The organism is Algoriphagus sp. NF, from assembly GCF_028823735.1.
Taxonomy (GTDB): Bacteria; Bacteroidota; Bacteroidia; order Cytophagales; family Cyclobacteriaceae; genus Algoriphagus; species Algoriphagus marincola.
This window is the reverse complement of sequence record NZ_JAPEIB010000005.1, coordinates 57,672-115,342: the sequence shown is the minus strand read 5'-3', so window position 1 is coordinate 115,342 and position 57,671 is coordinate 57,672. Positions and strand designations below refer to the sequence as shown.

50 protein-coding genes (2 of these 50 cut by a window edge) are annotated in these 57,671 nt (G+C 42.6%); 21 read left to right on the top strand and 29 right to left on the bottom strand.

Going from position 1 to position 57,671, the window contains the following annotated elements; genetic code table 11:
• Positions 1-3,217, bottom strand: the 5' portion of a protein-coding gene (locus OU792_RS03745) for an ATP-binding protein (protein WP_274669514.1). The gene continues 215 nt to the left of window position 1, outside the view; 3,217 of the gene's 3,432 nt are visible here — the first part of the coding sequence; its start codon is at positions 3,215-3,217; its stop codon lies beyond the left edge, outside the window.
• A gap of 115 nt (positions 3,218-3,332) precedes the next feature.
• On the opposite strand from OU792_RS03745, the gene sucD reads away from it, so the two are divergent.
• The gene (gene sucD / locus OU792_RS03740; protein ID WP_134201838.1) at positions 3,333-4,214 is read left to right on the top strand and encodes a succinate--CoA ligase subunit alpha; all 882 of its coding nucleotides are present in this window, start codon (positions 3,333-3,335) and stop codon (positions 4,212-4,214) included.
• Between the two features lie 141 nt (positions 4,215-4,355).
• Positions 4,356-5,987, top strand: coding sequence for an ABC-F family ATP-binding cassette domain-containing protein (locus OU792_RS03735; protein ID WP_274669513.1), 1,632 nt, complete (start codon positions 4,356-4,358; stop codon positions 5,985-5,987).
• A 65-nt stretch (positions 5,988-6,052) separates the two neighbouring features.
• Here OU792_RS03735 and OU792_RS03730 read toward each other — a convergent pair whose 3' ends face one another.
• The 9 genes from OU792_RS03730 to OU792_RS03690 all read right to left on the bottom strand — a co-directional run bounded on the left by OU792_RS03730 (position 6,053) and on the right by OU792_RS03690 (position 15,325).
• Positions 6,053-6,802 (bottom strand): NIPSNAP family protein, encoded by a 750-nt coding sequence (locus OU792_RS03730; protein WP_274669512.1) that lies wholly within the window; start codon positions 6,800-6,802, stop codon positions 6,053-6,055.
• A gap of 226 nt (positions 6,803-7,028) precedes the next feature.
• Entirely contained in the window at positions 7,029-7,724 is a 696-nt protein-coding gene (locus OU792_RS03725) for a DUF2490 domain-containing protein (protein ID WP_274669511.1), read from the bottom strand.
• A gap of 47 nt (positions 7,725-7,771) precedes the next feature.
• Positions 7,772-8,539, bottom strand: a complete 768-nt coding sequence (locus OU792_RS03720) for a carbonic anhydrase (protein WP_274669510.1) — start codon at positions 8,537-8,539, stop codon at positions 7,772-7,774.
• 90 nt (positions 8,540-8,629) lie between these two features.
• Positions 8,630-8,917, bottom strand: a complete 288-nt coding sequence (locus tag OU792_RS03715) for a hypothetical protein (RefSeq protein ID WP_274669509.1) — start codon at positions 8,915-8,917, stop codon at positions 8,630-8,632.
• Positions 8,918-9,042: 125 nt separating this feature from the next.
• A complete protein-coding gene (locus OU792_RS03710; protein WP_222584865.1) occupies positions 9,043-9,909 on the bottom strand; it encodes a sugar phosphate isomerase/epimerase family protein in 867 nt (288 codons plus the stop codon).
• A 37-nt stretch (positions 9,910-9,946) separates the two neighbouring features.
• Positions 9,947-11,650: a GMC oxidoreductase gene (locus tag OU792_RS03705; RefSeq protein ID WP_274669508.1), complete on the bottom strand. Its 1,704-nt coding sequence runs from the start codon at positions 11,648-11,650 to the stop codon at positions 9,947-9,949.
• A 793-nt stretch (positions 11,651-12,443) separates the two neighbouring features.
• Entirely contained in the window at positions 12,444-13,748 is a 1,305-nt protein-coding gene (locus OU792_RS03700) for a sensor histidine kinase (RefSeq protein WP_274669507.1), read from the bottom strand.
• An 89-nt stretch (positions 13,749-13,837) separates the two neighbouring features.
• Positions 13,838-14,218, bottom strand: coding sequence for a VOC family protein (locus OU792_RS03695; RefSeq protein ID WP_274669506.1), 381 nt, complete (start codon positions 14,216-14,218; stop codon positions 13,838-13,840).
• 66 nt (positions 14,219-14,284) lie between these two features.
• Positions 14,285-15,325 carry a 6-bladed beta-propeller gene (locus OU792_RS03690; protein WP_274669505.1) on the bottom strand — a complete coding sequence of 347 codons (1,041 nt, stop codon included), beginning with the start codon at positions 15,323-15,325 and terminating at the stop codon, positions 14,285-14,287.
• Positions 15,326-15,431: 106 nt separating this feature from the next.
• Between OU792_RS03690 and OU792_RS03685 the strand changes: the two genes are divergently transcribed.
• Complete coding sequence (locus OU792_RS03685; RefSeq protein ID WP_274669504.1) at positions 15,432-16,256, top strand: sugar phosphate isomerase/epimerase family protein; 825 nt, start codon at positions 15,432-15,434, stop codon at positions 16,254-16,256.
• Between the two features lie 146 nt (positions 16,257-16,402).
• Here the strand turns inward: OU792_RS03685 and OU792_RS03680 are convergent, their stop codons facing one another.
• Genes OU792_RS03680 through OU792_RS03670 form a run of 3 tightly spaced genes read right to left on the bottom strand, consistent with a single transcriptional unit; the run spans position 16,403 to position 19,173 of the window.
• On the bottom strand, positions 16,403-17,698 hold the full coding sequence (locus OU792_RS03680; RefSeq protein WP_100627896.1) for a TRAP transporter large permease: 1,296 nt from the start codon (positions 17,696-17,698) through the stop codon (positions 16,403-16,405).
• 1 nt (position 17,699) lies between these two features.
• The gene (locus OU792_RS03675) at positions 17,700-18,188 is read right to left on the bottom strand and encodes a TRAP transporter small permease (protein WP_134201850.1); all 489 of its coding nucleotides are present in this window, start codon (positions 18,186-18,188) and stop codon (positions 17,700-17,702) included.
• 1 nt (position 18,189) lies between these two features.
• Complete coding sequence (locus tag OU792_RS03670) at positions 18,190-19,173, bottom strand: TRAP transporter substrate-binding protein (protein ID WP_274669503.1); 984 nt, start codon at positions 19,171-19,173, stop codon at positions 18,190-18,192.
• A 193-nt stretch (positions 19,174-19,366) separates the two neighbouring features.
• Here OU792_RS03670 and OU792_RS03665 point away from each other — a divergent pair, with 193 nt between their 5' ends.
• Together OU792_RS03665 and OU792_RS03660 are read left to right on the top strand one after the other, a co-directional pair.
• Positions 19,367-20,998, top strand: coding sequence for a UxaA family hydrolase (locus OU792_RS03665; protein ID WP_274669502.1), 1,632 nt, complete (start codon positions 19,367-19,369; stop codon positions 20,996-20,998).
• A gap of 4 nt (positions 20,999-21,002) precedes the next feature.
• Positions 21,003-22,394 carry a tagaturonate reductase gene (locus OU792_RS03660; RefSeq protein ID WP_274669501.1) on the top strand — a complete coding sequence of 464 codons (1,392 nt, stop codon included), beginning with the start codon at positions 21,003-21,005 and terminating at the stop codon, positions 22,392-22,394.
• On the opposite strand, the gene OU792_RS03655 is transcribed toward OU792_RS03660, so the two are convergent.
• The 8 genes from OU792_RS03655 to rpsT all read right to left on the bottom strand — a co-directional run bounded on the left by OU792_RS03655 (position 22,380) and on the right by rpsT (position 29,855).
• Positions 22,380-23,144: a zinc-dependent peptidase gene (locus OU792_RS03655; protein WP_274669500.1), complete on the bottom strand. Its 765-nt coding sequence runs from the start codon at positions 23,142-23,144 to the stop codon at positions 22,380-22,382. The two genes, OU792_RS03660 and OU792_RS03655, sit on opposite strands and share 15 nt — an antisense overlap.
• Before the next feature lie 153 nt (positions 23,145-23,297).
• The gene (rny, locus tag OU792_RS03650) at positions 23,298-24,863 is read right to left on the bottom strand and encodes a ribonuclease Y (RefSeq protein ID WP_026945520.1); all 1,566 of its coding nucleotides are present in this window, start codon (positions 24,861-24,863) and stop codon (positions 23,298-23,300) included.
• Between the two features lie 69 nt (positions 24,864-24,932).
• Complete coding sequence (locus OU792_RS03645) at positions 24,933-25,217, bottom strand: cell division protein ZapA (RefSeq protein ID WP_026945519.1); 285 nt, start codon at positions 25,215-25,217, stop codon at positions 24,933-24,935.
• On the bottom strand, positions 25,218-25,502 hold the full coding sequence (locus OU792_RS03640; RefSeq protein ID WP_026945518.1) for a hypothetical protein: 285 nt from the start codon (positions 25,500-25,502) through the stop codon (positions 25,218-25,220).
• A 3-nt stretch (positions 25,503-25,505) separates the two neighbouring features.
• On the bottom strand, positions 25,506-27,920 hold the full coding sequence (gene pheT, locus OU792_RS03635) for a phenylalanine--tRNA ligase subunit beta (RefSeq protein WP_134201855.1): 2,415 nt from the start codon (positions 27,918-27,920) through the stop codon (positions 25,506-25,508).
• 113 nt (positions 27,921-28,033) lie between these two features.
• Positions 28,034-28,651, bottom strand: coding sequence for a DUF1684 domain-containing protein (locus OU792_RS03630; protein WP_134201856.1), 618 nt, complete (start codon positions 28,649-28,651; stop codon positions 28,034-28,036).
• 159 nt (positions 28,652-28,810) lie between these two features.
• Positions 28,811-29,506 carry a RadC family protein gene (gene radC / locus OU792_RS03625; protein WP_134201857.1) on the bottom strand — a complete coding sequence of 232 codons (696 nt, stop codon included), beginning with the start codon at positions 29,504-29,506 and terminating at the stop codon, positions 28,811-28,813.
• 94 nt (positions 29,507-29,600) lie between these two features.
• Complete coding sequence (rpsT, locus tag OU792_RS03620) at positions 29,601-29,855, bottom strand: 30S ribosomal protein S20 (protein WP_026945514.1); 255 nt, start codon at positions 29,853-29,855, stop codon at positions 29,601-29,603.
• Between the two features lie 211 nt (positions 29,856-30,066).
• Between rpsT and OU792_RS03615 the strand changes: the two genes are divergently transcribed.
• From OU792_RS03615 to OU792_RS03585, 7 genes are all read left to right on the top strand, one after another.
• Positions 30,067-31,008: a zinc dependent phospholipase C family protein gene (locus OU792_RS03615; RefSeq protein ID WP_246628877.1), complete on the top strand. Its 942-nt coding sequence runs from the start codon at positions 30,067-30,069 to the stop codon at positions 31,006-31,008.
• Between the two features lie 93 nt (positions 31,009-31,101).
• Positions 31,102-32,574, top strand: coding sequence for a tRNA (N6-isopentenyl adenosine(37)-C2)-methylthiotransferase MiaB (gene miaB, locus OU792_RS03610; RefSeq protein WP_134201858.1), 1,473 nt, complete (start codon positions 31,102-31,104; stop codon positions 32,572-32,574).
• Between the two features lie 2 nt (positions 32,575-32,576).
• Positions 32,577-33,863, top strand: a complete 1,287-nt coding sequence (locus tag OU792_RS03605; protein WP_134201859.1) for a sigma-54 interaction domain-containing protein — start codon at positions 32,577-32,579, stop codon at positions 33,861-33,863.
• The gene (gene lptE / locus OU792_RS03600; protein WP_026945510.1) at positions 33,847-34,386 is read left to right on the top strand and encodes an LPS assembly lipoprotein LptE; all 540 of its coding nucleotides are present in this window, start codon (positions 33,847-33,849) and stop codon (positions 34,384-34,386) included. Before OU792_RS03605 ends, lptE begins: the two co-directional genes overlap by 17 nt.
• A 27-nt stretch (positions 34,387-34,413) precedes the next feature.
• On the top strand, positions 34,414-35,148 hold the full coding sequence (locus OU792_RS03595) for a hypothetical protein (protein ID WP_134201860.1): 735 nt from the start codon (positions 34,414-34,416) through the stop codon (positions 35,146-35,148).
• A gap of 4 nt (positions 35,149-35,152) precedes the next feature.
• Entirely contained in the window at positions 35,153-35,515 is a 363-nt protein-coding gene (secG, locus tag OU792_RS03590; protein ID WP_026945508.1) for a preprotein translocase subunit SecG, read from the top strand.
• A gap of 143 nt (positions 35,516-35,658) precedes the next feature.
• On the top strand, positions 35,659-36,591 hold the full coding sequence (locus OU792_RS03585) for a sterol desaturase family protein (protein ID WP_035483161.1): 933 nt from the start codon (positions 35,659-35,661) through the stop codon (positions 36,589-36,591).
• Positions 36,592-36,601: 10 nt separating this feature from the next.
• Here OU792_RS03585 and OU792_RS03580 read toward each other — a convergent pair whose 3' ends face one another.
• A complete protein-coding gene (locus tag OU792_RS03580; RefSeq protein ID WP_274669499.1) occupies positions 36,602-37,312 on the bottom strand; it encodes a hypothetical protein in 711 nt (236 codons plus the stop codon).
• Positions 37,313-37,528: 216 nt separating this feature from the next.
• Between OU792_RS03580 and OU792_RS03575 the strand changes: the two genes are divergently transcribed.
• From OU792_RS03575 to OU792_RS03565, 3 genes are all read left to right on the top strand, one after another.
• Positions 37,529-37,807 carry a co-chaperone GroES gene (locus tag OU792_RS03575; RefSeq protein ID WP_024281503.1) on the top strand — a complete coding sequence of 93 codons (279 nt, stop codon included), beginning with the start codon at positions 37,529-37,531 and terminating at the stop codon, positions 37,805-37,807.
• A 32-nt stretch (positions 37,808-37,839) separates the two neighbouring features.
• A complete protein-coding gene (groL, locus tag OU792_RS03570; RefSeq protein ID WP_026945506.1) occupies positions 37,840-39,471 on the top strand; it encodes a chaperonin GroEL in 1,632 nt (543 codons plus the stop codon).
• Positions 39,472-39,627: 156 nt separating this feature from the next.
• On the top strand, positions 39,628-40,014 hold the full coding sequence (locus tag OU792_RS03565; RefSeq protein ID WP_026945505.1) for a response regulator: 387 nt from the start codon (positions 39,628-39,630) through the stop codon (positions 40,012-40,014).
• Positions 40,015-40,032: 18 nt separating this feature from the next.
• On the opposite strand, the gene OU792_RS03560 is transcribed toward OU792_RS03565, so the two are convergent.
• Positions 40,033-41,127, bottom strand: coding sequence for a serine hydrolase domain-containing protein (locus OU792_RS03560; RefSeq protein ID WP_274669498.1), 1,095 nt, complete (start codon positions 41,125-41,127; stop codon positions 40,033-40,035).
• Positions 41,128-41,143: 16 nt separating this feature from the next.
• Entirely contained in the window at positions 41,144-42,661 is a 1,518-nt protein-coding gene (locus OU792_RS03555) for a S10 family peptidase (RefSeq protein WP_274669497.1), read from the bottom strand.
• Positions 42,662-42,813: 152 nt separating this feature from the next.
• Between OU792_RS03555 and OU792_RS03550 the strand changes: the two genes are divergently transcribed.
• Positions 42,814-43,068, top strand: coding sequence for a hypothetical protein (locus tag OU792_RS03550; protein ID WP_222584847.1), 255 nt, complete (start codon positions 42,814-42,816; stop codon positions 43,066-43,068).
• On the opposite strand, the gene OU792_RS03545 is transcribed toward OU792_RS03550, so the two are convergent.
• The gene (locus tag OU792_RS03545) at positions 43,065-43,346 is read right to left on the bottom strand and encodes a GNAT family N-acetyltransferase (RefSeq protein ID WP_222584846.1); all 282 of its coding nucleotides are present in this window, start codon (positions 43,344-43,346) and stop codon (positions 43,065-43,067) included. The two genes, OU792_RS03550 and OU792_RS03545, sit on opposite strands and share 4 nt — an antisense overlap.
• Before the next feature lie 5 nt (positions 43,347-43,351).
• The gene (locus OU792_RS03540; RefSeq protein WP_222584845.1) at positions 43,352-43,768 is read right to left on the bottom strand and encodes a VOC family protein; all 417 of its coding nucleotides are present in this window, start codon (positions 43,766-43,768) and stop codon (positions 43,352-43,354) included.
• A gap of 136 nt (positions 43,769-43,904) precedes the next feature.
• Between OU792_RS03540 and purL the strand changes: the two genes are divergently transcribed.
• The 3 genes from purL (at position 43,905) to OU792_RS03525 (ending at position 51,162) form a co-directional block, all read left to right on the top strand.
• A complete protein-coding gene (gene purL / locus OU792_RS03535; protein WP_274669527.1) occupies positions 43,905-47,582 on the top strand; it encodes a phosphoribosylformylglycinamidine synthase in 3,678 nt (1,225 codons plus the stop codon).
• A 293-nt stretch (positions 47,583-47,875) separates the two neighbouring features.
• On the top strand, positions 47,876-49,573 hold the full coding sequence (locus OU792_RS03530; RefSeq protein WP_274669496.1) for an amidohydrolase: 1,698 nt from the start codon (positions 47,876-47,878) through the stop codon (positions 49,571-49,573).
• 257 nt (positions 49,574-49,830) lie between these two features.
• Positions 49,831-51,162: a GntP family permease gene (locus tag OU792_RS03525; protein ID WP_274669495.1), complete on the top strand. Its 1,332-nt coding sequence runs from the start codon at positions 49,831-49,833 to the stop codon at positions 51,160-51,162.
• A gap of 3 nt (positions 51,163-51,165) precedes the next feature.
• Here the strand turns inward: OU792_RS03525 and OU792_RS03520 are convergent, their stop codons facing one another.
• The 3 genes from OU792_RS03520 to OU792_RS03510 are packed head-to-tail and all read right to left on the bottom strand — an operon-like array spanning position 51,166 to position 55,578.
• Positions 51,166-51,954: an SDR family NAD(P)-dependent oxidoreductase gene (locus OU792_RS03520; protein ID WP_274669494.1), complete on the bottom strand. Its 789-nt coding sequence runs from the start codon at positions 51,952-51,954 to the stop codon at positions 51,166-51,168.
• A gap of 10 nt (positions 51,955-51,964) precedes the next feature.
• Positions 51,965-53,029: a sugar phosphate isomerase/epimerase family protein gene (locus tag OU792_RS03515; protein ID WP_342453724.1), complete on the bottom strand. Its 1,065-nt coding sequence runs from the start codon at positions 53,027-53,029 to the stop codon at positions 51,965-51,967.
• Complete coding sequence (locus OU792_RS03510) at positions 53,026-55,578, bottom strand: DUF7133 domain-containing protein (RefSeq protein WP_274669493.1); 2,553 nt, start codon at positions 55,576-55,578, stop codon at positions 53,026-53,028. The genes OU792_RS03515 and OU792_RS03510 overlap by 4 nt, the downstream gene beginning before the upstream one ends.
• Positions 55,579-56,078: 500 nt before the next feature.
• On the opposite strand from OU792_RS03510, the gene OU792_RS03505 reads away from it, so the two are divergent.
• Complete coding sequence (locus OU792_RS03505) at positions 56,079-56,603, top strand: hypothetical protein (RefSeq protein ID WP_274669492.1); 525 nt, start codon at positions 56,079-56,081, stop codon at positions 56,601-56,603.
• Between the two features lie 52 nt (positions 56,604-56,655).
• On the top strand, positions 56,656-57,671 hold the start of the coding sequence (locus OU792_RS03500) for a TonB-dependent receptor (RefSeq protein WP_274669491.1). 1,396 nt of this gene lie beyond the right edge of the window; 1,016 of the gene's 2,412 nt are visible here — the first part of the coding sequence; its start codon is at positions 56,656-56,658; its stop codon lies beyond the right edge, outside the window.

Sequence of the window (57,671 nt, the reverse complement as noted above, 5' to 3'; positions counted from 1 at the left end):
CTTTAACCAAAATATTCAACCAATCATCTTCTTGGGAAACACCTACTTGAATCCTTCCCTTCTCAGAATATTTGATCGCATTTCCAATTAAATTATTCAGGATAATGGTTGTAAATCGCTGATCAATGAATCCCTGCACCTCAGTCTTAGGGTAATTTTCCTCCAATATGAGCCCCTTTTTTTCGGCCAAAGAAGATAATGGATATACAATCTTCTTTATGAAAGCGATAACATCAGTTTGTTGCTTAACGATTTCAAGTTTTTTGGCCTCAATTTTAGCCATATCCAAAATGGAATTGATGGTAGATAGCAATCGCTCACCACTTTGAAGAATTATTTCCAACTCGGATAAAAGTTTTGAGTCATTTTTCCGAGTCATCATCACATGCTCGGTGCCTCCCAAAATCACATTTAGCGGAGTTCGAATTTCATGACTGACATTCGACAGGAGACTGGTTTTAAATCGATTAGCCTCTTCTGCACGATCTTTGGCCTCCCTAAGTTTATGTTCGATTTCTTTCTCCACCGTCACATCCCTGAAAACTGTAAGTAACAACCTTTTGCCTTCGAATTGGGAGGGGATTTCTTTGGTATAAACTTCATTTTCCATTTTTCCTAAAGGCCAGAAAACCTGACAGCTAAAAGAAAAACCAGGAAGATTATTCGCTTCAAGTTCTTGCATATACGACTTAAAAAAAACAGAATCATTGATGGCGTCATGGAGAACCTGGCCTAGTAAATTTCCCTCTTTCTGAAGAGACCACTTTTCGAAAACAGGGTTGACTGCTACGATTTCCTGACCATCAAGAGTCAATACTAGTGCATCTTTTGAGCTATCCCAGACATTCTTAAACTGCTCTTCGGCACGAATTTTCTCCTTTTCCTTCTTATCAACTGCCGACTCCAATATCCCTAGCTTTCGAAGCTGAGAACTAAATGAACTGACCAAAAACCCAACCCCAATCAGAAAAAGGGAAACCAAAGCCAAAAACCAGAATCTAAAATAAAAGGGTTGGAGAATCCTCATCTCTGCGGTAGAAATAGTCTCGGTCATCCGGTAATTTTCGTAAGATGACTTTATCTCGAATTGATAGTCTCCCGGTGGAAGATTCGGATAGAAAATTTGATTGGATTGTGGATTTTTTAAAATCTTCCAGCTTCCATCAAAACCTAATAACCGATAGTGCACCCAAAGCTCTTTTTCTCGATTAAATCCAATTGCAGAAAAATCTACCTCAAGGCTATTTTCTTCAAATGGTATTTCTACGGTTTTTTCCCAAGTAATGGCACTCGAGCCTGCATTTATGCCATTTATGGAGATTTTAGGTTTTCCTGAGGCGATGAATTTTTCTTCCTGAAAATAAATAGACAGCCCCTCAATGGTTCCGATCATGATTCGTTGATCGTTTCCCTCTATCAAAGCCCCCCGATTGGTCTCATTATTTGGAAGTCCTAGTTTTTCGGTGAAATGAACTAGCGAGTCTTTTTCATATTTGTAAAAACCATCATCAGTACCAAACCACAATGCTCCTTTGGAATCTTGAAGAATTGAAAAAACAGGGTTTTTTATTGTACGGCCAGCTGGAAAAAATGGAACTACTGATTCTCCTTGGATCATCTTTAGCCCAGACTCAGTCCCTAATAAAATGCCATCAGGCGTTTCTAGGAAATCATATCCCTCTGCGATACATAGTCCAGGTTTTTGGATCAAAGGGTCTGGATTTTCCAATCTCCCTGCCCTCATCACCATCAATTTCCCATCCCGAAGTTTTTTTGCCTTTCGAAGATGATAAAATCCTTTCTCAAAAATCTCATTAATCTGACGTTCTAAGCCATTTTTAAAAAGGGCTTCTCCTCTATCAGTAATCTTTGCAAAAAAAATATTTTTGGAACTCGTAATGATTAAGCTGTCTCCTTCCACCTGAACGGAGGAAACATTATCTCCTTCGGGCGCAGGAAAAATCTCAATTTCTCCAGTATTTAAGTCGTACCTACCCAGTCCATTTAGTGTAGCCGAAAACCAAACCGAGTTTTTAGAATCAGTAGAAAAATTTACGATTCGACTTGTAGGGATGCCTTCAGGACTAGGATACTCATAAAGAGTTTCAATCCCTGATCTTGAGAATTTTTGAATTCCATTATTGAAACCCAAAAGATATTCTCCCGTCGGCAAAAGCGTAATCGCCGTCACTTCATTTGCTAAGAGACCTGAATAGGATTTGGTGTAGTTTTGAATAGCAAGGTTATTAATATTGGCAAGTCCTCGGCTACTTGCCAGCCAAAGCAAACCTTCTTGATCAATAAGAAAATCCTGAAGCAAAAAAACCCCAAAAATATCTTGCGAATCGATGATCAGTGATCGTGATGCTCCAAGTCTTCTTTTTCTAAGACTTGAATTGAAATGGTAAAAAACACTCCCCGAGTGAAAACTCAATCCATATAAGTCAGTATCATAAGGGTATGGATAAGTAAAATCCCGATCTACAAGCTTTTCAGGTTGATTTTCATAGGGACCACTTGCTAGGTAGCCGTTGCCCAAAAAATAAAACTCTCCAGTTGCTGGGTTTTCCATGACCATAGCAGGAGGAGAGGGAAGCGGTAGACCCTTAAGTGGGTAAGGCTTCCATTCTCCACCACTTAAAACCAAGGGCTCTTTACCAAGAAAATAAAATACGGGTGAGACAGCAGTTCCTCCAAGAAAAGATAACTTGGAGTTGATTTTATCAGGATCGGAAAGCATTATAAACCTCCCTTCTTCACGAGAATAATTCAAGCCTTCAGAAGTATTTATGACAAATTCCTTATCACTACCTTTCCCTCTGCTTAGAAATTGTATAAAACTAAACTGAGGTGAATTATCTATTTCCGTAAAAAAGACTTCTTCCCAAGTCCCATAACCACCCTTGAAAAATCGCATTTGTCCCCGGTCATTATACAACCACACGCTTCCGTCCTCATCAATATGCAAAGCGATTTGGTAGTCAAATTTGGCATTTAGGCTATCTGGCAAGGAATAAGTTTGAATTCCATCTGAAAAAAAAACGCCTCGAGTGGTGGAAAACCAAATTCTACCCAAGGTATCCTGCTCCACTTGAAAAATATTTTGCACCGGCAATCTTACTCCTTTGGGATTGGTATCATACTGAAAAGACTGCCCCATTCCTGCCAAAGGGAATATTAAAAAGAAAATGAGGTAGATATCAAACAATCGTTTCATAAGCCCTAAGATAGAAAAAGATCAGAATCGTAATTTTGAATGCATATTGTTTTACATTTCTTTTTGTCAGCGGGTGCTTTCTTTTATTTTTGTGCCAAACTTTATCTAAGCAAGCATGAGTGTACTAGTCAATAAAAACTCCAAAGTAATTGTACAGGGATTTACCGGTTCTGAAGGTTCTTTCCACGCCCAGCAAATGATCGAATACGGCACCCAAGTAGTAGGTGGTGTGACTCCAGGTAAAGGAGGTTCCATGCATTTAGGCAAACCGGTATTCAACTCCGTCGAAGAGGCTGTGGCAGAGACTGGTGCAGACACATCCATTATTTTTGTACCACCTGCTTTTGCAGCAGACGCTATCATGGAAGCAGCAGATGCTGGAATCAAGGTAATCATTGCCATCACAGAGGGAATTCCTGTGGCTGACATGATGAAGGCCAAGCCATACATCAAAGAGCGTGGAGCTGTTTTGATCGGTCCAAACTGCCCTGGAGTTATCACACCAGGAGAAGCAAAAGTAGGTATTATGCCAGGTTTTGTATTCAAAAAAGGTAGAATCGGTATCGTATCCAAGTCAGGAACTTTGACCTACGAAGCTGCTGACCAAGTAGCAAAAGCCGGTCTTGGTGTATCTACTGCCATCGGAATCGGCGGAGACCCAATCATTGGTACTTCGACCAAGCAGGCTGTAGAAATGCTGATGAATGACCCAGAGACAGATGCTATCGTCATGATTGGTGAAATCGGCGGAAACTACGAAGCTGAAGCGGCTAAGTGGATCCGGGAAACAGGTAATAAGAAGCCAGTCGTAGGATTTATCGCTGGACAGACTGCACCTCCAGGACGTAGAATGGGCCATGCCGGTGCTATCATCGGTGGAGCGGACGATACAGCAGCTGCCAAAATGCGCATCATGAAAGAAAACGGAATTTACGTTGCAGAGTCTCCAGCAGAGATCGGCGCAACCATGGCTAAAGCCCTAGGGGTAAACGCATGATAAATGTATGATGTCCGATGTTTGATTTCGGATGTTTTGAAAGCCGCTTCGATTGATTTCGGGGCGGTTTTTTTATGATTTGACCAAGTCTGATTTTTCAATATTCAAATCACTACCTTTGCGGCATCAATTCATTTACCTATGATCTCAGTAGATAACGTCGCGGTCATTCACAGCGGCAGCACCCTTTTCAGCAATGTTTCTTTTGCCATCAATCCAAATGATAAAATCGCCCTGATGGGTAAAAACGGAGCCGGCAAATCTACTCTATTGAAAATCATAGCCGGGGAGACCAAGCCAAGTTCCGGGGCTGTTTCCGCACCAAAGGACTTCGTCGTCGCATACCTTCCGCAGCACCTCCTTACTTCAGATGACTGCACAGTGGCTGAGGAAACTGCCAAGGCCTTTTCAAGCTATCTTAATATGAAATCTGAAATCGACCGGATCAATCAAGAGTTGACCGAACGTACAGACTATGAATCGGAAGATTATTACAAGCTGATTGAAAAGGTTTCGGACCTCAGCGAGAAATTCTACGCAATCGAAGAAATTAACTATGAGGCAGAGGTGGAAAAAGTATTATTGGGATTAGGATTTGAAAGAGAAGATCTAACCCGATCTACTTCTGAGTTTTCGGGAGGATGGAGAATGCGCATCGAGTTGGCAAAAATCTTACTACAAGATCCAGATCTTATCCTCCTAGACGAACCCACCAACCATTTGGATATTGAGTCAATTCAATGGTTGGAAGATTTTCTAATGAATAAGGCCAAAGCAGTAGTGGTTATTTCTCACGACCGGGCTTTTGTAGATAATATCACCACCCGAACGATCGAGGTGACTATGGGTAGAATCTATGATTACAAAGCCAAATATTCCCACTATTTGGAACTTAGGAAAGAAAGAAGAGAGCAGCAGCAAAAGCATTACGAAGAGCAGCAGCGCTTTATCGCTGAGACTACAGAATTCATTGAACGGTTCAAAGGCACCTATTCCAAAACCCTTCAGGTACAGTCTCGGGTTAAAATGCTCGAAAAACTGGAGTTAATCGAAGTGGATGAAGTAGACACCTCTGCTTTAAAGCTTCGTTTCCCTCCTTCTCCCCGTTCAGGCAAGTATCCTGTAATTGTAGAGGAATTGAGCAAATCCTACGGAGACCATGTGGTCTTTAAAGATGCTTCCATGACCATCGAGCAAGGACAAAAAGTAGCTTTTGTCGGGAAAAATGGAGAAGGAAAATCTACTATGATCAAAGCGATCATGGGAGAGATTGATGTAGAAGGAAAGTGCGAATTGGGACATAATGCCCTAGTAGGATACTTTGCCCAAAATCAAGCTTCCCTTTTGGATGAGAGTCTAACCATCTTCGAGACAATCGACCAGATTGCTGTAGGAGAAATCCGAACCAAAATCAAGGATTTGCTAGGAGCCTTTATGTTTAAGGGAGATGATATCAACAAAAAAGTCAAGGTGCTCTCTGGCGGGGAAAAGACTCGGTTGGCAATGATCAAATTGTTATTGGAACCAGTGAACCTTTTGATTTTGGATGAGCCTACCAATCACCTGGATATGCGCACCAAAGATATCATCAAAGATGCATTGAAGGCTTTTGATGGCACACTCATAGTCGTGTCGCATGACCGGGACTTTTTAGATGGCTTGGTGAACAAGGTGTTTGAATTTGGGAATAAACGAGTTCGAGAGCACTTCGAAGACATCAATGGCTTTCTGCGCAATAAAAAAATTGAAAATCTGAAAGAAGTAGAAAGGTGAAATATGGTAAACTATAAGAGGTAAATAGTGTCGTAAACTATTCACCTCTTTAGCTTTACCGAAAATTATTTCATGGGTGAGAAAGGAAGTGCTTTTAAATAAACCGCATCCACTCGCTCAACGATTTTTCCATTTTCCTCAGAAGCATCCCTTGCTTTAATCCAATCTGGATCTTTTCTGAAATTATCAAATGCTTGGTCAAATTGTCCCCGGTCACGGTGTCCTAGCAAATAAACCAATTTGGGTTGAGACCCATCATTTTCCTCCGTCAAAAAATAGGGATAGTTGATTAGGCCCTGCTTCTCGAATAAAGCTTGGGTATGATTTTTAAAACGCTTTTGAATATCATCAATCTTTCCATCATAGCAGTAATAAGTTCGCAATTGAAAAATACCGGATTTTTGATTGAAATCACCTTCATTTAGACCAGATGCTAAAGTCATAAACTGCTCCTCAATTTTAGCGACCAAGGGACCATTTTCTCTTGACTTTTCGTAAGCAGCTTTCCAGTCAGGATCATTCAGAAAGATCTGCCACATTCGATCGCGGGAGGCTTTGTCCGGATATCCAAGGATGTAGTAGAGCTTATTTTCATCATTTTCCACCGGTTCAAAATAAGCCACATTCGTCATCCCGGCTTTTTCAAAAAGACCCATCGTATGGTTCTTAAACCGGTTGATCAGATCCGGTAACTTCCCCTCATGTGCGGTGTAAATTCTTAGCTCGAAATAGGTGGCGTTTTTTAGAGGCGATTCCTGTGCTAAAACAGGTACTGAAAATAAGAGGAAGAGTAGGGTGAGAAGCTTAAGTTTCATCTTTTAAATGGGATTGGTTTGACAAATCAAAGTAGGGTATTCAATCCATAAAAAAAAGAAGTCTTTTTTACCTCTTACACTAATCAATTTGAAATAGTCAAAAGCATCTAGCTTGCTCCAAAAAGAGGTGGAAAATAGTAGTTTCTACAGATGATTTCATCCTATAAAAAGCCCCAAAAATAGAATCTTTTTGGGGCTTCCGCTTCTTCAATTTAACAACACAGGTTTAGAAACTGTGATGAAGACTCAACTGAGTCTGTCCTTTACTCCACTGTGAGGTAGTTTGATTCATCCAACCTACCTGAAGGCGAAGATTGTCCCGAAGGCCAAACCCCAGCCCTAAATAGGTACGGTTTCGATCGAATCGCTCCACCATGCGCCCATCTCCTATATCAGTCTGTCCATTAATGAATATTTCATTGTAAAGCGCTGCATAAAGTGCATTCTTCCTCAACTCCGTTCCGTTGATGGGAACATTGATAAACAAATTGTACCGGTATCGAGTCCTGAAGTCTTGATTTTGAACCCACCGCTGTTCATACCGAAATCGGTGTGTCAAATACACCCGATTACCTAGCTTTTGGGGCAGGAGAGCCTCTTGATAAATTCGGTTTTCAGGAGTAGTAGCATCACCTTCCCCAAATTCGCCGGAGGATATAAAGGCATAACCTAGCGTAAACATCACATTCGTATTCTTGGGTGTATAAGTGAATCCAGTCCGAAGTAATATTTGTTCCAAGTCTGAACCCATATTCCAATATCGAAACTGATAGTCTCCTTGGATTCCAAATTGACTGTCACCAAATTTCTTATTGAAGAAATACATAAACCAAGCCCCCAATTGACTATCATCAACCTCAGTCTGCGCTCTACTAGAAATAGCCAAGCTCATCACCACACAAATCAACAATACCTTTTTCATATCACCTCGAATTAGCAGCCGACCAAATGCCAGCTGCATTGATGGAATTAGTTGAATTTTGGAAGTGAGGTGATCGTCTCCTCGATGAAATGCACATAGCCAGACTGCAGATTGTATACAGCTCCTACAATCAGGACTTCGCCCCAATCGGATTTTCTACTCAGTACCGGCTCTAATCCTCGCAATAAATTGACCTGCTCAATCACATTTTCTTTGACTGCATAATTGAGAGCTTCTTTTGCCGGTAGGTTTTCTGCTTTGGCACGCAGCGATGCTGGTTTTATCGCATTGATTAGCGTCACGACGTGACCCGGAGGATTTGCTGGCAATTTCATAGCTGCATCCACTGCACCACATGACTCATGACCCAATACTACTATTAGCTTGGTTTTCAAGACCTCCACCGCATATTCAATAGTCCCATAGGAAGCCTCAGCCATGACCTGCCCAGCAGTGCGTGTGATAAAAAGATCCCCTACTCCTTGGTCAAAGATAATTTCGTTTGGCACTCTGCTATCGGCACATCCAATGATGACCGCAAAAGGCGACTGTCCGGCTTCATTGCTCTTCAAATCAGCATCTGTTTGTCTTGGCCTAATGCTCTTATCTTCAGCAAAACGCCTATTCCCATAGATCAATTTTTTTAAACCATAATAGGGATCCAGGTAGGCGCTGTCGCGATCTGCAAAATATTGCCCCGCTTCAAGTCCTAATCCTTTTTGAACCGTGGATGAAAGCTCCTGTCCATTTACCAGGGGAATGATTGCCAAATAGAATATGATAATTAGAAATAAACTTTTAAATAGATTTTTCATTTTGAAAATATTAATTAGTTGATTTAGGAAAATGCAAAACCTCCCAATGCCTTAAATCAGGTATTGGTACGTTTCAAAAAAGAGATGAAATCAAACTAATTCAGGAGGGAAATCTATGGATATTCTTGCACCATCAGGAATTGAAAAAATCACATTTGTGGAAGTTGATAGCTCCACACAAAAGGCTCTAAAAAGCTCGTTACTGGAGAAATCGGAGTAGAAATTTGATTTCTCTTTAGAATCTTTTTTTTCCTCTTCACCATCCAAGTTTTCCACTAGTTGAATAGAAAAGATGCTGTTTTCAGCATCTGAAACACTAATGGAACTCGTCAAAACGGGAATCAAAATCAGAAAAGAAAAGAAAAGAGCTAAACGCATATTTTTTATTCGAGTAATAAAGAACCTTTATGTATTGAAAAAGTTTCTAACAATCATAATTATTTTGAATCCAACAAAAAAGCCACTTCTCTGGAAGTGGCTTTTGAATAAGTTGCTTTTGGATTCTAATACCTCAAGCTTTTAAGATAAGCAATGCTTTTGGGTAGTGCTTCAAGCTCATGATCGCTTTCATCCTCGATAAACATGTGCTTGATTCCGATTTTGTTTGCCTCTCGAAGGATACTCGGAAAATCCAACTCCCCCTCACCCAAAGGAACATCATTTTCAGGACCGGTCAAACCAGTCATATCTTTGGGAGCATCCTTCCGGAAGTCTTTCAAGTGCAAGGATACCCAACGCTTCCCATACTTTTTGAGCAAAGAAGCTGGGTCCGCTCCACCAAAATGAGTCCACATCACGTCCATCTGAAGCGCTACGTATTCAGGATTGGTATTCTTCACTAAATAGTCGAAGAGCGTTTCTCCTTCATAAGGCTGAAATTCATAGCCATGAACATGATATTTGAAGATCAATCCATTTTCCTTCAATACCTCTCCTCCCTTATTGAAAGCTTCAATAGCCCGATCAGCATCCTCTTTGGAAAATTGTCCTCGCTGATGGGGAATCCAGGCGCACATTACATATTTAACACCTAAGGCTTTGGCTCGCTCTGCTACTGCCTGAGGATTCGACTCCAATTGTTCAAAACCAGTGCCTGTAGAGGGAATGGAAATCCCTCGGGAGTTCAACATTGCTTTAAATTCATCGGGGCTAACTCCATTGGGAACACCTCCCTCATATTCTTTGAAGCCCATCTCCTGAATAATATCCAGGGTCTCCGAAATTCCATTTTCCCATTGGTTGCGAAAGGTATAAGCCGCAATTCCAAGTGGGACCTGAAACATAGGATCTCCCTTTTTTTGGGCTAAAGATTCCTTTGGCAAGGTTGTCATTCCGCCTAAAAGACAAAGTACCAAAAGTAGATTTTTCATTTGCTGGGGGTTAAGGGTTTAAAGGAAGTACATCTTCTTACAAATTCTGTTTCTTTAGCTCCTCTACGGCGTAATTCGCTGCTCTAGCCGTCAAGGTCATAAACATGAGTGTCGGATTCTGTGTACTGGTACTAGTCATACAAGCTCCATCTGTCACAAATACATTAGGACAGGCATGAAGCTGATTGAATTCATTTAGAAGTGATGTTTTGGGATCTCTCCCCATTCTTACTCCACCCATTTCATGAATATCAGATCCAGGAGGAGCTTTGGTATCCGTCACATTAATATTTTTGAAACCCATGCGCTCATACATCTCAGACTGCTGCTCGAGAAAATCCTGAGTCATTTTATCATCATTTTCGGTCCACTCGACTGACATAATGATTTTTGGAATTCCATACTTATCGGTTTCAGTTTCGCTCAATCTCATATGATTAGACTCAATCGGAATGACTTCTCCCTGCATCCAAGCTGCCATGGTCCAAACACCATATTGCCTGTTGAGAAGATTATCTCTCAACTGATGACCTATTCCTGAAGTGTCGGTATCTACCCTTCTTCCTCCTGCCATTCCTATTGCATAGCCGCGGAGGAAATCAGTGTCTTGCCTGAAGACATTGCGAAACCTAGGTACATAGGCATGGCCGGGATGCCTTCCCTCAGTAGCTTGATCAAAAAACCCTTCGAAAGAGGCATTTCCTTTACCCCTATAATTATGACAAGCCATAAACTTACCCATCAATCCATTATCATTTCCAAGTCCATTTGGAAAACGGCTTGATTTAGAGTTTAGCAGGATAGCATTAGAGTTAATGGTAGAAGCGTTGACAAATATTATTTTGGAATAAAATTCCGTAGCCTCCTTAGTATGTCGGTCTATTATCCGAACACCGATTGCTCGTCCCTTTTCCTCATCATAAATAATCGACTCAACTACAGAGTCTGGACGAATAGTCAAATTTCCAGTCTTTTCTGCCCAAGGCAAAGTGGATGCATTTGCTGAAAAATAGCCCCCATAGATGCAGCCTCGATTACACATATTCTGATGCTGGCACTTGTTTCTCCCTTGCTGCTTGTGTATTTCCTGCGGGTCGGTCAGGTGTGCACATCTTCCTTGGATCAAATGCCGATCACCATAAATGCTTTTCAGCTGCTCGCTGTAATATTTTTCGATACAACTTAATTCAAAACCTGGCTGAACAATCTGATCAGGAAGCTCCGGCAGACCATCCTTCGAGCCACAAAAACCTACGAAACGCTCCACATGATTGTACCAAGGCTCCAAGTCTTTGTATCGAATAGGCCAATCAACCGCATAGCCATCCCTTGCAGGACCTTCTAGATCATAGTCAGACCAGCGCTGAGTCCCTCTAGCCCAAAGCAAGGATTTCCCCCCAACATGATATCCCCGAAACCAACGAAAAGGCTTCTCTTCAATGATTGGTTGTTCATCTTCTGCCAGAGCCCAATGCATCGTCTCCTCTCTTCCCCAACGTGCTGCACCTATCCCGGATCTTTTTTCTATGGGCACTGTACCTCTAAACTCAAATTCCCATGGTGCCTTAGATGCTGTAGGATAATCTTCAATATGCCTGACCATTCGTCCTCTTTCCAGAACCAAGGTCTTTAATCCATTTTCGCAAAGTTCCTTCGCTGCCCAGCCACCGCTGGCACCAGAGCCAATTACGATTGCATCATAGGTTGTTTCGGACTTTGCTTTTGTATTCAGATTTGCCATTTTCAGCGGATTGATAAGGATTGATAAATAACCAAAATTCAAAACATTATACTATCAATAAACCGCAAAAGGTAAAAAAATCCTGACAAACGGGTTTAGACAGAAAGAATAAAAAAAGCGGAAAGCAACCTTTGAAGTCACTCTCCGCTTCACAGTCAATTACCGTAGTACTTGACTGCGTCAAGATAAGTATTAGACGAAGTCTAATTGCTTAGAGCTTCTATCTCAGTTATCCAATGGACAGCCACTTCTACAGACAAACCTTGCGGTCTTTTAACCTAGCCATTTCGATTTTCCGAAAAAAACCGATAGGCTCTGTAAGTCCTTGATGCAGCAAATTGACATTGCTGTCAACCTCGCAGGTCGCCTCACTTTCGCAAGGCTTTGTGAATCATTAAAGTCAGATTAATCCAACTAACCTAGACTCCCCTAAACAACTTTAGATTGCTCTTCATTGTGACCCTTGATGGCCAATAGGTGAATGGAGTCAAGCCTCTGTGCTAGGCACTGGGCTGTGGTCTTTGATCACTACCGCGAACTTGCAAGTTTACTTCCAAAGAAGCATTCCAACAAGATCCAAATTTCAAACTGATATTTAGGACTTAATCCTAATATTTTACTTTCTTGATGAAATAAAATTGTTGATTATTTCACTAAACGACAAATATTCAGAATAATATTTTTTAACAATTTATCCCCCAAAAAGACATGAATTATAAACAACTTACACACAAAATTTCAGCTGTTTTCCACAATATTCAGCTTTCAAAAAATACAGGTGATTATTGATGATTTATGAGGACAAGTCCTTCTCCAAAAAGAATATATTTCCAGCATCACTATCCACTTCAAAACCCAGGCTCAGCTCAAGTTGATCGGCTATTTTCTTACATAGAGGCAAACCAAGACCAGTTCCTTTTTCTGAGCGTGTACCAAGAGAACTTTTTACCTTAAATTCAAAAATATCTCCATGAAGATTTTCGGGAATAGGGTGTCCAGGGTTAAAAATTCTCCATTCAATCTTCTCCTTGCTGACTTGGGCTTTGACCTCAATATTTTCACCGGTCGGAGTAAATTTAACTGCATTATCCAATAGGTTTTTCAAAATAATCTTGACTTCATTCACCTCTAAATCACAGACCAAATTCTCCCCTAGTTTTTGAAGAACTATCTGCTGCCCTTTTCGATGAGCAGGCACTCTCATTGCATCGACGATCTCTTCTGTGAGCTCATGGACATTTATGGGACTCTTTTGAGCCTTTGTACCATCCATTTCGGCCATTACCCAGCCCAAAGTATTATTTAAAATCCGATTGAGATGCACCGATTGGTTTTTCAAATCTCCCAAAATCAAATTGACTTCGTCCTGATCAAAAAGTCCTTGATCCACCATTTCTAGTGTAGACTGAAGTACTGCAACAGGACTTTTCAAGTCATGGGAAAGTAAAGCCAATAGTTGATTTTTCTTAAGATTCAAGTCCTCGAGTTTCTTAAGAGCTTCATCTTTTTCCTTCTGAACCTTCAAAAGAGCCGCATTTTGAATGCTGTAATTCTTTAAGAGCACGTAGATACCGAGAAAAATAAATAATCCACACCAAAGAATAGTGATCCAATGGTCCCAAAATAAATTTTCAAGGCTTGAATATTGAGAATCAACCACATACCATCCGCTTACCTCTCCATAAAAAAGTAGACTGTATAGAAGAAAGGTGAATCCCAGCCAAAAAAACCGCTGCCAACCTCGGATCAATATTGCCGTGACGGCAGAAAAAATAAAAATAGTATATAAAGTAGGACCACGAAATCCTTCATTATTTGGATAGTTTATTGACGCAATTAGTAGCCCAAGCAGAAGCATCGCCTGAATAATCTGCTGATGCCAACCCCATCTCCGCATAGCCCAATACCCTGTCAAAAAAGGTATGGCAAATGAGAGCTTGATAATGATAATGAAACTGGATAGACCTATAAAAAAATCACTGAAACCTAAAACAATCATTAAGACCCCTGCCAACAAAGCAAATATTTCAGCAGACTTGTCTTGTAGCTTGACTAGATCACCTTTTACCCCCTCCGAATCAAAAAAACCAAATCGCACCTACTTATTTTTTTTCAGAAAATAAAACTAACAAGAAAAATAGATTTTCAAACTATTGAAATATTATTCATAGTTATTGTTTGATTATTTTATCGATTGGAATGAAATGCAACCCGGTTTCCTTCAGAATCAATGATTACTCCCATATAGCCAATATCTGGAGCGATCATCCTTTTTGGAATCTCCACTTTTCCTCCAGCAGCCTCCACTTTGGAAAGCTCCACCGCACAATCATCCACACCAAAATAAACCAAAACCCCAGCTTTTGGACTTATTTCATAAAACTCCTGGTGATAAACTAGACTTCCTGATGCTCCACCCTGTTCCGGATCGAATGGAAACCAAGCCATTTGAAAATCATCAATCACCTGCTTGGATAGTTCGCACTCGAAAACCTCCTGATAAAATGAGATAGCCCTATCCATATCCTGAACGGGTATTTCAAACCACTGAACGCTGACCGATTTCATAATTGAAAGATTTAATTTTTGAATTGAGCTAACCAATCAGGTTAACAAAGCTTAAATAGACACTATCTACACCCTAGTCAATTTGATTGGATAGGTTTTTCCCGCATTCCATTGGCAGACGTATATATTTTCATCCTGATCAATACATACATCGTGGCAATGCTTAAATACAGGCTCCGCTTGCTTCATTAATTGAAGTTCACCGTCCCGATATTCAGGCTCTGATCCTCCTGGATTCGAAACCACCCTATTATCCTTATCCAAAATAGTTACAAAGCCAGAATCAGGCGTTTGCTCCAAGTATCTGAGCCTAGACCAACAAACTCCAGCATATAGATTTTCGCCATGAATTACCGGTCTGCAGACAAAAGCACCCGGTAAAAATATGGTCTCCATATATTCTCCATTAAGGCTGAACCGCTTAAATGAATTATGACCTCTAGAAGTACAGATCAAAGTCGGGCTTTTACCATTTCGCTGGTCTACAGCAATTCCATGAGCAGTACTGAATTGATGGTCTTCGGATCCAGGACCTCCAAACTTTCTGATAAAATTTCCATCCGAATCATAATGAAGAAAGTACTGCGATCCATATCCATCAGCTACATACAAATGCCCGTTGGGCGCTACGGCCGTTTCAGTTGGAGTCCAACGCATTTCACTTTCATAAATCCCTTCTTTTCTTGGGTCTACCAGTTCTGAAACTACCGTTCCATTCAGCGTAGTTTTAATCACCCTTCCTCCATTATCAGAGATCCACAGATATTCAGCATCTCCTTCATCGATTAGCGTCAAGCCATGTGCAGCCTGTAGACCTAGAGTCCAAGTATCCAAAAGCTTACCGGATTGATCATAAACAATGACATTATTCTTGGGCTCGTCTGTCAAAAGAATCATTCGCCCCTTTCGATCCATCACCATCTCATGACAATTGACCACCGGAAACTTATCCGGATCAAGATCTCCCCATTTGGAGTCAATCTTGTAGCGAAAATCGCCATGTCCAAGAATTTTATCTTTTGATTGAAATAATGAAAGATCAGGTCGGATGGTCATAGACAAGCCTAAGAGCGAGGAGTTTTGAATAAATTTTCTTCTGGATATCATAATTTTACCTAACAATTTATAGCTAATTAATGAAAAATCAGCATTTTGAGGATTATGAAATTAATTTTTCTAAAATTTACTATTTCTCAATAAACTAAACCCGAAAATGAAACTCAAAAGCCTATTACTCTCACTTCTACTTGCAGTTCCGGCCTGGTCATTTGCTCAGGAAATCGGCATTCAGACTTACTCTCTCCGCAATCAATTACCCAATGATCCTGAGAAATACTATAGAATGATTGCCGACTGGGGCATACGTGCAATTGAAGGAGGAGGAATGTATGGCATGTCTCAGGAGAAATATGATCAGGTTTTCCAAGAAAACAATCTCCGAATAATTGGAGTAGGCGCAGATTATAATCAATTGCTTCGAGATCCCGCGCCAATCATTGCTGAAGCCAAAAAACACGGTGCCAAATACGCTACTTGTTATTGGATTCCTCACCAAGAGGGGCCTATTTCTCTGGATGAAATAAAAGTTGCTACAGCGCTTTTCAATGAGGTGGGCAAAACATTTAAGGAAGAAGGAATCACGCTACTTTACCATCCTCATGGCTATGAATTCTCGCCTGCCGGCAAAGGCGTCGTATTAGACTGGATGCTGGATAATGCAGAAAATTTTGCTTTCAATATGGATATTTATTGGGTAAAAATGGGCGGGGGAGATCCTCTAAAAATCATGAAAAAACATAAGGGAAAATTCCCAATGCTTCACCTAAAGGACCGACAAATTGGAACTCCCAATAGCATGGATGGCCGCGCGGATGTTGAGACAAATGTTGTCCTAGGTACCGGAGATGTAGGTCTTGCAAAAATCATCAAAGAAGCACAAAAGCAAGGCACCAAATACCTAGTCATAGAAGATGAAAGTAGCCGCTCTGTGGAGCAGATCCCTCAATCAGTTGCTTTTATTCAAAGTATCTTGAAGTAATTTAATTCGAAGCTAGCAATGGTACCAATAACATAAGTGCTTTTGCTTTACTGCCTGGATGACCGATGACCGATGAAGATAAAATTTGAAACCTGATATTACCTAAAGTCAGTTCTACTATCACCAAGAAAAATAAGCTCCTTACTTTATAGACCAAAAAGTGAAGGCAACCAAAGACTAATTTGCGGAAACAGCATGATTAAAATCAAGGCCAACACCATCGCCAAAAAGAAAGGTAGAAGGGGCTTGATTACTTTTTCGATACTCGTCTGAGCTATCCCCACACCGATAAAGAGAATAGAACCTACCGGAGGTGTACATAATCCTATGCAAAGGTTGAGCACCATCATGATCCCAAAATGAACTGGATCAACTCCCAACTCAGTCACCACCGGAAGGAATATGGGGGTAAAAATCAATACTGCCGGAGTCATATCCATAAATATCCCGACAAAGAGTAAAATCAGGTTAATCAGGATCAAAATCACAATAATATTATCGCTCAGTGAAAGTAGTGAATTGGCGATTTGTTGTGGGATTTCCTCAGCAGACATGACCCAAGACATTGCCATGGAAGTGGCTATCAGGAGCATGACCACTGCGGTGGTCTCCGCTGACTTGAGCAAAACACTAGGTAGGTCGGAAACTTTCAATTCTCGGTATATCATCGACAAACCCAAAGCATAAAGCACTGCAATGGCTGAAGCTTCAGTAGCAGTGAACACACCGGCTACTATCCCACCAATGACCACCACCAAGAGCAACAAACTCGGAATAGCTTTCCAAAAAGTAGAAAGTAAATGCTTAAAACTTGAAGACTCACCAGCTGGTAGCTTTTTGATTTTGACCATGACAGCCCCAGTAATCATCAGCATCAAGCCCACCAATAAGCCGGGTAAATAACCCGCTACAAATAGCGCTGCCACCGACACACCTCCCGAAGCTAAAGAATAGACAATTAGTACATTAGACGGCGGAATAATTAAGCCCGTTGTGGAACTCGTGATATTGACAGCGGCCCCCAATTCCTTTGGATAGCCCTCTTTTTCCATTCGCTTTCCGAGGATTCCTCCCATCGAGGAAGCTGCCGCCACGGCCGAACCTGCGATAGCTCCCATGAGCATGGCCGCAATTACATTCACGTGAAGCAGACCACCGGGTAATTTCCCAGTCATTGCTTTGGCAAATTCAATCAAGCGATTGGCAATTCCTCCTCGGTTCATCAACTCCCCAGCCAATATAAAAAAGGGAATTGCAAGCAGAGAAAAGCTATCCAACCCTGTCCCCATTCGCTGTGCTATAGTCGTAGCCGCAGGCATTGCTGAGACAGTCACCAGCAATGTCAGTAAACTTGAAAGTCCCAAGCTCCAAGCTACAGGAACTCCGATTCCCAAAAAGAACAAAAAGGAAAAGACTAAAACCAAAATACTCAAAGTCTCCATATCAGTCTGCTTTGGGGTTTGATAATAAATATTGAATGGCCAAAGCCTGATAGTACATTACCAAAAGTCCGCTGAAAGGAACGATCATATAGACGTAGGCTAAGGAAATCTTCAAGGCTGCAGATGTCTGGCCCAAAGTGAAGGTGATGTAGACCAAATTGATCCCTCCGATCACCATAGCTGCTAATGCAAAAATCAAGACCAGAAAATGAATTAAAACCTTGGTCTTTCTTCGATTCTCCTCATTCATCTTGTTCATCAGAATATCTATCGCCAAATGCTCATCCTTACCCGCCACATAAGCAGCCCCAAGCATTCCGACCCAAATGAGCATATACCGGGCTAGTTCATCCGTGAAGGAACTCGGATTTTGGAAAACATAACGAGATGCTACCTGCCAGCTTACATTGATGACCATCAAAGCCATCAACAATACCAAGGCATGGGCAATGACAGAGTCAATTCGGTTTTTCAGTCGGGATCCCTGCATGCTATTGGATTTTTTGGATCTCTTGAATGATTTGATAGATTTCAGGATCATCAGTTTTCAAAGCCTCATACATAGGTTGAACCGCCTGACGAAAAGGCTCCTTATCTGGATAAGAAATGACCACTCCGGCTTTTTCGAGTTCTTCCAAAGATTTTTGAGTAGATGCCTCCCAAAGCTCGTATTGGTAAAGAGCAGATTCATCAGCTGCCTCTTGAAGCCATTGCTGTTCTTGCTCATTAAGACTATTCCAAACTTTCGTACTGACGATGACTACATCAGGCAAAGCGGTGTGTTCATTCATGCTGTAATACCCACAAACTTCATAGTGCTTTGATGTATATAGACTGGGCGGATTATTTTCTGCACCATCCACTATCCCCTGCTGAAGAGCGGTGTAGAGTTCACCGTAGGCAACGGGCGTTGGGGATCCTCCCATAGCTCGCACCATATTGGTGGCCATGTTGGACTCCATCACTCTCACTTTTAGTCCTTTCAGATCTTCCGGTTTCTCAATGGGCCTGTCTTTGGAATAAAAACTCCGCTTGCCCGCATCGTAAAAGCAGAGCCCTCGTAACCAATATTTTTCAGCTCCCAAAAGGAGGCTTTTTCCGATATCACCTCGTAAAACCTTGGTCAAATGCTCATCATCCCTAAAAAGAAAAGGCACCCCCAAAACTTGCATCATAGGAGCAAATCCCTCCAAAGCTGCCGATGACACCTTGGTCATGCCTAAACTACCTATTTGCAATAGCTCAACCAGCTCCCTTTCTGTGCCAAGCTGCTGATTGGGATACACTTTTATTTTGAGCCTGCCATTTGATTTCTCTTCTACCCTTTTTGACAAAAAAAGCATCGCTTCGTGTACAGGATGGGAAGTCACCAAAGCGTGCCCCATCTTGATCACCCGGACATTGGTAGGTCCTGAGCAAGAAAGCGTCAATGAGCAGATAAAAAGGAATAAAGCTATTATTTTTTTGTACTGCATGAGTCATTTTGGGTTCTAGACAATAATACACTTTTTGACAGACTATTGATAAAGGAATTACGGAAACGATTTTCTGACTTTATCAAAAGCCCAAGCCATTTTACCACTGAATCACCAAATAGAAAACAGCCTATCGACTGAATCTGACCTGTATTTTCCCGAAAAGAAATTTATCTTGCTTCTCATTCTTACTATGGAAAAGCAATTCTTACAAATAGATCCTGCCGATAATGTGCTAGTGGCTCTGCAGATTTTGGAAAAAGGTGCAGAAATCCTCCACGATGGAAATATCATCCATCTTGAGGAAGAAATTCCAGCCAAACACAAATTTGCGATTCACCCTTTTGAGCCCGGTGATGAAGTCAAAATGTATGGAGTCTTAGTGGGTAAGGCTGTAAAGAGTATTCCAAAAGGAGGACTTTTGACTACAGAAAACATCAAGCATGAAGCTTCCTCATTCACTCATCGAAGCGCTCATTATCAGTGGAATGCTCCGGATGTATCCAAATTCGCTGAAAGGACTTTTGATGGATTTCACCGGGCAGACGGTCAGGTAGGAACTGCTAATTTTTGGCTAGTCATTCCCCTAGTTTTCTGTGAAAACCGGAATGTAGAAGTGATCAAAGATGCCTTTTTGGAAGAGTTGGGCTATGCCAAACCGAATCCCTACAAAGGCCTGGTGAAAAACCTGATCAATCAATATGAATCCAAGAAACCGACGGCTTCTGAATCAAATACTCAAACGGCCTCAAGCAGGACATTTCCTCAGGTAGATGGAATCAAATTCCTCACCCACCAAGGAGGTTGCGGGGGAACTCGCCAGGATGCAGAGGCTCTTTGTGCCTTGCTGGCTGGCTATATTCACCATCCAAATGTGGCAGGTGCTACAGTTTTGAGTCTGGGGTGCCAGCATGCCCAAGCAGCTATTCTCAAAGGAAAGCTTTACGAATTCAACCCGGCTTTTGATAAGCCATTGCTTGTTTTTGAACAGCAGCAGGAAGGAACAGAGCCTGCCCTATTATCCAAAGCCATCGAGGCTACCTTTTGGGGAATGGCGGAGGCAAACAAGCTTTCTCGAAAACCAGCCCCTCTATCCAAACTGAGTATCGGCTTGGAATGCGGAGGCTCAGACGGCTTTTCCGGTATCTCCGCAAATCCTGTTTTAGGGAGAGTTTCTGATTTGATCGTGGCATTGGGTGGCAAGGCAATTCTTTCTGAGTTTCCTGAGCTTTGTGGAGTAGAGCAAAACCTCATTGACCGATGTGTCAATGATCAGACGGCCGAGCGCTTTTCCAGCTTGATGAAAGCTTATTCTCAGGCCGCCGAAAAAGTGGGGTCTGGATTTGATATGAATCCCTCACCTGGAAATATCCGAGACGGCTTGATCACAGACGCTATCAAATCATGTGGAGCAGCAAAGAAAGGAGGCAACTCTCCGGTCACGGATGTATTGGACTATGGAGAATATGTCCAGAAACCCGGACTAAATCTACTCTGCACACCGGGAAATGATGTGGAAAGCACAACCGCTCTTGCTGGGGCAGGTGCCAATTTGATTTTATTTACTACTGGCTTGGGCACTCCCACCGGAAACCCCATCTGTCCAGTCCTCAAGGTATCGAGCAACGACCAGCTTGCACAACGAATGCCAGATATCATCGATTTCAATACCGGAGGAGTAATCACGGGAGAAAAGGCCATAGAGCAACTTGGCGAAGAACTTTTGGAGGAAATCATCGCTATAGCAAGTGGCAAAAAACTCACCAAAGCTATGATGCTAAATCAAGACGATTTTATCCCTTGGAAAAGAGGAGTTTCCCTTTAAATCTATGTCAAAACAAGAGCCTCCAATCAGAATCTTACAGGTCGGCAATGGAAACTTTCTTCGGGGCTTCCTCGATTGGATGATTCAAAAAGCCAATGAAAAAGGAGTTTGGGAAGGTGGAATTCACAGCATTCAGATTCATTCCACAGAAATTGACCAGCGAATGGTCCAGCAAGCAAATCAATTCCATGTCTGGACTGCTGGAATTGAAAAGGGAAAAAAAATCAACCTCATTGATAAAATCGACTGTGTAAAACGCTATACCTGCCTGACATCCGATTTCTCAGAATTAAAGCAGATCAGTCAATACCCCTCACTTGAATGGGTTATTTCCAATACCACTGAGGCTGGGATCAAATACGAAAAAGAGGTATTTCAAGCAGGAACTATCCCCAAAACCTTTCCGGCAAAAATGACGGCTTTGCTTTGGGAGCGCTTTCAATATTTCGGAGGGGACCCCGAGAAAGGATTGACTTTTTTACCCTGCGAATTGATAGCCAATAATGGTGGTCAACTCCAAGAAATCATACTCCAGTATGCCCGCGATTGGTCATTGGAGGAGGCTTTTACCGATTGGATTAAAAAGAGCTGTAAGTTTTGCAATACCCTGGTGGATCGAATCGTACCGGGGTTTCCAAAGGACAAAATCAATGAGCTCAGTGAAAGGCTAACCACAAAGGATAAATTGTTGGTCATGGCAGAACCTTATCATTTTTGGGCCATTGAGGGAGATGAGCAAGTCGAAAAGTCTCTCCCACTTCATCGCGCAGGATTAAACGTCCAATTTGTTGCAGATATCAAGCCTTTTCGGGAGCGAAAGGTTAGAATATTGAACGGTGCGCATTCTGCCTTGGTCCCTTTTGCTTATTTGCAGGGTCTTCGAACAGTTCGGGAATCGGTTGAAGATCCTAAGATTGGAAAGTGGCTGCGAGAGTTAGTTTTTGAGGAGATTGTCCCGCATGTTCCGCTAGACCAAGAAGAGACTCTCCGTTTCGCAGAGGCTGTGATGGAGCGCTTCGCCAATCCATTTATCCGACATGAACTTCTAAGCATTGCACTCAACCAAATTTCAAAATTCAAGGTTCGGGTACTTCCTTCCCTCTTGGACTATTTTGAAGAAAAAGGACAATGGCCCCAAAGACTCATGGAGTCATTTGCCTCAACGCTATTGTTTTACAAAGGACAGGTAGATGATCAGAAAATTCCGCTTAATGATGATCCTGAAATTTTGACCCTTTTTGAAGAGCTTTGGAAAAACAGTTCTGAGAAAGAGCTTGTCCAGAAAGTAATTTCTGAAGAAAAGCTTTGGGGAGAAAACTTATCACTTTATCAAGGGCTATCTGAAAGTTTGGAAAATGCACTTGAAAAGCTGCAGGCCGATTTAGGATTGCTTTAAAACGATGGGATTTTGCCGCAGCAACTTCACTAAAACTGTAAAAAGCTGAGCTTTTTGCTTTTGGAACTCTTCCGGCCTTTCAAAGAAATTTTCCAATGCCACTGCAAAAAACTCATGCGCATCGTGCCCTCCTCTTTTACGAAAAAAGTCATCTCTCCCTTCTTGAATCTGCTCCATTTCCATTTCCGATAGCTCCAAATACTCCGACCATAATTTGGGATGAAGAAAATTAATTTCATCATTAGACCGAATCCAATTTTCCAATTTAAGAGCATGGGCTACTTCATGAATCCCCAAATTAATCCCATCCTTTTCATCAGCTAAGCCTTTGGCAAAGCTTTTCCAAGAAAGGACGATGGCTCCATGCTTCGGATTAACTTCTCCAGCATGCTGCTGATTGGAAATGGTGGACAAGTAGGTATCTGGATAGATCAAAATATTTTGAAAATGGCGTAGGCGAAGTTCTTTAAAGCCAAAAACCACCTGTACGATAGTAGCCCCTATCAAGAGCTTCATCTCCTTTGTCACTTCTTTCAGTCCTCCTCGAGCATAAAAGCGTTTCTCTGTGAGGACAAGCTCCAACCGATGCTTGAATTCCTTTTGATGCTGGGGACGAAGTGACTTAAAATAGGGAAAAAATTTTCGGAGGGTTTCTAAATCTTGCTCCTCCAGTCTTTTTCGAAAAATATGCTTCCGGGCTCTATCAAGTCCTTCAAAAACATCTGATACAAGCCGAATAGTTAACCACATAGATAGAAGCGGTTGTCTTTATTGTATGATGTTTCGTCATCGCGAGTGAAACGAAGCGATCTCAACAGTAATTAAAGATATAATTAGATTAGATTGCTTCACTTCTTTCGCAATGACGAAAAGCCTTTTAAGACAACCACCATAGATTATTGTTTAACGAGCATAATTAACTGCACGCATTTCTCGAATGACCGTGATCTTGATCTGTCCAGGGTACTGCATCTCTTTTTCAATTTTTTGAGAAATATCGAATGAAAGCTTACCTGCCGTCTGATCGTCCACATGGTCTGCGTCCACCAAGACCCGGAGTTCACGACCTGCCTGCATCGCAAAGCATTTATTGACTCCATCAAAACCTAAAGCCATTTCTTCCAACTCTTTCAGACGCTTGATATAGCTATCCATAATCTCCCGACGAGCTCCAGGTCTAGAACCTGATATGGCATCAGAGGCCTGGACAATTGGTGAAATCATAGAAGTCATCTCGATCTCATCGTGGTGGGCACCGATGGCATTGCAAACCTCAGGATGTTCCTTATATCGCTTCGCAAGCTCCATTCCCAGGATAGCATGCGGAAGCTCTTGCTCTTCATGCCATACCTTTCCGATATCATGCAAAAGCCCTGCTCGCTTGGCAAGTTTCGCATTCAATCCCATCTCAGAAGCCATGATAGCAGCAAGCTTGGCAGTTTCGCGTGAATGTTGCAATAGGTTCTGACCGTAGGATGAACGGAAGCGCATCCTGCCAACCATTCGGATCAGCTCAGGATGCAATCCATGAACGCCCAAATCAATACAGGTACGCTCACCGATTTCCACGATTTCTTCTTCGATATTTTTCTCCGTTTTGGCGACCACTTCCTCGATACGTGCAGGGTGAATACGTCCATCCTGTACCAATCGGTGAAGGGAAAGTCTGGCAATCTCTCTTCTGACAGGATCAAATCCTGAAATAATAATCGCTTCTGGAGTATCATCCACGATGATTTCAACACCTGTAGCGGACTCTAGGGCTCGGATATTTCGACCTTCTCGTCCGATGATTTTTCCTTTGATGTCATCGCTTTCAATGTTGAAAACAGAAACACAGTTTTCTATAGCATGCTCGGTAGCCGTACGCTGAATAGTATCCAACACGATCTTTTTGGCTTGCTTGGTAGCAGAAAGTTTTGCCTCATCCAGAATATCCTTGATTTTAGAAGAAGCCTTACTCTGAGCCTCATCTGTAAGCATTTGAACCAATTGTTCTCTTGCTTCCTCGCGAGTCAATCCAGCAATTTTTTCTAAGTCTGCAATTCGTTGATTCGTCACTCGATCGAGTTCTTCTTTCTTCACACGAACAGCATTCAACTGTGCGTCGAGATTTTCCTTTTTACTGTCGAGTTCCGCTTCTTTTCGCTTGACCTGCTCCAGTTCTTTGGATAAATGCTGCTCCCGTTGCTTGAGTTTATTCTCATTGGTGCTGAGAATATTTTTCTTATTAGAAAACTCCTCATCAAACTCAGATTTGAGCTTGAGATACTTTTCCTTGGCTTCTAGAATCTTGTCTTTCTTGAGTGATTCGGCAGAAATTTCCGCCTCTCTGAGCATGGATTTGACTTTTTCTTTCGTCTCCTCCTCTAGTTTCTGATGCTTATTTTTAATAAAAACGCTTGCAAGCGCAGCTCCTGCACCCAGACCCACCAGGCCGGCCAGGATAATATATAACACTTCTCCCATAGGTATTTTGGTATTTATTAGACCTTTTGGGAATCCTCAAACTCGGAAAAATCAGTGGGAATCAAAGAATTATATGGCTTTGGAAAGTAGGGAATTGACATGGGCAATACTGGCACGAATGTGCTCACTATCTTCTTGATTGACCGCATTGGTCTCCAAGGACTCAACCATGCAGTCAAAAGCGACCATGGCAAGCAAATCCTGATTGTCGTCTAGTCCAAACTCCGATTTATACTTCCTCAGTTTTTCATTTATCAACTTACCGGCATGCCTGATTTTGGCTTCATCCTCCTGAGTCACCCGCATGGGGTACTCTCGGTCTCCGATTTTGATGCGTATGGCAAGTGTCTCCATTTATTCTGATAAGTAATCGATCAGCTGATCGATCTCTTTTATATAATTATTGATTAATTCACTCATTTCGGCCGAATCCTCTGGATTCACCGTTCGGTTATCCACAATGTTAGTAATTTTAATCTTATTTTTAAAATTCTCGATTTCCTGCTCCCGCTGACTCAATTGACTTTCTACCTGCCCCAATTTCTCCTTCAATAATTGGTTTTCGGCAGCCAACTCACTGATTTTCAGACTAGCTTGACGAGCTAGTTTTTCCAGTTTTTGCAGTTCTTCTTGAATCATCTTTTAGCTTCGAATGACGGCCCCAACTTCATTTTGAAAGGCCTCCATTAATTTATGCATTGTTTTGTCAATTACCTTATCCGTCAGTGTTTTTTCCTGATCCTGAAGATGAAAGCTCAAGGCATAGGCTTTTTTGCCTGCATCAATTTTATCCCCTTGGTAGACATCAAAAACTCCAATACGCCGCAGTAACTTTCCACCTGCTTTTTCCGCGACCTCTTTCACTTTTGCATAGCTCACCGCTTTGTCAATCACCAACGAAAGATCCCTTCGCACTTCTGGGAATTTGGAAATCTCCGCATATTGCTTCAATCCGCTGGCTTTTTTGCAAAGCAAGTCCCAATCCAAATCTGCATACCATACTTCCTGCCGTACTTCAGTCATTTTCAAAAGTGAATCCTTCACCAAACCCAAGGTTCCCAGTTCCCTTTGGCCCAGCATAAGACGCAGACCATATTCAAATGGGGCTGATTCTAGCATCTCTGAATTGGAGATTTGAAGATTCAACTTATCCAATAGACGCTCGATTGTCGCATACAGGTCTGAAAAACCAAAAGGTCTCGCAGGCTCCAGCCAACTCTCAGCAGAACGATTACCCGAATGGAAAATTGCCAACCGACGTCCCTCTTGATATCCGGCTTCAGTTTTTTGGTAGACTGTACCAAATTCGAAGAACTTCAAATCGCCTTGACGTCTGTTAATATTATGTGCCAAAACTTCCAGTCCGCTGAAAAGCAAGCTCTGACGCATCACACCCAAGTCCTCGCTGAGCTTGTTGTAGATTTCCACATTCAGTTTAGGGTCCAAGAAACCTGATTTCTCTGCATAAACCGGCTTGGTCAAACTATTGGTAATCATCTCCTGATAGCCCTGCGCTCCCAAAATCTCCGAAAGTCGGTATTGGAGCTTATTGAGATCTTTGACCGGATGCTCAGCCAGATAATCAGTTTTGAGATTTTCGGAAAGCTCGACCTGCTGAAAACCGTAGATCCTCAGAATTTCTTCAATAATATCTGCTTCCCGAATGACATCTACCCGATAGGGCTTGACGATTGCCTTAAAACCTGTCTCTGTCTCATTCTCTACTCGAATATCCAATCCTTCCAAAATGGACTTCACTTGATTTGGCTCGATTTTCTTCCCGATGAGTCGGTTGATATGACCGTATTCCACGTCAATTTCAAAGTCAGCGATTGGATTTGGATAGAGGTCTACAATTTCGGAGCTCACCTTGCCTCCGGCAATTTCCCGCAATAATTGTACGGCCTTTTTCAGAGCATAAACCGGCATATTCGGATCTGTCCCCCGCTCAAAACGAAAGGAAGCATCTGTCTTCAAACCGTGATATTGAGCACCTTTTCGGATCACATCCGGAGAAAAGTAGGCCGACTCCAGGAAAATAGAAGTAGTCTGATCAGAAACCCCAGATCCTTTCCCCCCGAAAATCCCTCCGATACACATCCCTCCTTCTGAATCACAAATCATCAATTCCTCACCGGAAAGTTTTCGCTCTTTCTCATCCAAAGTGATGAATTTGCTGTCCTTGGGAAGTTTTTGGACGATGATTTCACCTCCGGAAATTTTCTCAAAGTCAAAAGCATGCAAGGGCTGTCCCAAGTCATGCAAAATAAAATTGGTGATATCGACTACATTATTGATCGGCTCCAGATCCAGCGCCCGAAGAAAATCCTGTAGCCACTGCGGAGAAGGAGCTACCTTCAAATCAGAAACAACAACCCCCGCATATCGTGGACAATCAGCTGCATCAGCTACCGATACTTCTAACTCTTTCCGATCCGCTTCAAGCGTCAAATCAGAGACTTCATCGATGCAAAGCGGCCGTCCTAAAAGTGCTTTTAAATCCCTTGCTACTCCCAAATGAGAGGCTGCATCTGCCCGGTTTGGAGTCAATCCAATTTCCAAGACATGATCAAAAGTCACAGGAATCAATTCAGAAGCAGGAGTCCCGTTGGGTAGATCTGTGTCCAAAACCATGATACCGTCGTGACTGCTACCGATCCCCAACTCATCCTCAGCACAAATCATCCCTTCGGATACCTGTCCGCGGATTTTAGCCTTCTTGATCGTAAAAGAATCTCCTTCTGTAGGGTAGAGTGTGGCTCCAACGGTGGCTACCAACACCTTTTGCCCTGCAGCCACATTGGGTGCACCACAGACAATCTGCGATGGAGAATCTGCTCCGATATCCACGGTGGTCAGGCTGAGTTTATCCGCATCGGGATGCTTCTCGCAAGTCAATACTTCCCCAATTACGATCCCTTCCAGTCCTCCGGGGATGGAAACAAACTCCTCGATCCCTTCCACTTCCAGGCCGGATTGAGTAAGCAAGTCGGCAATTTCTTCCGGTGATTCAGTTAATGCAATGTATTTTTTTAATCGATTGATTGAGATTCTCATAAAACTAGGTTCTTTTATTGCCTTCCCTAGGCTTTCAAATAAAGAAAAAGGGTTCGAAAACCCTCTTTCTCAATTAACACAGACAAATTTAAAGCTTTTCAGGAAGGCCGAAGCTATTCCTTGTAATTTTTCTCTCCAGCTTCAATAGCGATATCCAAAATATTTTCCCTGGGTGGAATCGGACAGGCATAGTCGGGATTATAGGCACAATAGGGATTATACGCCAAGTTAAAATCGATCGTAATGCTGTTTTTCCCGTCCTGTCGGGCATTGATATAACGCCCTCCACCGTAAGTTTCCCGGCTACTGGTTTCATCTGCGAAAGCCAAAAAGAAATTCCGCTTATCCACCTCATCCATAGCCTGAAGCAAGAGGAGTCGATTGGTCTTACCTCCCAGCTCAAACTCCGCATAAGCATGCTCGATATAGCGCTCTTTGCTCCCATCCGTCAGAGGAACTTCCCGTACCTTTTTGTCTTCCTTGGGGATGATTCGAGCCTTCACCTTGTAAGCAGGATCGATAGGATAAAAAGTCAACTCCTTAAAGTCCCGCTTTTGCTCCTCAGTCAAAGGCGACTCGATATTATACCGGATAAATTTAAACTGACGCTCCCGCTCAGCTTCGATGGTCTCGATGTAGGTCTCCGGATCCTCAGCACTGGTAAGGGTGTAAGCTATCGCGGCCAAGACCACAACTGAGACAAATATTAAAATGATATGATTGCTTTTCATAAATCGATTTGGACTGTTCATTTCTTGTTTGAAACAACAAGAGGAACCCTCAAAGGTTGTCCAAAATTACAATCTATCTACCTCACCTCCCAGCTTGGGAATTCTTTTCTCTAGTTTCTTGATTCTAAGCTCTAGTCTCTTGCCTCTAAGCTCTTGCCTCTATAAAATTCCTTCATCAGCAAAGCTAAAATAACCTGAGTCAGTAAAAATGACATGATCTAAGACCGGCAGGTCCATCGCCCGACCGATTTCTGTCAAGCGCTTGGTCAGCCTACGGTCCTGCTCGGAGGGACTCAGACTCCCGCTTGGATGATTGTGTACGAGGATGACAGACTGAGCCTGATGATCCAAAGCCGCCTTGAAAACTAACTTTGCATCGACGACTGTCCCAGAAGTACCCCCTTGGGAAATTCGTTCTTTTTTGATGACTTGATTGGACCTAGTCAAGAGGACCAAGTAAAAATGCTCAACAATTTCGTCATACAATTCTGGCTTCATCAGGTCATACACGTCTCTGGAACTGGTAATCTTGAACTTTTTTCTCGGTTCAATCTCTTTTCGCCTTCTTCCAAGCTCCATGGCACTGACAATGCTGATAGCCTTCGCTTCTCCTATTCCCTTGAATTTTTTGAGATCCTGGATCGTCAGTCTGGCCAAGGCCGAAAGATCATGATTCACAGAAGATAGGATATGCTTGGACAGATCCACCGCACTTATGCTTGGTGTGCCTGAACCGATAAGAATAGCGATCAATTCAGCATCTGTCAGGGCAGATTTACCTTTTAACAATAGTTTTTCCCGGGGCCGATCTTCCTCGGCAAGTTGCGCGATTTTGATTGAAGTAAAGTTCTCCATGCCTAAATCAAAAAAAGTGAAACTAAATCTATTGATTTTTAGGCATAAAAAAAACCCTGACAAGCAGGGTTTTCAATAAATTGGTTGACTATAATTAGCCTAAAGCATTGACAAATTTTGCCAGCTTTGATTTTTTATTGCTCGCGTTATTCCTGTGAATGATATTCTTCTTAGCAAGTTTGTCAAGCATAGAAGATACTTTTTGGAATAGCTCTTGCGCTTCTGATTTATCCGTGGCCGCCTTCAAACGCTTGATGAACGTACGAGTAGTCTTGGACTGATATCTGTTTCTCAAACGCTTCGCTTCGTTGGCACGAATTCTCTTTAGAGCTGATTTGTGATTTGCCATATCTTGAATTAAATAAATTTCTTAAACGATCCCCTAACCGAATTGGAGTGCAAATTTAGATCAAATTATTAACTCCACCAAAGGAAATTAATAATTATCAGTAGTACCAACTCTATTGAATGATCGAATATTTGGGATAATTGATTTTAATGGGACAAATATAGTGTAAACATCTATTTTTTTAGCGGAATATTCGCTGTATTTTCAAGAGATGATTTTTTCAGTTATTCCACATATTTCCGTTTCAAGCCTTTTTCTTGGGCTTCTTTTTTGGGGTTTCTTTGCTCACCAACTGATAAACAGGGTAGCTGTTTTCTCCCTACCTGAAGAACTAATTGCTTTTTACAAGCCTCAAATTCAATTTGTTACAGAAAAGGCCGTGAACCCTGATCGTCGTCGCTATGCCGTAGCAGGCGAAGCAGAAAAGCACTACATCGACTTGGACGTTTATGGTGATTCTGCGCTACATGTGCTTCCAGTTTTTTGGTTTGATGCGGTAGAAAAATTCGGTGAGGATAGCTTGAGAGCACACGGCATCGGGCCTTGGGCTGCCTATCTTACCTTTACCAACCTGACCAAGGCATTCGAAAAGAAAAATAAAGACGCCATCCTTCGGCTATCCGCAGATTTGGGTCATTACTTGGGAGATTTGAACGTTCCACTCCACACCACCAAAAACTACAATGGGCAACTAACAGGACAGGAAGGAATCCATGGTTTTTGGGAAAGCAGAGTTCCGGAATTACTTTCCGAAAACTTCAGCCTCTGGGTCGGGAAAGCCGAATACGTTGATAAACCTCAGCAAGCCATCTGGAAAGCTGTAGCAACTGCCCATAGCCAAGTCGATAGTGTATTGCAAATCGAACGTGAATTAAGCAAAAGCTTTTCTGAAGAATTGAAATACAGCTTTGAGGAGCGAAATGGCTTGACGGTCCGGGTCTATTCCCGTGAATTCACCGAAGCCTATTCCTTTGCTTTGAATGGGATGGTCGAGCGACAAATGAAAAATTCTATTAAAATGATTGCTGATTTTTGGTACACCGCATGGATTAATGCGGGACAGCCTGACTTGAATACCGATGATTTTACGCTGACCGAGGAAGAAGAAAACCTCAACCCGGATCCTAAACTCAAAGTCCGAGAACACAATTGATCGCCAACTGTGAATATTTCTTATAATAGTTTGGAGAACACTGCCATTTTGTCCGATTATTCGTAATTTCGCAGTTCGAAAAATGAGAATTGAATGGATCAGTTGATTAAAGATATTGACATCATAACCGGAGAAGAGGCTCAAGCGGTAGATTATAAAACTACGCAGGAGGAAAACACCGGTAAAAGCAAGAAAATCTATATTGAAAGCTACGGTTGTCAGATGAATTTTTCAGATTCTGAAATCGTCGCCTCCATCATGAAGGAGAATGGCTACGATACAACTTCTGACTTTGAGCAGGCAGATGTGGTTTTTTTGAATACTTGCTCTATCCGGGAAAAGGCAGAGCAAACCGTCAGAAACCGTCTCAATCACTTCAACGCGGTAAAAAAATCCAAACCCGAGATGACGATCGGTGTATTGGGCTGCATGGCTGAGCGACTGAAGGACAAACTTCTCGAAGAAGAAAAAATCGTCGACGTAGTCGTTGGCCCTGATGCCTACAGAGACCTACCAAACCTAGTAAATGCTGCAGAAGACGGTAGAAAAGGAGTCAATACTTTCCTTTCCAGAGAAGAAACCTATGCGGATATTGCTCCTGTCAGACTCAACTCAAACGGGATCACTGCCTTCATCTCCATCATGCGAGGCTGTGATAATATGTGTTCTTTCTGTGTAGTACCATTCACCCGGGGAAGAGAGCGAAGTCGAGACCCACATTCCATTGTAGCAGAAGCGCGTGATTTATTTGAAAGAGGGTATCGTGAAGTGACGCTCTTGGGTCAAAACGTGGATTCTTACAAGTGGTCTCCTGAGGAAAACAATAAGGCCCGACTCAATAAAAAAGAAGGGGAAGTAACGCAGGTTATCAACTTTGCCAACCTATTGGAAATGGTTGCTCAAATCGACCCATTGCTTCGGGTTCGTTTTTCCACTTCCCATCCAAAAGACATTACAGATGAGGTACTCTACACCATGAAAAAGTACGATAACATCTGCAAGTATATTCACCTTCCGGTTCAATCCGGAAATAGCCGCGTATTGGAAATGATGAACCGAACCTATACCCGTGAGTGGTATCTGGATCGGGTTCGAGCCATCCGAGAAATCCTTGGGGAAGAATGCGGCATTTCCTCCGACATGATTGCGGGATTCTGTACTGAAACAGAAGCCGAACATCAGGATACCCTGACTTTGATGGACTTGGTTAAGTATGATTTCTCTTACATGTTTTTCTATTCGGAGCGTCCGGGCACTTTGGCGGCTAAAAAATATGAGGATGATATCCCGCTCGATATCAAAAAGCGAAGGCTAAGTGAAATTATCTCTAAGCAAAACGAGCTTTCCCTCGAGCGAAACAAATTGGATATCGGAAAAGAGCAGTGGATTCTTATTGAAGGCACTTCCAAAAAATCTTCTGAAGAACTCAAAGGAAGAAACTCAGCCAATAAGGTAGTGATCGTACCATCAGCAGGGTTAAAATTAGGCGATTACGTCAAGGTGAAAATCACCGATTGTACCACAGCAACTTTGTTTGGAGACGTCTTGGAAGTAAATCCCCTTTAAGCATGATCACTCCCCACGAAATACAAAGTGTCAAGCAGCGATTCGGAATCATCGGAAACAGCCCCTTGCTCAATCATGCCATTCAGGTAGCGATGCAGGCTGCACCGACTGATATGACGGTCTTGATTACTGGAGAAAGCGGTAGCGGAAAGGAAAGTTTTTCGAAAATCATTCATTCCCTGTCTACTCGAAAGCACGGGAAGTTTATCGCGATCAACTGTGGTGCAATCCCTGAGGGAACGATAGACTCTGAGCTTTTTGGCCATGAGAAAGGATCCTTTACAGGAGCTCATGAGGCCAGAAAGGGATACTTCGAAGTGACTGATGGCGGTACAATATTTTTGGATGAAATCGGAGAAATGCCCCTAGGCACCCAAGCCAGACTGCTTCGGGTCTTGGAAAATGGGGAATTTATCCGCGTCGGCTCTTCAAAGGTTCAAAAAACCAATGTTCGCGTCATCACAGCCACTAATGTGAAGTTGTTGAGAGCGGTAGAAAAAGGGAAGTTTCGAGAGGATTTGTATTACCGACTCAACACGGTGCCCATTTTCGTTCCGCCCCTTCGTGAGCGGGGTGAGGATGTAGTCTTGCTCTTCCGAAAATTCACTTCTGATTTTTCTGAAAAATACCGAGTTCGGCCAATCTCTTTGGATGCTGATGCCCAAGGATTACTGATGCGTTATCCTTTTCCAGGGAATATCCGACAGCTAAAAAACATTGCCGAGCAAATATCCCTCCTGGAAGAAGAGCGGGAAGTAGATGCGAAGACGCTGAGCAAATACCTTCCTACTGACAACTCCCGACTTCCTATGCCACTTCCATCAGGTGGCTCCTCAGGAGAATCTATGGATTTTTCGGAGCGGGATTTATTGTACAAGGTCCTTTTTGATATGAAAAAGGACATGAATGATCTGAAAAAATTCGTCCTCGAAACTTACCAAAATGGAGGTGTGAGTAGCAGTGTGCTTCAAAAGCACAGTGACCTTTTCGATGATCTGGATAATGGTCCCTCCCAAAAAGAGAAACCAGAAGGAGGCTCAGGTTACTCTTTGCCTTTGGTATTGGAAGCACAGAAAAACAGCAGTTCAGACGACTATGAGGATGAGGCCATAGAAGACATCATTCATGAGGAAGATGACAACTCCCTTTCGCTAGAAAAAAAGGAGAAGGAAATGATCCTAAAAGCCTTGCGTAAACACAATAATAAACGCAAATACGCCGCCTCCGATTTGGGAATCTCTGAACGCACACTTTACCGCAAAATCAAGCAATATGAAATTGATCAATAGGACATTGCGATCTGCTTTATTTGCAGTAATTCTACTTTTGGGCGGTTGCTCCGTGAATTACAGCTTCACAGGGACCAATATCAATTATGAGTTAGTCCAGTCCTTCTCGGTGGACAATTTCTTCAATGATTCTGGTGGTGGACCTGCCAACATGGAGCAGCTTTTTACAGAATCTTTGAAAGATTATTATCAGCGAAACACCCAACTTGAGCTCGTCAGATCCAATGGGGATCTTCAGTTTTCAGGAGCGATCAAACGCTATGCCCTGACTCCACAAGCGGTAGTTTCCAGCGGGAATCCAAACCTACCGGATCGAGCTGGACAGATGCGATTGACGATATCTGTGGAAGTGGAGTACATCAATCTCAGCAATGAGGAAGAAAATCTCAAGCAAAACTTCTCTTTCTTCCAGGATTATGATCCTCGAACGACTACTTTGCTGGATGTAGAAAGTCAATTGGTAGAGGAAATTTTCAGAAACATCATTCAGGACATTTTTACTGCCACGGTGGCAAATTGGTAAAATGTCTATATTGGAAAAAAAGTAATCGTGAACGCCAATCAACTCAAGGAAATATTAAGCCGGGCTGGTAATCTGGAAAAATCAGATGTCCTTCTGCTGAAGAAAATGCAGGAAAACTTCCCGTTTTTCCAGCTACCTCATGCTTTGATCGCACGTTATGAATTCCAGAAGGAGTCCCAAAACTCTGAAAATACGCTAGGTTGGGCGGCTATTACCAGCCCTGACAGAATTTGGCTTCGTCAATTGATTCATCAAAAGCCTACCGTCCATTCGGAATCCAAAGACGAGGATCTTCTGCCAGAAAATCTCACTAAACCAGCCGAAGCCGCTAATCAAACCGCAAAGCTTGTTCAACTGGAAAAAGGGCTGAAATCGAACGGGCCTACACCTGAGGAGAAGCCCAAACCCAAGCGAAGAAAGGCTTCCGGAGACGACCTGATTGAGTCTATTAAAAGGAAAGAAAAAAAGCAGATTGTCGATGCCAAAAAGAAGGAACAGATCGATCTGATCAAGGCTTTCAGTAAAAAGGATATCAAGATGGCCACGATCAAAGAGATCGAAGCCAATCAAAACAAAGAAAATCTGGCTGAAAGCAGTACCCAAATCAAAGAAGAGCTGATCACCGAATCTTTTGCCAAACTTTTGGTCAAGCAAGGGAAAAATCAGAAAGCAGTAGAAATTTATGAGAAGCTGAGTTTGAAGTTTCCAGAGAAATCAGCTTACTTTGCGAACTTAATTCAAAATCTGACTAATTCCGACTAATAATATGTTTACGTTCTTGATTACCGTTATCCTGATTTTGGCAGTATTATTAATACTTGTCATCCTAGGCCAAAATTCTAAAGGAGGCGTTGGGGCAGCTTTCGGAGGTAGTGCTTCCCAGATTATGGGAGTTACGCGTACCGGAAATGTTTTGGAAAAAGCAACTTGGGTTTTAGCTGTATCCATTTTAGTTTTATCCTTGGTTTCTTCTGCTTTCTACACCAACCCGCAGTCCAATCAATTCTCATCTCCAAACATTGAAAATGCGAAGCAACAAGTAGTAGCTCCAGCATTCGGAGAACAGGAAACTGAAAGCATCTTACCAACTGAGGAACCCACAACTGAGCCTGATAGCGCAGGCAATTAATTACCGATAGAAATAATTAATGATGTCCGTCTTTTCAAGGCGGACATTTTTTTTGTACCTTGTAATCGAGTTGTTTTTTAGAGCAGGTTTGATGTTTATCACCACCAACTTTCGAAATCTGCTCCTGAATCGAAATTAATTTTATGCAAAATCAACCTCTCCGACTGGAGGACCTTCAACTTGAAAGCTGGCCAAATCTTATTCTATGGGCAGCTCCAATCATGTTTCTTTTGGTATTTATCGAATGGGGAATTAGCTGGTATCAAAAACGTGATGCGTATGATACCAAAGACTTCCTGGCAGCCTCTACCATTGGCCTAGTCAATGTCGGAATAAGTGCCATGATCAAACTGGCCACGTTCGGTGTAGCCCTATTCTTTTACAACCTGGCCCCTTTCAAAATTCCGGCAACATGGTGGTCATTCATTGTCTGCTTTGTCGCCATTGATTTTGCCAGATATTGGGCACATAGAGTTGCTCACGAACAACGTTTTTGGTGGGCTACGCACATCACGCACCACAACAGTTCCAAGTACAACTTCTCGGTTTCTTTCCGTTTGGGCTGGACACAACACATCAAGATCGTCTTCTTCATCCCTGTCATGTTGATGGGCTTTGATCCATTTGTGTTTTTCATCTGTCATCAGATAGCAGTCCTTTATCAATTCTGGATTCATACCGAATACATCAAAAAATTACATCCAGCAATCGAGTTCTTTTTTACCACACCTTCTCACCACCGCGTACATCATGCGAGTGATGAGCATTACCTGGACAAGAACTACGGCTCAACCTTTATTATCTGGGACCGAATGTTTGGGACATTTATGGAGGAGCAGGAGCGACCGACTTATGGTATTACCAAGCCGGTGACTTCCTACAATCCTATTTATCTGGTTTTTCATGAATGGAGAGACATTTTTGTTGACCTTCGAAAGGCAAAAAACCTGAAAGAAGCCTGGTTGATTCTTTTTGACAAGCCAGGTGCCGATGTGATCCAAAAACGTAAAAAGGCTGAAATCACAGCAAATCAGAACATCCCTAATACCGAAAAGGAATTAGTAGAAGCCAGCTAAGTCTTACCTTTCATTTACTGACATGCTGCAATAGCAATCTCTTGCTGATCGGAAGCAAAGTCTCTTCGATGGGAAAATCCTGCTTGCTATGCATTCGCCAAGCGGCGGGATTGGGCAATTCCTTGATTTCACGAATTAATTCCAGCTTTAAAGCCTCTAGGGTTCGGACTAGAGTCCGTTGAAAAATACCCACCAGCCACAAAGATATACTTCGGAAACGCTCCCCTGCTATTTGTAGCAAACTGGACTGATAGCGAAATGCATGGATGTCAGATCGCTTTTCCCGAGTTAAAAAAACAAATCCCTCTTTGGTGTAGATCGGTAATATGCCAACCGGCTCGAAGGCTATATGATCCTCCACAAAATCATAGATCGCTCTTCCTTCATATATCTGATTTTGGATCTTTTCAATCGCAAAATCGGTAATCAGGTGAATCTCTTTCATCATCTCGGAATCATCTGATTGAGATTGATAATTCAACTTCTTCTTTTTGAAGTCCACACTTTCCAGAGCTTTTGGAAACATATCTGAAAGTTGCCTTTTGCCTGACTTGAAAGCATTGAGATTACGATGATGCTCAATCAGCTCACCAAGCGGTGGGTAAAGCTTGATTGCCTTAAAGGATTTGTCAGTTTCCTGCAAATAGGCCAAGAGTTGGTACTTTTTGTATTCAAAATCAATTAGGCCTTCGGTGATCCAATTTTTCGATAGTTTACTCATATTCTAAAAGCATTTACAAAAAGTAACGAATTATGACATTTTTGTCCAGAGCCTTTGGAAATTTTGACAGTTTTTTAGAATGAAAATTTCATAACAGCGGTCAGAAACTGACAAAGTGTGGCCGATTTGTCAGTGTTTTTCTTTAAAAACTCATTGGCACAGGAATCGCTCTAGTGGCTTCAGAATTTTAATCTAACCTTTAAAAATTTCATAAAAATGTCAAACGTGAACATCAAACCACTTGCGGACAGGGTGTTGGTACAGCCTGCTGCAGCCGAAGAAAAAACCGCTTCCGGACTATACATTCCGGATACAGCCAAAGAAAAGCCTCAGAAAGGTACGGTAGTGGCCATCGGAACTGGTAAGAAAGATGAACCATTGACTGTGAAAGTGGGCGACACTGTTTTGTACGGAAAATACTCCGGTACTGAGCTCAACGTCGACGGCGCTGACTACTTAATTATGCGTGAGTCCGACATTTTCGCAATCCTTTAATTATTTGTAGAAACTAAAAATCAAACAGAAAAATGGCTAAAGAATTATTCTTTGATACCAATGCAAGAGACCGCCTGAAAAAAGGTGTAGACGCACTTGCTGACGCAGTAAAAGTGACACTCGGACCAAAAGGCCGAAATGTCATCCTTGACAAAAAATTTGGAGCTCCTACCATCACTAAGGATGGTGTATCCGTGGCAAAAGAAATCGAATTGGAAGAGCCAATCGAAAACATGGGAGCTCAACTTTTGAAAGAAGTAGCTTCTAAAACTGCAGATAATGCAGGTGATGGTACTACTACCGCTACTGTTTTGGCTCAAGCTATCTTCAATGCAGGTATTAAAAACGTAGCTGCTGGTGCAAACCCAATGGACCTTAAAAGAGGTGTTGACAAGGCAGTTGCCGCAGTTGTTGCCAAATTGAGAGAAAACTCAAAAGAAATCTCTACAAGCAAAGAAATCGCTCAGGTAGCTACTGTATCTGCTAACAATGATGATGAAATTGGAATGATGATCTCCAACGCTATGGAGAAAGTCGGAAAAGATGGTGTCATCACAGTAGAAGAAGCAAAAGGTACAGAGACGGAAGTAAAAACTGTCGAAGGAATGCAGTTTGACCGCGGATACCTTTCTCCATACTTTGTGACCAACACAGAGAAAATGGAAGCTGAGCTTGAGTCTCCATACATCTTGATCTACGACAAGAAGATTTCTTCCATGAAGGAATTGCTTCCTGTATTGGAGCCAGTAGCACAGTCTGGCAAGCCATTGGTTATCATCGCTGAAGATGTAGATGGTGAAGCTTTGGCTACTTTGGTAGTAAACAAAATCCGTGGCGCACTTAAAGTAGCTGCTGTAAAAGCCCCAGGATTTGGAGACAGAAGAAAAGCTATGCTTGAGGACATCGCTATCCTAACTGGTGGTACTGTAATCTCCGAAGAGCGTGGATTCAAGCTTGAGAACGCTACAGTGGATATGCTTGGTCGAGCTGAAAAAGTAAATATCGACAAAGACAACACTACAGTAGTAAACGGTGCTGGACAAAGTGATTTGATCCAAGCTCGTATCTCCGAGATCAAAGCACAAATCGACAAGACAACTTCTGATTACGACCGTGAAAAACTTCAGGAAAGACTTGCTAAGCTTTCCGGTGGTGTAGCTATCCTATATATCGGTGCTGCTACTGAGGTTGAAATGAAGGAGAAGAAAGACCGTGTAGACGATGCATTGCACGCTACTAGAGCGGCTGTTCAAGAAGGTGTTGTTGTAGGTGGTGGTGTTGCGCTTATCAGAGCAGCAGAAGCACTTGAAAACCTAACAGGCATCAATGAAGACCAGGATACAGGTATCAACATCGTGCGTATGGCGATTGAGTCTCCTTTGAGAACTATCGTGCTAAATGCAGGTGGTGAGCCTTCTGTGATCATCAATAAAATCAGAGAAAATAAAGGAAACTACGGTTACAATGCCCGTACCGATCAGTACGAAGACCTTTTCAAAGCTGGTGTAATCGATCCTACTAAGGTAACTCGACTAGCTCTTGAAAATGCAGCTTCTATCGCTGGATTGCTATTGACCACTGAGTGTGTGGTAGCAGACGTGAAAGAAGATGCTCCTGCTATGCCTCCAATGGGTGGCGGAGGAGGTATGGGCGGTATGATGTAATCCGTTCCTCACAACTTATTTAAAAAAGGGAAGCTTCGGTTTCCCTTTTTTTGTTCACCTTTGTGAATCGAAATAACTTCATTAAAAATCTACCAAAACCTTTTTCTTGCTATTGGAATAATCGTATTTTGCCAATGCCTGATCCAATGACACTGCATGATTCAATTTGATGCCATTTTTCTAGTGGATGATGATCCGATTAATAACCTGATCAATAAACGACTGCTTGGAAAGACAGAAGTGAGCGAGAGCATTCTTGAATTTTTAGAAGCAGATTTAGCATTAAAAAAGATTGAAGAGTTTCCGCAAAACCAACAACTTTTGATTTTTCTTGACATCAACATGCCGGTCATGAATGGTTGGGAGTTTTTGAATACCTATCAGGAAAAATTTCCTGAAAGAAAAGATGAAATCGTAATTCTATCAAGTTCCATCGACTTCCAAGACAGGCAGAAAGCACTAAGCTTCAATATTGTATCGGGATTTCTTGAGAAACCATTGTCTCTTGATAAAATCAATTACCAGCTCAGCAAGTATATTTAAACTTGTCTGGATACTAGCTTAATTCCCACTGATCACTGGCCCGAGTCTTTCCCAAATCTGATTCATCAATAAAAAAGGTATCTGAGAAGTATCCGAACTTGCACCCATTCGGACGATGACCACATTTTGAGAAGGGATCACCATCAAAAATTGTCCATTTTTACCCAAAGCCATAAACATGTCCTCAGGTGCATCCGGCACCAATGAACCTGGTAAATTTCTTTCTATGCCCGGCAACCTGTAAGAGCTTTGCCCATTTAGCCAGGTCAATAATCCGTAACTTGGATTAAAGTCTTGCGATGGACTGATCATTTGCTCTACAAATTCGGAATTTAGAACCTGTTCGTCTTCCCATTTTCCTTTAGCTAGAAGCAAAAGGCCAAAGCGTGCCATGGATCGAGGACTTGAATAGTACACATTATTTCCTCCGGTATTTTGCCAAAGGCCATTCATCCCGATCCTATCTCTGATTTTTTCATGAAAATAATCTTGGAAGGACCTGCCGCTTGCATTTTGTACCACTTGTTTGAGGACAGTATATGGAGCATTGTGATAACTCCATCGGGTTCCGGCTTTTGCCCTAAAGCGGAGGTCCGAAGGAGTCACACTATTCAAGTCACCTGTATCATCAAGCCCGGTGGTCATGCTAAGCTGATGAACAATCCTGATTCTTTTCTCCTCCTTATTTTCTAAAGAAGTCCATCCTTTCCCAAGGTATTTTTGGCTGCGGTCCTTTAGCTTTAGGAGCCCTTCCGCTTCGGCGATTCCAAGAAGTGCCGCAGTAAGTGTTTTGCCGGCAGAGGCCCAATACCAAAGGGAACTCTCATCCATAGGCCCCATTCCGGTAAGGCGATTTCCGCGGTATTCTTCGACAACGAGTTTCCCATCTTTCAAGATGAGAAAAGCTCTAGTATTGGTGCTTTCCAGCCAAGATAAAAACTCTCCCATTCCAGCATGATCCCAGCCAGTTTCAGGGAAAGACATCCGCTCCCAAGTCAGACCAACCTTTGGGGGAAAATAAAGCTGAGACTCTGAAAGAGCTTGAGCTCTAAGCAAAGCAGAAGATGAAAAGCTAAGAAAAATCGTAGCTAAAAGTGTGAGACTTTTGGTCATTTGAATCTAAGCTGGATTATTTTCTCTGAGTATCCTCAATAAAACTCTTAAGATCATCTCTAAACTCCTGCGCGGAAGGAAGGTGCGTGTACATCATATGACCTGCTTCATAGTAAGTCATAATAATGCGATCTATCGCCTGCTGAGGCAAATCCAGATGCGAAATAGAATGCTCTACTCCATAGAAAACAGTAGCCAAATCATAGTAGCCGTTCATGATCATAACTTTCACATTGGGATCCTTGCTAAGTGCCTCCGCCATATCAGGAAGGGTGGTGACAGCGGCATCTGCACCCCAGAAGTTATTTCCCTGATGCTTCCAATCCCAATTAAACCCTGGCTTAGAATAAGCCGAAGTTGCATAAAGCCAGTCTTTACTCACGCCCAACTGACCATGGAAATAATCCAAAAACGCCATGGTATAGGCTGGGGAAATTGCGTCACTTTGTGGATCTGTGAAGGAATCCATGGACATCGGATCGATATTGATTCCCTTGTATCGGGAGTCTAGTCTACCTACGGTGTTCTCCTCGTCGCGAAGTAGCTCTTGGAAATACTCTGATGCAGTGATTTTCAAATCTGCTCGCTCCCAAGTACCTGCTGCTATCCCAGTGATATCTTGAAGTTTTTGGGCAATTTGAGATTTTTCTGAGGCTGAAATTCTATTTCCCTTGAAAAGCGCCGGGGCATATTCATTCTCGGTGAATTCCCGTACTTCTTGCACAAATTCAGGTAAACTTTCTCCCTTATCAGCTACCCGATTGTGATACCAGGATGTCGCTGCCATGGTTGGTAGATAGACGATGTAGGAGACATCTTCATTGGGAGCGAAAAAGAGCGTTCGCAAATCAAAAACTGCTGAAACCATGATCACGCCATTGAGCGCGTATCCTTTCCCCAATAGGTAATTCATTACTCCTGCGTTTCGGAAAGTACCGTAACTTTCTCCCAAAATATATTTAGGTGAATTGAGTCGATCATGCTCCTTCAGAAACTGCATGATAAATAAACTGACACTTCGGATATCCTGATCCACTCCCCAGAAATCCTTTCCTGTAGCCTCTCCTATTGGAACCGATAAACCTGTTCCCACGGGGTCCATCATTACTACATCTGCCACATCCAAAATCGAAAACTCATTATTTACCAATTCATAAGGAGCTGCAGGATTGTAATTAGGATCATCTACCACTACTCTTCGGGGCCCCATGATACCCAAGTGAAGCCAATAGGAAGAAGAGCCCGGGCCTCCATTGTAGGCAAAGACAATCGGTCTATTTTTCTCAGGATTTTTCTTGAAATAAGCCGTAAATCCAAAAAGTGCGATTGGTTTGTTGTTTTCATCTTTGAGCTCCATCGTACCGGCATGAGCTCGGAGATCGATGGACTTACCGTCAATGTTGACTGAAATATCGGATTCAAAAACTTCTGCTTTAGGGTCTTGCTTTTTTTCAGCATTAGAATTTGTCTCCTGTGCCGAAAGGGTGAGCGAGAGAAATAAAAGAACTAAACAAAGGCTGTATATCTTCTTCATTTTAACATTAGTTGATCATCAAACCCTTAAGATATATAAAATCAATCTGTCAGGATGGATTAGTAGTAAAAAACAATAATTTGCTGTAAATTAAATTCTAGTTGATAGAGTGACGTCATCATTTTCTAGAATTTCTTAAAATTTAAATACCTATGACCGGAGGGGCAGGTTTTAGTCGATCAGCAAAGCAGTCTTTTGATGAAAATCAGAAGCTTGGGAAATTTCGCGATAAGCAAAATGCCTATTCATCTGCAAAAAGAGGAAATGCTGTTCCAAAAGATCTAGATGACTTGATTGCACATCGCTATCGTAGAAGGGATTGGTACCTAAGGACTCGAAAAATCGTATTGATCTCTTTTATAATTGCAGCCATTTTATTCTTGGGTTACCTATTTGTTCTGGGCTAGTTCAACACATCTCTTAAATCTTCCCTTTTCTTGAAAGTCGCCTTCGCAAAAGGACAAAGCGGGATCACTTTAATTTCCTCTTTGCGAACAAATTCGACAAGCTTTTCCAATAGCTTCTCTCCTACTCCCTGACCTCGAAAGCTATCATCCACTTCGGTATGTTCGATGATCATCTTTTTTGGCCCTGCCATGACATAGACCATTTCAGCAAGACGCTGAGCGCCCTCGCCTACAAAAAAACTTCCTCTTCGTCCGTCGGACTGATGTTGTATATCCATTTATTTTAACTTTTAGTTCTACCCTTCACTAAACTATCGTAAATACCATCATTTGGCTCCCAAAGCTCAATAGCATGACCATCAGGATCTAAAATATGGACAAACTTCCCGTATTCAAAGGATTCGATTTCGTCGAGAATTTTTACCCCTTCAGCTCGCAATGTTTTGACAAGTTCCTCGAGATTTTCAACTCGGTAATTTATCATGAATTCCTTAGTAGAAGGTTCAAAATATTGGGTATCCTCATTCATGGGCGACCACTGTGTAAATCCTTTTTGAGCAGGATTTTCACTGCTTCTCCATTCAAAAGCAGTTCCATATCGATCCGTCTGCAGCCCGAGATGCTTCGCATACCAAGCCTTTGTAGCATCAGGGTCTTTTACCTTGAAGAAAACTCCTCCTATTCCGGTTACTTTTTTCATTCTGTTTTTTTATTCAAAATATACAAATCATCTACCACGGAGATGTATTTCTTCTTATTTCTACACTAAGATTAAAAAGGGAATTTTCCAAAGCTTCTCTCAATTCCTTACATTTGCAGCTTACCAGCTAATGGACATGATTTTCTTCTTCGAATCACCCCAAAAAGTAGTCTACGCAGTACAGACTCCCCAACCTTTCGCCCAGGAAGACATCCAAAAACTGACATGGCTTTTCGGCGAAGCGACCCAAATCAATCAAGAATCTCTTTCCGGAAAATTTGCCGGTCCTAGAAAAGAAATGATCACCCCTTGGTCTACCAATGCTGTGGAGATCACGGTGAATATGGGCATTTTGGGCATCCAACGAATAGAAGAATTTTTCCCTTTGAAAGATGGGGAAGAAATCGACCCAATGCTTCAAAAGGCTTATGAAGGGCTGACACAGAATATTTTCGAAATTGATTTGGAGCCAGCACCCATTCAGGCAATCACCGATATCGCTGCATACAATAAAAAAGAGGGGTTGGCGCTGAGCGAGGAAGAAGTAGCTTACTTAGAAAATGTTTCCAAACAATTGGATAGACCGCTGACGGACTCCGAGGTTTTCGGATTTTCTCAAGTGAACTCTGAGCATTGTCGACATAAGATATTCAATGGTACTTTTATCATCGATGGAGAAGAAAAGCCTAAAACACTTTTCCAATTGATCAAGGAAACCTCCAAACAGCATCCTAATCGTATCGTCTCAGCTTACAAAGACAATGTCGCTTTTATCCAAGGACCCAAAGCGCATCAATTCGCCCCCAAAACCCAACATCAAGCAGACTTTTTTGAGGCAAGAGAAATCGACACGGTCATTTCGCTTAAAGCTGAAACACATAACTTCCCAACCACTGTAGAACCTTTCAACGGGGCTGCTACAGGTTCGGGAGGGGAAATCAGAGACAGGCTGGCCGGTGGTACTGCATCGATTCCACTTGCAGGGACGGCGGTCTATATGACTTCATACCCTCGATCCGAGAAAGGTAGAACTTGGGAAACAAATCTCCCTGAAAGACCTTGGCTGTATCAAACGCCCATTGATATTTTAATCAAGGCGTCAAATGGTGCATCTGATTTTGGTAATAAGTTTGGTCAGCCTCTGATCTCTGGTTCACTTTTGACTTTTGAACATGAGGAAGGCGATAAGCATTATGGTTTTGACAAGGTCATCATGCTGGCTGGTGGCATTGGTTTTACCAATGCCAACTATGCGAAAAAAGACGAACCAAAAGCAGGAGATCAAATCGTGGTCATGGGTGGTGACAACTACCGGATCGGAATGGGTGGATCTGCAGTTTCCTCCCTCAATACGGGTGAAGTTTCCAGCTCTTTAGAGCTTAATGCAGTACAGCGATCGAATCCTGAGATGCAAAAACGGGTGGCAAATGTCATCCGTGCCATGGCTGAAAGTGAGGAAAACCCGATTATTTCCATCCATGACCATGGAGCAGGAGGACACTTAAACTGCCTATCAGAACTAGTCGAATCCACTGGAGGAACGATCCATATAGATCAACTTCCAGTAGGCGACCCTACCCTATCTTCTAAGGAGATCATCGGAAATGAGTCCCAAGAACGAATGGGCTTGGTGGTTTCTAAAAAAGATATTCCCACACTATCTCAACTTTCGGCCAGAGAACGTGCTCCTTTCTATGTCGTGGGAGAGACGACTGGCGATATGCACTTCAAGTTTGAAAATCAAAAAACCGGTGAAAAACCGGTTGATTGGAATCTGGCTTACATGTTTGGATCTTCTCCGAAAACTATTTTAGAGGATCAGCATCAAAAGCCAAATCTTCAGGAAGGCCAATATAATTCTGAGTTGGTTTTGGGCTATATCAGAGAAGTGCTACAACTGGAAGCCGTGGCTTGCAAAGACTGGCTTACCAATAAAGTTGACCGTTCCGTAACTGGCCGAGTAGCCACTCAACAGACTGTTGGGGAAATCCAACTTCCTCTCAACGATGTGGCGGTGATGGCTTTGGATTTTAATGGAACCAAAGGAATCGCAACCTCCATCGGACATGCACCGGTGGCAGCATTGGCTGATGCTGAAGCAGGCAGCAGATTGGCTATCGCTGAAGCATTGACCAACTTGGTTTTTGCTCCTATTGAAGGAGGACTTCAGGGAGTTTCACTAAGCGCCAACTGGATGTGGCCTGCCAAGAATTCCGGAGAAAACGATCGCTTGTATCGAGCTGTTGAGGCTTGTTCTAAGTTTGCAATAGACCTGGGAATTAATATCCCGACTGGTAAGGACTCGCTTTCCATGACACAGAAGTATCCTGACGGTAAAGTAGTTTACGCCCCGGGTACAGTGATTATTTCTACTGTCGGCGAATGCTCTGACATCAACAAAACAGTTCAGGCTGCACTAAAGCCACACCAAGGCTCGAAGGTCTATTACATTGATTTTTCAAAAGATCGGGCGAAGCTGGGAGGATCTAGCTTCTATCAGACACTTAACAAAGTGGGAACTGAATGCCCTGATATAAAAGACAGCTACTATTTTAGTCATGCTTTTATGGCTATTCAAAAGCTCATTGAGCAGGGGCTTGTATTGGCAGGACATGATATCTCCTCCGGAGGTTTGATCACAGCGCTTCTGGAAATGTGCTTCCCTAGTGCTTCGGTCGGTCTCAAAGTCAAAACGGACAGATTGAAAGAAAAGGATCTTATCAAGGCTCTTTTCTCTGAGAATGCTGGTGTTTTGATTCAGATTGAGCAGGTAGAGAAAGTCAGAGCCATTTTGGATAATTATGACATCGATTATATTTCTATTGCAGATGTGACATTGGATTCGGCTGTTTCCTTACCGGAAATCGGCTTGAACCTAGATGTAGCCGAACTACGGGATGTATGGTTCCGCTCTTCTTACCTTCTTGATCGCAAGCAAAGTGGAGAGAAGCTTGCTAAAGACCGCTTCGACAATTACAAAAATCAAAAGCTCAGCTATCAATTTGGAAAAGATTGGACTGGAAGCTTTGAAAAGTCGGGAATTGATCCTTTCAGAAAAGAAAAAGGTCAATCTAAAGCTGCAATCATCCGGGAAAAAGGAGTCAATGGAGACCGGGAGATGGCCTATTCGCTGTGGCTGGCAGGTTTTGAAGTGAAGGACATTCACATGACCGACTTGATTACCGGTCGCGAAGACCTCAGCGATGTACAGATGATTGTCTTCGTTGGTGGCTTTTCCAATTCAGATGTTTTAGGCTCTGCAAAGGGTTGGGCTGGAGCCTTTCTTTATAATGAAAAAGCAAAACTGGCCTTGGACAACTTCTATGCAAGGCCTGATACGCTTTCACTAGGAGTCTGCAATGGCTGTCAGCTGATGGTCGAGTTAGGTTTGGTAGGAAAAACCAACAGCTCCAAGGCCAAAATGCTTCATAATGAAAGTCATAAATTTGAATCAGCTTTTGTAAATGTGACGATTCCAGAAAATAATTCTGTCATGCTTCAAGGTTTGAGTGGGCAGCGCTTGGGAGTATGGGTGGCGCATGGTGAAGGTAAATTTTCCCTACCAGAACCAGAAAATGAATACCATGTCGGCATGAAATACAGCTATGAGGCCTATCCTGGAAATCCAAATGGATCGGATTATTCGGTAGCTGGAATTTCTTCAAAAGATGGTCGCCATTTAGCAATTATGCCTCATATTGAGCGAAGCTTGAAGCCATGGAACTGGCCATACTATCCAGAACAGCGCCACGATGACTTCACGCCTTGGCTAGATGCCTTTATAGCAGCCCGTAAATGGTGTGAAAGTCAATAATAAATCTTTAGACTCCTTTGGTACTTTTATCAAAGGAGTTTTTTTTATAATAACCTGGATGAAATTTTCTCCATTAAGTCATCAAATTCTTTTTTTAGGTTTCTTTTCGAGATGTTTTGCTAAAAACCTGCTATAAATATTAGTCAAAAACTGTATTTTAAATCTCTAATAATTAAACAATAACGGTTCCTCCACATGAAATGCCCATGAGAATTAATTCTCACACAGGGGGATGCCCCGATACATCGGGGTAGGGCATTCCATCTAACCTCTAAAAATCAATTTATAAACAGATGAAATATCTTAGTCTAGCCCTCAGTTTACTTCTACTTTTTGGAGCCTGCCAAACAGTGAAAGAAGAAATCCCTGCAGTAGTCTATTTCGGAGGAGATATTCTGACCATGGAAGGCGACCAGCCTCAATATGTAGAAGCCTTGGTCATCAAAGGTGATAAAATTGATTTTGTAGGGAGCTCGGACGAAGCAATGCGAGTAGCGGGCCCCAATCATAAAATGGTCAATCTGGAAGGGAAAACGCTACTTCCGGGTTTAATCGATGGGCATGCTCATTTTGGAAATTTTGGATTACAGGCAGTCGGAGCGCAGTTGCTAGCCCCGCCAGACGCTGCGTGTAAGGATATCCCTACGCTGATCCAATTGCTGAAGGAATGGAATACCCCGGAAAACCTGGCTCTGACAGGATGGATCTTTGGAACAGGCTTTGACGATTCCGTTTTGGAAGAGAAGCGTTTCCCAACCAGACATGACCTAGACCAAGTCAGTACAGAAATCCCAATTATGATTACGCATATCTCTGGGCATTTTGCTGTAGTCAATTCTAAAGGACTCGAAGTCTTGGGCTTCGATGAGAAAACACCTGATCCAGAAGGTGGAATTATCCGAAGAGAAGCAGACGGAAAGACTCCGAACGGTGTACTTGAAGAACTCGCTGCAATCCCATACATGCTAAAAGCACTCATGCCCAAGGATCAAGCAGGGGCAGACCGGTTTTTTCAGGCAGGTCAGGACATGGCTCTTTCATTCGGATATACCACTGCACAAGAAGGCAGAGCCATGCAAAATCACGAACTATTGGCTGCAAATGCCGAAAAAGGAGAGTTGAAAATAGATGTAGTCAGCTACATTGATTATGCCTTTGCAGATCAATACATGGGATCAACCTGGAATAGCAAAAATTACACGAATCATTACAGAATTGGTGGAATGAAAATTACCCTGGATGGATCTCCACAGGGCCGAACTGCATGGCGTACACAACCCTACCTACTTCCTCCTGATGGAATGGGAGCTGATTATGCTGGCTATCCCGCAATCCCCGATGACGCAACGGTGCAATCTATCATGGAAAAAGGCTTCCAAAACAACTGGCAAATCTTAGTACATGCAAATGGAGATGCCGCGATTGATCAATTGATCCGGACACTTCGCCAAAATGTTGATAAATATGGAATTGGCGATAGAAGAAACACGCTGATTCACGGCCAATATATCCGCGAGGATCAGTTGGATTCTTTAAAGGCTTTGGATGTAGTCGCTTCACTTTTCCCCTTACACACTTTCTATTGGGGGGATTGGCATAAGCAAATTATCGGAGATGAACTTGGAAATAAAATCAGTCCCGTCCGAACAGCCTTAAACAAAGGCGTAAAAATCACCATTCATACCGATGCTCCGGTAGCACTTCCCAACTTAATGCGTGTTTTGTGGACAGCTGTCAACAGAACCTCTCGATCTGGGGCCATCATTGGAGAGGGCGAAAGACTAACTCCTTATGAAGCGCTTCAGGCCATTACGATTTGGTCTGCCTATCAGCATTTTGAAGAAGATGAAAAAGGCAGCCTGACCCAAGGGAAATTGGCAGATTTGGTCATTTTGGATAAGAATCCACTAAAAGTTGCCGCGGATGAAATCAAGGATATTCAAGTATTGGAGACGATCAAGGAAGGGGAGACTGTTTTTTCAAGGGAATAGCTTTGATTAGAATCCACCCGTTGCCTAGACCATCCCATAGATTTAGATTATTCCCTGAAAACTAAATACGACACACAACTGAGCAGAAGCTGTGCCACCCAACCCTCTCAAAAGCACATGAGAGGGTACTTTTTTTATAGAAAACCTATTCTTCTGTAGATACTTTCAAAAGTATATTTGGGTGCCTACATCAAATACCTTTTATTTTTCGGTTTTTTAGGCTTTTTTAGTATTCATCAGCCCAAAACAAGCCTCACATGGTATTAATTCTATCTGTTCTTTTTGTACTTGCTTTCATTTTAATAGCCATCGTCAAATATGACATTCACCCCTTCCTAGTGCTTTTTGCTGCTGCATTACTCTACGGCTTGCTGTCTGGAATGTCTTTTGACTTGATTATTCAATCTATCTCTGAAGGCTTTGGCGGTGTTTTGGGTTCTGTCGGATTGCTAATTCTTTTGGGAGTAATTTTGGGTACTTTTTTAGAAAAAACGGGAGGAGCTTTAGTCATAGCAGAAAAAATTCTAAGCTGGATCGGTAAAAAATCAGTGAACCTCACCATGATGCTGGGAGGATATGTTCTTTCTATCCCGGTTTTTGGGGACTCTACAATTATCATGATGAACCCCATTGCCAAATCCTTGGCAGTAAAAAGTAACCGTTCTTACGCAGGAACCATGATTGCCCTTTCGCTAGGTGCCATGTGTAGTCATTCGCTTGTCCCTCCCACACCTGGCCCTATAGCCACCGCCGGGATACTTAATGCGGACTTGGGACAGATGATTTTCTGGGGTGTAATCGTATCGCTATTGACTCTCATTCCGGGCTATATTTTTGTCAACAAATTCGTTTCGCGAATTCCACTTGAAGCAACTATCGAAACAGATCAAGAAGCCGTCTCTCGAAATGATTATCCTTCAGCAATCAAGTCATTTCTCCCGATCATCATTCCCCTGTTGTTGATCATTATGGCTTCCATAGCCAATTATCCCACCAAGCCTTTTGGAGAGGGACAATTATTAGGAGTGATCAAATTTATCGGCTCACCGGTCATTGCTTTGCTGATCGGTGCGCTGCTTTCCTTTACCCTACCCAAAAAACTCGATAAAAAAATGCTGTCGGCAAGTGGTTGGGTCGGCAAGGCACTCTTTATTGCTGCCCCGGTTATTTTCATCACAGGTGCCGGAGGTGTATTTGGGAAAATGCTTCAAAATTCGGGCATAGGCACTTTGGTCAGCGAAGGGATGAAAGATGCCAATTGGGGTATTTTCCTGCCTTTTCTGATCGCTTTTGCGCTTAAGACAGCTCAAGGTTCTACTACAGTCGCGATGATTACGACAGCTTCCATCATTGCTCCTTTGATGGGACCACTGGGTCTAGATACAGAAACGATGAAAGTACTGACTGCCCTCTCGGTCGGTGCAGGAGCCATTGCCATTTCCCATGCCAATGACAGCGGATTTTGGGTAGTCACTCAGCTCTCTGGCATGACCGTGAAGCAGGGAAATCAATCTCACAGCCTAGGTACCCTGATAATGGGGATTTCGGCCATTGTGATTATATACCTGATTAGTTTATTTGTTGGATAAAAATTACCGCGCCGTCCAGCCTCCATCTACGGTGATCAAGGAACCTACCATGTATGTCGCGGCATCGGAAGCCAAAAAGAGTGCCGCTCCCTGAATCTCCTTCAGCTCACCCCATCTTCCCAGCGCTGTGGCTCCGACGATAAATTTCTTTCCCTCCTCGGTATTAGCAATCGGCTCATTCATTTCAGTCAGAAAAGGCCCGGGACAAATGGCATTTACGGTGATATTCCATGGAGCAAGCTCCAAAGCTAAAGCTCGGGTCATATTAACAACCGCCCCCTTACTTGCGGTGTAGGGAGTACGATTGGCCAAGCCGACCACACCCAGTGTGCTCGCCAAATTAATAATTGCTCCTTTTTTCTTTTCTTTCATAGAAGGAATAACCGCCTTCGAGGCCAACCAGGTCCCATTCACATTGATATCCATGACTTTCTTAAAATCCTCCTCCGAAAGCTCATCAATCCCTCCCCGAATATTTATCCCAGCTGAATTGATGAGTGTATCAATTCGTCCAAACGTATCCAAGGCTTTTTGGGCCATAGATTCCATCGCTTTTGCCTTGGTGACATCTGCAGCAAAACCAATGGCTTTGACCCCATATTGATTGGAAAGTTCCAAAGCAGCTTCGTCGCATTCGGCTTGATTACGGCTGACAAGCATCACATCTGATCCCGCTGATGCCAAGCCTGCAGCCATGGCAAAACCCAACCCTTTGGAGCCTCCAGTAATGATGGCCGCATTGCCTTTTTGAGTAAAAAGTTCTATTCCTGGAAGTTTGTTGAAATCTGTCATTTGATTGGAATTAGGTTAAAAGGTTTGATTTGGAGTAGTTTAAGCATTTTTGAACGTTTTCTTCCTCCACTTGTAATTTTTGTTGGTCTGAAAGGCCAGAAACCTGAGGTAAAGAGCCCGAATAGCTTTCTTTGCGGACAAAGGATAAATGCCTAGACAGCTCGGAACCTGAAACACTTTCAAAAGTCTCCCAATACTTATCTGTTAGGCAAGGAATTTTCAAAGGGTCCCGGGTGATCATTTCCAGTGAAAACTGAATATCCGGATTGAATTTCCTGCAGAGATCCATTCCTTTTTTCAAATCTACAATCCCTTCTCCCAAAGGCACCTCCGAAAGTAGAAATCCTTCCTCATATTCCTGAACACCCATATCTTTCACATGGGTAGAAAAAGCAAATGGCGCTAAATTTTCAATCACTTGATTGGGGTTTTCCAAAAGGGAAACATTATTTCCAAAATCAACCGTAGCACCCACCCACTCAGAACTTAAGTTTTTTAAAATTTCGACAAGTTCCTCCGAAGTCCAGTCCTTATGGTTTTCCACTGCCAATTTCACCTGATGCTTTTTGACTATTGCTTCGGCCAACTGCAAAGAAATCAATGCCTTTTTCTTAAAGTCCTTAAATTGATCATTGGATTCAAAGTTCTCATAGCGACGACCATTTAAGCAAACTGTTCTGAGCACTGTGGCTCCCGCATTTTTAGCATCCTTAATTTCCTGTTCAAATCGATCTAGATCCGTCTTTTCTTTCGGTAAACTAATACTTCCTTCCAAGTACAAGCCCAACTTCTCCCGCTCTTCTCTTACCGTTTTACTAAAGTCAAATCCCCAAGCTCCCACGGTAGTCTGAACTCCCCCGGCACCGATTTGATGACAGTGCCGCATCAAATCCAAAGCATTTTCAAAAGGAGGGAAATCCTCGCTTTTCACCCTACCTCCATAGCGCATTCCATAGGAATGGATGACTATTCCCATCGAATACTCTTTCAAAAAATCAGGAATTCTGGGAAAAGGCATAGAAAAGGAAAGTGCTGCCAAACTGCTGGTTTGAAGGAATTGGCGTCTTTTCATCATGGCTTGGGATTGGGTTTTGTCTTTTCTTGATTGAGTTTGGAGATATGAGCGTTCAGTTCGTCAGCTGACCAAGGGTAAACTCTCCCTTGCGATGTATGGCGCGTACCTCCCACGAGTCTTGGGCTGATTGGTCCGGCTTGATTCCCCCACTCATTTCTAATGTAGGTCAAAATAGCCGCAATGCTTCCATCATCCATGGTGGAATGGGAAGGCATGACAGGGAGAATTTCCGGTACATCATATTCTTTCCCATTGACAGAGATCGGACCTTCGATTCCATGCAATAAAATCAAAGCTAGCCTTCGCTCATCTCCAGTCACCCATTCAGAACCTACCAAAGGCGGCCCCATTCGATTGACACCTCCTCCATTACTCGCATGGCACCCTGCGCAAGAAGTCAGATACTTTTGCCTACCATCAGCAAAAAGCACTTGAGATTGCGCATCCAATGTCAAAACATTATTAGACTCCATTTCAGGCGAAAACCCCTCCCAACGAAAAAGATTCTTTGCCCGAGTAAGCTGCTGATTTTGTTCCGTAAATTGAAATAATTCCGGCTCCCGGTCTAGCCAAAATTTACCTTGATTTTCTGCTTTTGAGCCTTGGATGGCTAGCGCTGATAATACTGCCTCAGAAGACCAGTGAGTTGATTTGGAAGCAATAAAATTCAAAAGAGAAGCAGTCTCATCCGGATCTGAACCTTGTACTACAGCCAAAGCGAGCGTCTCTAAAAATATGGCTTTCGCTTCAGATTGGACTTCAAGAAAATTCTCCTTTTCCAGATAAGTCAAAAACTCAAACTCATCCCCTTCTAAGCTGCTCATGACCGCATCCCGAAAAAGTGCCTCAGAACCAAAATCCTCCAAGATCGACTTCAGTAAATCAAACTTCACCGGATTTTGTAGCACGGAAGCGGTTAGGGCAGCCTGCAATGCTAGACTTTCATCTTGAACTGGTGATATCGCAATCAGACTCTTACCAAGTTCCCTTGCGACTATTTCATCTTTTTCAGCGGCTTTTTCTAAAATTCTCAAAATATGCCTTTGCACTTCATTACTCGAATTGCCGAAGGATTGAAGTAGGAAATCAGGATCTACTGCACCCAATCCTTCCAAGGTCCACAAGGCATGAATTCTTCCAAGATCAGTTTTGGACTTTTCACGAATAAACTCCTCAATCAAATTGACTAAACTCAACCCTCCTCTCTCTATCAAGAGGCGTTGAGACATATCTCGATACCAGCCATCTGCATGATCCAAGGTGAAAATTAAATCTTCATCGGAAAGATCAGTCAGATTAACACTTTCAAAATTGGAATGACCCTTCGGAACTATGCGCCAAATTCTCCCCATATGGCCCGGCTGATCAAGATTGCGAAGCAAGGTCTGCTCTCGGAGATAGTCTGTCATGTAAGACCCATGCTGCACGATTCCCTGATACATATCGGCGATATACAATCCCCCGTCAGGACCTAAAGTCCCATAAACAGGCCGAAAACGTTCATCCGTTGAGGCCATAAATTCCCTTCCGGGATTAGGATCCTCAGCGGATAGTTTTACGCCCTCCTCTCGAATGACATTGCGCTTTACAAGATTCCCGGCATTCTCCATCACAAACATATTACCATGATACTCCTGGGGCAAAAGGCTTGCTCGGTAAACGGTCGGTGCACTTGCCGAAGTAAATTCAAGTAAACGGCCGGTAGAGTCCAATGTGCCGGGAATATAGCCCCGATTTACAGCCAAATTACTTCGGATGGGATAGACACGGCGATCAATGGTCAGGCCATGATCGATTCCTGTATTCGCTTGATGATTCTTGTTTCTGCTGAAAGTATTTGGCGGAACCAGATCACCATGAAGCTGAGACCAATTATAATTATAGATCAAGCGACCCTGATCATCTTGGGTGATTCCCCATTGCCCCCTAAACTCGGTACTATCACGAATCCATTCTCCATCCTGTAGTCGATATCGAAGCCTGGATTTGGCGCTGTAGTACCAGTTGTCTAGATTTCTGACAAAACCATTATCTGAATGTTCGGGAATTCCATTGGCAGCATAGGTGGAATCCAATAAAGTCTTTTTATCAGCTATCCAATCTCCGTCCAAGTCTTCGGTAACCCAAAGCGCATTATTTTCGGCGACCAAAGCCCCATTTTCAAAAAGCCCTAAGGCACGAGGCATGATCAAGCCGTCCAAATAAACAATTCGATGATCCATTTTGCCATCACCATCTGTATCTTCTAAAATAGCAATGGATCCGACGGGTTGGCCCTCTTCAGAGCCGTCGATATCATTCATATATCCGCGCATCTCCACAACCCAAAGCCTCCCTCGTTCATCAAATTGAATGATCACGGGACTTTCTACCAAGGGTTCGGAAGCAACCAATTGAACTTCCAGTCCAGGATCAATTTGAAAAGTGAGAATTTCTTCCTCGGCAGCTCGTGCAGGGCTATCCGGAGTCTCAGGCATTGGCTTCGGCTCCTTGCAGGCAGCAAGAATTGAAATGGAGCAAAAAAAGACTTTCCAAGAGAGCCTATTCATGGCATGTAGATTATTTTGGGCGATAAGGTCAATAAACCTCCTTTCTAAAATGAAATATATTTCCCTGATTACCAAACGAGTATTTGGTGAGCGGTTTGAATTATGAGCTTTTGAAAAAGAAAGGACTCAAATAAAGTACAGGAGAGTTTACTCCCGCAAAGAAGCAAAGTGGCAAAGGATCGAATGAAGAATTAAAAAGATACAGAAGAAAGAGTCCTGAAGGCACGAAATATATTAGCCGGGGGTTGCCAACCCTAAGTAAAAGAACAACATCATTCCCCAGCACTGCCCCTTGATCTCGAATAGGAAGTAGAAATAGGGTGCCAGTAAGACGGAAACGAATTTGCTTAGTGAACAGATGCTATGACGTCAATTTACCACGGCGGAAAAGTACTTCCAATTTTCAAATCCTAAATAAACCTCCAATCAAAGGAAGCCTCCTATTTTCAAAAGAGATTCAGAAATCCTGAAAATTGGACGTAAATTCCATTCACAAATCCATGAAACAACTTCTGATCGCCATATTTCTTTGTGTGAGCATTGCCGGGCCGATGAGTATGGGAATGGCTGCGTTCGAATTGCGCTTTTGGGAGTTGAGGGAAAATTTCTCGGAGCGATATACCCAAAGCGAAAATAAAGAACGCGTTCAGACACTAATTTTTTCAAAAAGCGAAATCTCTCAAGTTTTGAAATGGGAGCATGATCGGGAATTTGAGTACCAAGGTCAGATGTATGACGTGCTGGAAATTCACGACAAAGGCGAACAAGTCGAATACCTGGTTTGGCATGATGAGGAAGAAAGCGAATTGAAAGAAAAAGAGCGCGAATACGAGGATTTTGAACATGAAAACCATGAAAGAGCTCAATCAAAAAGTTCTTTTCACCTCACTTTTTTCTTTCAGGAAATCCCACTAACAAGCTTCTTGAAATTATCTCCGGAGCCTTTAGACTCAGTCCAAATCGAAGCATCCTGGAATAATCTTAATACCCTTCCAGTCACCCCTCCTCCTATTCTATTCCGATGATTTAGCATTGCTGCTTATCGTCAGCATTTGTATCAATTAATCCAGAATAGAAATGAAATATTTTATGACCTGGGTGATTTGTTGTGCCTTGATTTTTGAAATGAGAAGTCAGACGATCATCATTTTGGACAAGGCCAATGAAGAACCAGTAAGTACTGCGGCAGTCAGTGATCCTGCCACGGGCAGAGTGGTTTTTGCCAATAAAAAAGGACAGGCAGACCTGAGTTCTTTCGCGGCATCTAATACCTTACAAATAAGCAGTTTTGGGTATAGCACCCTGATGATCCGAAAATCAGAATTGGCTTCGAGTGATGATCTGGTTTTCTACTTGGAGAAAAACAATCTGAATTTGGGAGAGGTAATCATCTCGGCCAATAAATGGACCCAAGACAGTCGGAACATCCCTCAAAAAATCACCCCTATCCCAAAGGCTGAAGTGGAATTTCAAAACCCTCAAACAGCAGCTGATTTGCTTGGGATTTCTGGCAAAGTCTATGTACAAAAAAGCCAACAAGGGGGAGGAAGCCCGATGATCAGAGGGTTTGCCACCAATAGACTTCTCTACTCGGTGGACGGAGTGCGGATGAATACGGCAATTTTCCGAGGAGGAAATATCCAAAACGTCATCAACCTTGACCCTTTTGCCATTAGCAGCACGGAGGTCCTTTTCGGCCCTGCTTCTGTCATCTATGGGAGTGATGCTATCGGAGGAGTGATGAGTTTCCAAACATTGAATCCATCATTTTCTGTCAACGAAAAACCTGTAGTATCTGGCACCTTGCTTGGCCGATATTCGTCGGCTAATCAAGAAAATACGGGACATGCATCGGTGCAAATCGGCTGGAAAAAATGGGCCATTGCCACCAGTTTTACTTCCTGGGACTTTGATGATTTGAGGCAGGGAAGTAATGGTCCTGACGATTACCTAAAGCGTAACTATGTCGAGCGAATAGACGGAGAAGATGTGGTAATCCCAATCGAGGACCCTGCTTTGGTGCAGATTCCATCAGGCTACAATCAACGAAACTTGATGCAAAAGGTGCGTTTCCGCCCAAATGATCATTGGGA

Bases quoted from the DNA above. Each gene is read 5' to 3' on its own strand.
- sucD (WP_134201838.1), top strand. From the start codon at position 3,333: ATGAGTGTACTAGTCAATAAAAACTCCAAAGTAATTGTACAGGGATTT.
- OU792_RS03735 (WP_274669513.1), top strand. From the start codon at position 4,356: ATGATCTCAGTAGATAACGTCGCGGTCATTCACAGCGGCAGCACCCTT.
- OU792_RS03730 (WP_274669512.1), bottom strand. From the start codon at position 6,802: ATGAAACTTAAGCTTCTCACCCTACTCTTCCTCTTATTTTCAGTACCT.
- OU792_RS03725 (WP_274669511.1), bottom strand. From the start codon at position 7,724: ATGAAAAAGGTATTGTTGATTTGTGTGGTGATGAGCTTGGCTATTTCT.
- OU792_RS03720 (WP_274669510.1), bottom strand. From the start codon at position 8,539: ATGAAAAATCTATTTAAAAGTTTATTTCTAATTATCATATTCTATTTG.
- OU792_RS03715 (WP_274669509.1), bottom strand. From the start codon at position 8,917: ATGCGTTTAGCTCTTTTCTTTTCTTTTCTGATTTTGATTCCCGTTTTG.
- OU792_RS03710 (WP_222584865.1), bottom strand. From the start codon at position 9,909: ATGAAAAATCTACTTTTGGTACTTTGTCTTTTAGGCGGAATGACAACC.
- OU792_RS03705 (WP_274669508.1), bottom strand. From the start codon at position 11,650: ATGGCAAATCTGAATACAAAAGCAAAGTCCGAAACAACCTATGATGCA.
- OU792_RS03695 (WP_274669506.1), bottom strand. From the start codon at position 14,218: ATGAAATCGGTCAGCGTTCAGTGGTTTGAAATACCCGTTCAGGATATG.
- OU792_RS03690 (WP_274669505.1), bottom strand. From the start codon at position 15,325: ATGATATCCAGAAGAAAATTTATTCAAAACTCCTCGCTCTTAGGCTTG.
- OU792_RS03685 (WP_274669504.1), top strand. From the start codon at position 15,432: ATGAAACTCAAAAGCCTATTACTCTCACTTCTACTTGCAGTTCCGGCC.
- OU792_RS03680 (WP_100627896.1), bottom strand. From the start codon at position 17,698: ATGGAGACTTTGAGTATTTTGGTTTTAGTCTTTTCCTTTTTGTTCTTT.
- OU792_RS03675 (WP_134201850.1), bottom strand. From the start codon at position 18,188: ATGCAGGGATCCCGACTGAAAAACCGAATTGACTCTGTCATTGCCCAT.
- OU792_RS03670 (WP_274669503.1), bottom strand. From the start codon at position 19,173: ATGCAGTACAAAAAAATAATAGCTTTATTCCTTTTTATCTGCTCATTG.
- OU792_RS03665 (WP_274669502.1), top strand. From the start codon at position 19,367: ATGGAAAAGCAATTCTTACAAATAGATCCTGCCGATAATGTGCTAGTG.
- OU792_RS03660 (WP_274669501.1), top strand. From the start codon at position 21,003: ATGTCAAAACAAGAGCCTCCAATCAGAATCTTACAGGTCGGCAATGGA.
- OU792_RS03655 (WP_274669500.1), bottom strand. From the start codon at position 23,144: ATGTGGTTAACTATTCGGCTTGTATCAGATGTTTTTGAAGGACTTGAT.
- rny (WP_026945520.1), bottom strand. From the start codon at position 24,863: ATGGGAGAAGTGTTATATATTATCCTGGCCGGCCTGGTGGGTCTGGGT.
- OU792_RS03645 (WP_026945519.1), bottom strand. From the start codon at position 25,217: ATGGAGACACTTGCCATACGCATCAAAATCGGAGACCGAGAGTACCCC.
- OU792_RS03640 (WP_026945518.1), bottom strand. From the start codon at position 25,502: ATGATTCAAGAAGAACTGCAAAAACTGGAAAAACTAGCTCGTCAAGCT.
- pheT (WP_134201855.1), bottom strand. From the start codon at position 27,920: ATGAGAATCTCAATCAATCGATTAAAAAAATACATTGCATTAACTGAA.
- OU792_RS03630 (WP_134201856.1), bottom strand. From the start codon at position 28,651: ATGAAAAGCAATCATATCATTTTAATATTTGTCTCAGTTGTGGTCTTG.
- radC (WP_134201857.1), bottom strand. From the start codon at position 29,506: ATGGAGAACTTTACTTCAATCAAAATCGCGCAACTTGCCGAGGAAGAT.
- rpsT (WP_026945514.1), bottom strand. From the start codon at position 29,855: ATGGCAAATCACAAATCAGCTCTAAAGAGAATTCGTGCCAACGAAGCG.
- OU792_RS03615 (WP_246628877.1), top strand. From the start codon at position 30,067: ATGATTTTTTCAGTTATTCCACATATTTCCGTTTCAAGCCTTTTTCTT.
- miaB (WP_134201858.1), top strand. From the start codon at position 31,102: ATGGATCAGTTGATTAAAGATATTGACATCATAACCGGAGAAGAGGCT.
- OU792_RS03605 (WP_134201859.1), top strand. From the start codon at position 32,577: ATGATCACTCCCCACGAAATACAAAGTGTCAAGCAGCGATTCGGAATC.
- lptE (WP_026945510.1), top strand. From the start codon at position 33,847: ATGAAATTGATCAATAGGACATTGCGATCTGCTTTATTTGCAGTAATT.
- secG (WP_026945508.1), top strand. From the start codon at position 35,153: ATGTTTACGTTCTTGATTACCGTTATCCTGATTTTGGCAGTATTATTA.
- OU792_RS03585 (WP_035483161.1), top strand. From the start codon at position 35,659: ATGCAAAATCAACCTCTCCGACTGGAGGACCTTCAACTTGAAAGCTGG.
- OU792_RS03580 (WP_274669499.1), bottom strand. From the start codon at position 37,312: ATGAGTAAACTATCGAAAAATTGGATCACCGAAGGCCTAATTGATTTT.
- OU792_RS03575 (WP_024281503.1), top strand. From the start codon at position 37,529: ATGTCAAACGTGAACATCAAACCACTTGCGGACAGGGTGTTGGTACAG.
- groL (WP_026945506.1), top strand. From the start codon at position 37,840: ATGGCTAAAGAATTATTCTTTGATACCAATGCAAGAGACCGCCTGAAA.
- OU792_RS03565 (WP_026945505.1), top strand. From the start codon at position 39,628: ATGATTCAATTTGATGCCATTTTTCTAGTGGATGATGATCCGATTAAT.
- OU792_RS03560 (WP_274669498.1), bottom strand. From the start codon at position 41,127: ATGACCAAAAGTCTCACACTTTTAGCTACGATTTTTCTTAGCTTTTCA.
- OU792_RS03555 (WP_274669497.1), bottom strand. From the start codon at position 42,661: ATGAAGAAGATATACAGCCTTTGTTTAGTTCTTTTATTTCTCTCGCTC.
- OU792_RS03550 (WP_222584847.1), top strand. From the start codon at position 42,814: ATGACCGGAGGGGCAGGTTTTAGTCGATCAGCAAAGCAGTCTTTTGAT.
- OU792_RS03545 (WP_222584846.1), bottom strand. From the start codon at position 43,346: ATGGATATACAACATCAGTCCGACGGACGAAGAGGAAGTTTTTTTGTA.
- OU792_RS03540 (WP_222584845.1), bottom strand. From the start codon at position 43,768: ATGAAAAAAGTAACCGGAATAGGAGGAGTTTTCTTCAAGGTAAAAGAC.
- purL (WP_274669527.1), top strand. From the start codon at position 43,905: ATGATTTTCTTCTTCGAATCACCCCAAAAAGTAGTCTACGCAGTACAG.
- OU792_RS03530 (WP_274669496.1), top strand. From the start codon at position 47,876: ATGAAATATCTTAGTCTAGCCCTCAGTTTACTTCTACTTTTTGGAGCC.
- OU792_RS03525 (WP_274669495.1), top strand. From the start codon at position 49,831: ATGGTATTAATTCTATCTGTTCTTTTTGTACTTGCTTTCATTTTAATA.
- OU792_RS03520 (WP_274669494.1), bottom strand. From the start codon at position 51,954: ATGACAGATTTCAACAAACTTCCAGGAATAGAACTTTTTACTCAAAAA.
- OU792_RS03515 (WP_342453724.1), bottom strand. From the start codon at position 53,029: ATGATGAAAAGACGCCAATTCCTTCAAACCAGCAGTTTGGCAGCACTT.
- OU792_RS03510 (WP_274669493.1), bottom strand. From the start codon at position 55,578: ATGAATAGGCTCTCTTGGAAAGTCTTTTTTTGCTCCATTTCAATTCTT.
- OU792_RS03505 (WP_274669492.1), top strand. From the start codon at position 56,079: ATGAAACAACTTCTGATCGCCATATTTCTTTGTGTGAGCATTGCCGGG.